A 56,990-nucleotide genomic window follows, 5' to 3' on the forward strand; every position below is an offset into this window, starting at 1 on the left:
AGGGTTGCATAACCCGGCGCGTTTCCAACTAGTATTGGCTAGCTTAATTTCAGAAGCACTAACATCGCTAAAAACATGTATAACAGCTAAGTTTAAATGTCTAGCTAAGTTAATATAAATCTGGCTATCCAGATGTATTAGAAAATTAAAACAACTCCCTAGTACTAAAACATAGTCATGTTGCTCAACTAAGGGAATATACGCCTCTAATATCTGAGTAAAAACCCCTTCCTCCTCATTAACAAGTCTTTCTAAAACCACCTGTTCACTCCCATTAATAGGGGGGGTAAATAGCGCCACGCTTTTATGGTGTTGTTTTAAGAAAGCCTCTAAAAAACTAACCGCCTTTTCCTCTAAATCCAAAGGTGCATATACTAAAATTCCTTGACCCATGCATCTTCCTTTTACAATAAGTACTATATATAACCCGCAGAAGTGAAGTGCCCAAATGCTAAAAACATTCAGGCTTGCTTGGCTGATGTTGCCCGTAGGGAGAGTTTGGTTCTCACTCTGTGTCCCTATAGTAGGGATTTTACAGAGTTTGATCTCCAACGCATTCGCTTGCAGGTCAAATCGCATCACATATCCAAAGGCGTAACTTTTTAGCACTCCCTGCCGTAGATACAGATGTATGCGGTATTGTATCATAAAGTGGTGAAAATGGTAGCATTCATTCCACCCACTAAAAACGGGTGGGATTTCTGCAGAAAATGATTAAAACGCAAAGTTAAAGGATAACTACATGGTTTTTGGAGTAAAGGGGGGTGTGGTTGGATTTTAACGCAATATAAGAAGTGTGATACAATCAAGTGTGCTACAATCAAGGTAAAAAGATAACTCCAGATGATAACTAAAAAACCAAATGCACCTATTAACCTTGGCGATACCAGTTTTAGGCGCAAAGAGATCGTTGGCGATTATAAAACCCTACTTCAGGGACTATGTGATTTACACCTAGAGTGGGATATACACAACGGGTCGCAGGAAATGTTTTACCGCTATGTGTTAGAAAGTGGTCTTATTAAACCACCAGATAAGGATATTAGCCATGCAGAGCAAGCCAAGCGGGCAAGAACCTACAGCAATGCACTTGTTAAAATAGGCTTTATAGACCATAAGCGGGTATTGACCCCAGCAGGTTTAGCCTTTTTACACAATGAAATTAAATTAGATTTCTTAGAATCCTTGCTAGGCTTAAAACAAGATAATGTTGCTTTTTTACGGCAACTTTTCAAGTTAGAGGTTCATCAAAATGGGAGCATTATTTATTTTTACCGCATAGCTCTTGTACTTCTGCTTAGATTTTACAAAATCCCGCTAGATCACTTCTGTAAGATTTTATTAAGTTTAGAGCCCAAGCAACACGCAGGGACATTAACAAGTGTCCTTGATGGCTACCAAAAAGTTATAGAGAATAAGCAAGACATCTATGCCTTTATCAAACAACTCCACATAAAAAGTAAAGAGGTGCATTTTACAAATGATAAGATGCAAATAGAAAAATTTAACATCTACTTTAAAAACCGCAAAAGCCAAAATTCAACAGTTCTTTATTGGCAATTTTACCAAGCTTGCCTAAACTTTTATAACGCCAAAACCCCCACAAACCTAGAAAACTTATACACAATCGGTTCTAATCAAGTTGTTATCAAAGCTTTTGGTTTTGGCAAACCTCTGTTTGTAAAATCGCTTGTAAGTGGAAAAGATAATATTTTATTTGGTGCGCCCAACTTAGAAGAGTTTAACCGCCAATTCTACGAAAGATATCGCGACTCAAGGCATTACGACCAAGTGCAAGAATACAGCGATGTACTCATACGCATTTTTAGAGTTTCAGGGCTTATTAGTTTTAATAACAACCTAGTTAGCCTAAAGCAAAGGGAAGTGATCCAAGAAATCTTTAGTTCTGAAAATCAGATCATCTTAGATGCGCAATTCTCACCCCCTACAAACGCCCTTAGCCTTTATCAAGACCTTTCCCTAGTACAAATCCTAAACCTAGAACAAAACGCCCTAGAGAGCTTTGAGAAGCGTATTAGAGCTAAGTGCCAAATCCCCTCTAAAGTCTCTACACAAGATTTTTTTAAAAACCAATATGAGCGCCAATTTGAAGCCAAAATAGAGAGTCTCTACACAGATAGCCAGCTTTGCGCCCTTTTAGGTATGTTTGGCCACAAAAGCCAACATAAAAAGATCCAAGAGATCACCACAGATAACGCTAGTGTGCCAACTATCTTTGAATACATCGTTGCTCTTGTGTGGCATAGAATCAGTGGTAAGGACTTTAATTTGCAAGATAGCATGAAATTGAGCCTAGATGCCGATGGCTTGCCCCTATTACATGCTCCGGGTGGAGATGGCGATATTATTGCACGCCATGCTACTTTTGATACCATGCTAGAGGTTACTCTTATGGATAAGAACGCCCAAAAGCGGGGAGAGTTAGAGCCTGTTATCAGGCATGGTGCAAATTTAAGTGCCCAAAACAACCAACAAGGGCGTAAGTCTTATGTTTTTTTCATAGCCGATACTTTAGATGTTAATGTCATCAATCTTTTTAGAGCCAGCGCCTACGCGCAACTCCAACATACCCGTCAAAAAATCAGCACAAATGGGGTTAAAATCTTTGCTTTAAATACCAAGCAACTTGGCTACCTCTTAGAAAAAAAGCCCAACTACAAGGCATTAATTGCCACCATTTTTAAAGACTACAGCTATAACAACCCTAAACCCATAACTTACCAGTGGCATAAAGAAGTTTGGCAGGCTGTAAAAGCCCTATGTGTGCCATGAAAACCTTTAGCATATCCAACCGCCGTTATTTGGGGGGTAAGGCGCACATGCTAGGCTTGATAGAGCAGGTCGTGCGCACACATACACATGGCTGCAAGAGTTTTGCTGATCTCTTTGCAGGTACAGGTGTTGTCGCCCATCATTTTAACCCAAGCTTTGACATCGTGGTTAATGATATTTTGGCGTGCAATCACTACGCTTATCTATGCTTTTTCTCGTATATGCCCTATGATAGGGGCTTGATTTTGCATCTACTCACACACTACAACCAAGTTACAGATTTAGCCGACAACTACTACAGCCAAACATTTGCTAACACCTATCTAAGTGCTGCAAATCTTAAGAAAGTGGGCTTTATTCGCGATGATCTAGATCAAAAACTTAAAGAAAAAGAAATTAATGAGCGGGAACACTCTATTTTACTAACCTCTCTTATTTATGCCATCGATCGAATCGCTAACACCGTGGGGCATTATGATGCCTACCGCAAAAATGGGGCGCTAGAAATATCCTTAGAGTTGCGGATGCCAACCATTGTTAATACCCATAATACCCATAATCAAATTTTTAACATGGACGCTAATGTACTTGCTAAGCATCTACAAGCCGACATTGTCTATTTAGACCCCCCCTACAACTCGCGCCAATACGCCAACGCTTACCACTTTTTAGAAAACATCGCTCGCAACACCAAACCCCCCGTCTTTGGAAGTGCGGGCAAAATGGATTTAAGTAGTTTAAGAAGCCAGTATTGTCTAAAAGATGCCAAAGAACACTTCAAAGAAATCATAAACACACTCAAAGCCCGCTATATTCTCTTTTCCTACAACAATACCAATGGCGCCAATCCCCGCTCTAACACTAAAATTAGCGATACTGACATTTTAGAGATTTTGGGGCAAAAGGGCGTGGTATCTGTCTTTAGTAAGGATTGTACCCCCTTTAGTGCGGGTAAATCTGCTATCACTAACCACCAAGAACGGCTGTTTTTATGCGCTGTTGATCCCTATAAACTTAGGCATAGTTTAAGAAATCCACAGACTAAGATAAAGCTTGATTCAATCTCCTCTTAACTACACGGGAGGTAAATTTAGACTCTTGCCCCAAATACTCCCCAAATTTCCGCCCCATATCCACACCTTTTATGATATCTTTTGTGGTGGGTTTAATGTGGGGGCAAATGTCAAGGCACATAGGGTGTTAGGCATAGATAAGAACAAATCCTTAATTGAGCTTTTATCTTATATCCAAAACACCTCCAATTTAGAGGAACAAATTGATCAGATTATCGCTACACATGGACTCAGCCAATCTAGTCTATGGGGTTACTCCCACTATAACACCACTTCTAACACAGGTTTGGGGGCGCATAATAAGCAAGCGTTTTTAAAGCTTAGGGAGAGCTATAACCATAGCAAAGAGCCCTTATTGTTACTCGTGTTGGTGATCTTTGCTTTTAATAACCAGATGCGCTTTAATAACAAGGGGGCTTTTAATTTGCCTGTAGGCAAGCGGGATTTTAATACAAGGCTTAGGCACAAATTACAGCTTTTTCAAGAAAGGATACAGGGGAATTATTTCTCATGCATGGACTTTAGGGCGATGGACTTAAACGCTGTGTCATCTAATGATTTTTTTTACCTTGATCCGCCCTATCTCTTAGGTTGTGCGCATTATAACGAAAATGGAGGGTGGTCTTTAGAAGATGAACTAGATTTATTGCACTTTTTACAAAAAGTTAGCCACAGGGGTATTAAATTTGCGCTTTCTAATGTGCTTGAGCATAAGGGGGCAAAGCACCAAATGCTTTTAGAGTGGTGTGGGGCACAAAAGTGGCACATACACCCTTTAACATACAGCTATGCTAATTCTAGCTACCAAGCTAAACATAAAAACACCCCAAGCCAAGAAGTGTTGGTTACAAACTACTAGATTGAGGGTAGCCTATAGCAATGAGAAGTTTTACCATCAGCGCTATAAAGCCCCTAGTTTTGAAGGCGGTGAGTGTGTTGCAGAATTTAATAAGGATTTATAAGCGCTTTAAAATATCTGCAATCACCCTTTCTGGGCTTTGATTGGCATTGATTCGGTGGTGTGCCATAGAGTCATAACGGCTACAACGCTTTTGATAAAGGGCGTGTAGCTGTTCTGTTGTTTTAAAAAGAGGGCGGGGAGTAGAATCATTTATTAGGCGTGTATAAAGAACTTTAAAATCTAGGCATAGATAGATCAAAACACCTACTTCTATAGGGGTAAAAATGGGTAATCCTCCCCCTGTGGCAATCACTAAGGGGGTTTGTAATTGGCTAATTTGACTGACTAATTCTTTTTCTAGTTTTCTAAAATAGCCTTCTGAATATTTGTTAAAGATTTGTGTAATCTCTAAGCCTTCTTGGGCGCTGATTTGTAAATCTGTATCTAAAAAGCTACAGCCTAACATTTGTGCTAAAAGCGCGCCTATAGTACTCTTGCCACTACCCATAAAACCAATGAGCCAAATTTTAAAAGAGTGAGGGGCCTGCATAAATGCCTTCTATACTATCCTCAATTTCTAAAAGGCGGTTGTATTTAGCCGTGCGCTCGCCACGAGTGGGCGCACCTGTTTTAATCTGCCCGGTGTTAAGCGCTACTGCAAAATCAGCGATAAAGCTATCCTCACTCTCCCCGCTACGATGACTCATCACACAGGCATAACCTGACTTTTGCGCTAGGTGCATGGTTTGAATAGTTTGTGAGAGTGTGCCTATTTGGTTGGGTTTAATTAAAATCGCGTTGGCTAGTTTAGCCTCAATGCCTTTTTGTAAAAGTTTGCTATTGGTTACAAAAAGATCATCGCCTACTAATTGGACTTTTTGCCCTAATTTAGCGCTTAGTTCTGCCCAGCCGCTATAATCCTCCTCGCCTAAAGCGTCCTCAATAGAGACAATGGGGTATTTTTCTAGCAGTCTGTCATAATATTCAATTAGCGCGCTTGCTTCAAGTTCTTTATTTTCGCTACTCAGCACATAACGCCCCGCAGGATTCATTAATTCACTACTGGCTATATCTAAAGCCAAAGCGATCTGTTCACCGGGTTGATAACCCGCCTTTTCAATGGCTTTTAAAATCCAATCCAAAGGTTCTTTATTATTTTTAAAATTGGGCGCAAATCCGCCTTCATCTCCTACGCTAATGGGTTGTTTGGCCTCTACTAACATGTTTTTTAGTGTGTGATAAACCTCCACACTGGCGCGTAAAGCCTCTTTAAAACTTTCAAACTTAAGAGGCATGATCATGTACTCTTGAAAGTCTAAGTTATTGTTAGCATGTGCGCCCCCGTTGATGATATTTAGCATAGGAGTGGGCAGTGTCAGGCCATTAATGCCTCCTAAATAACTATGGAGGGCTAAATGTAAAGAGCAAGCAGAGGCGCGTGCTAAAGCCAAAGACACCCCCAAGCTAGCATTAGCCCCCAAATGCGCATAATTTTCTGTGCCATCTATTTTTTGCAATAAAGAATCAACATGGCTTTGGTTATAAGGATCTAAACCCACTAAAGCCTCTTGAATCACCCCCTCTACAAAACCACAGGCTTTTAAAACCCCTTTGCCTAAAAAGCGCTGACCGCTATCCCGTAATTCTAACGCCTCTCTCTTGCCTGTGCTAGCTCCACTAGGTACAATGGCCACACCCACAGAACCATCGCTAAGCATAACCTTAGCCTTTAGAGTGGGATTACCCCGACTATCTAATACCTCACTGGCTAAAATCTTGTAAATTTGCATGAATCTCCTTATTTAAAAGGGGCATATTAGCAAAAGATCAATAGCTTTTAACATGGCTTGAGTAGAAACCTTAATTATTAAGCTGTACTCAAACAAGTACAGCAAAAGAATTTAAGAAAATTCTAAAAATGATACACATAATTTAAGTAGGCTGCTACATTGCGCCTAAAACGAATAGTTGTTTTAGAAGCTCCAGCAACCCCCCAAGCAGCATTCTCTTTAGGACTAGAATAGGTGTAGTAAGGATTATCAATTGTAGGGATTTTTACACCTAATTCAATACCATTGTGTCGGGATAACTGAGCCCTAAAGCCTAGATTAAAAATAAATTGTACAAAGGTGGGTGAGAAATTGGCTGTAGTGCCTTTTATTTGTTGTTGGGCCAGTTGGCTATAATACGCATTCATCGTAGTACATGACCTAAATAGCTAAATCTACACTGTCCAAACTGCCCACTTTTACCCATTAACCAGCTACTCCCTCCCACCATCGCGCCTATAAAGACTCCAAAACTATGCTCGTTTTTTTGATAAAGATTAAATAAAATGTCCATACCCACCCCATAAAAGAGATTAGCTGCAGGTTGTGTGTATCCAAGGGTACTGTTTTGGTTTTGCCAAATACTACCTCCCTGTCCGCTAAAAGTAGCGTAATAGCGTAACCCCAAATGTTTTTTAGCTCCAAAAAAGTGTTTATAACCTAGCATAATATCTGCGCCATAAAGATCGCCATTGGACTTTTGCATGGTGGCTGTGCCCGGAACAAGGATAGGGACTAAACCGATGTTTTTAAGAGTCTCTGGTCCTCTGCTTTCTTTTTCTATACTTTCAAAATTAGAATAGATAACCCCCCCTTCTAAGAAAACACCGTTTTTTTCGGCATTTAAGGGAGTAAACAGGAGAGTATTAAATTGGTTAGCAGCGCTTAGTTTTAATTGATCCTCACCCTTAGCAATAATGATAGAGGAAGCTTTAAATAAATAAAGCACTCTTTTACTCACCGCTAGCTCTAGGGCTTTTTGGCTATCTGCTGTTAACCTGCAAGTTCTACCATATTCAATTAAACTACTTTTGTATTGTGGAATAGGTGCAGAACTCTACGCAGACTACCTTCGCATAGCTTCTAGTGTGTTCAAAAGGTGGGCAAGCTAATGCTAAAAAAGTAGAAATTTATATCCGTAAAGAAATGGCAGACTTTGATATTACAAAGCCCCGTTTTACCTTTGAGGAAAAATACCGCCCTGTGAGTTTTATTAATCAGCTAATTGCTCTAAAAAGTAGTTTTTGATAGACTGGCTAGCTTGGATTTTATCGCGGTGAGCCCCGCGCTGTGGCTCTAAAATAATATCATCAATTAAATTGGCTTTTTTTAGATCAGTAGGGGTGATCTTCATAGCTTTAACGGCTACTTCAATTTTACTTGGATCATTCCATAAAATGGCCGCACACCCCTCAGGGGAAATGACGCTAAAGATAGCATACTCCATCATAGCCAAACGATCGGCTATAGCAATGGCTAAAGCCCCCCCACTCCCCCCTCTCCAATAATAATAGAGATTATGCCACGTTTAAGGCACAGGCAGATAAAATGTCTAAGGATTTTATCAGTAAGGATAAGAAAAATAGAGATACGCCTTTATGGAATCTAGAAAATGGGGTGAATGCTTTCATGATGGGCAATTACGATTCTTCTGTAAAAACACTAGACATGGCTAATAAAACCTTTGATACGAATTATAAAAATATGGAAAAAGGGATAGCCAAAGCAGGGGCGGCTACTTATGGTTCAGCGGCTAATATACCTTATGAGGGGCATATGTATGAATGGACATTAACCAACTACTACATGGCACTTGACTATATGTTTTTAAACAAAAAGCAAGATGCTAGAGTGGAATTTAACCGCACCATTGAGCGGCAAAGACGCATTAAAGACGCCTATAGAAAAGAGATCGCCAAAGCTCAAGAACAAGCGGAAAAAGCTAAAAGTAAAAATAGCAATAAATTTACGAGCATGCTAGCTGGGACTAATCAAATGGATGTAGAGTTAAAACAAACTTACTCTAATCTAGAAAAATTTAAAGCCTATGATGGGTTTATTAACCCTATGGTGAGTTATGTGAGTGGGCTATTCTTCTGTAGCAATAAAGATGCAAAAGGGCTAGATGATCTCAAAGAGGCTTATGGGGTGAGTCAAAACCCTGTTGTGGCACAAGATATTAAAAATTTTAAACACGGTTCTAAAGAAAAATTTACTTGGGTGATTGTAGAGGATGGCAAACAGCCCACACTTAAAGAATACAAAATAGACGCTATCAATCTTGCCCTACCTCTTTTAGTACCCGGAGAAGATTTTCATAAAAGTTTCCAGCTTGTGGTAGAAAACAAAGTACAAAATTTATCCGTACTCTCTAATTTTGGCGCGATTGTGGGTAAGGAGTATCAAACAACCCTCCCTACTATCAAAGCTCGCGCGATCACCTCTGCTATTTTAAAAACAGGTACAGAGGAAGGATTAAAAGCAGCAGGCCAATACGCGGGGGGTTATGGAGGTCTTGCTGCAAGTATAGGAGGAGCAGCCATGCATGCGGCTAACAAAGCCAGTACAGCAGCAGATACCAGAAGTAGTAATATTTTCCCCAATATTGTTTATGTGGGGCGGATTAAAAACAGCGAGGCAAATAATTTTGCGCTCAATGTAGATAATAACCCTAGTTTACATGCTACTTTTCATATGATTACCTGCGATGCTGAGCATGGAGCTAGTTTAGCGCATGGAGCTAAAGATCACCAAGTGTGTATCAACACCAACAATATTATTTTTGTTAGAAGTCTCCCTTCCTCACTTAATGTTAAAGTTCTCTCTTTGCGCTAGTTAAAAGGGCGTTTTTTCTTGCACTCCAAAATAAGGGATAAATGATAAACCTCTCTCTTAGAGAGGTATATACTCTTATAAAAAACTTTGCTAGTATAGTAACCCTGTTTCTAAAGCCCGCGCGTCTTTAAATAAAAAAGGATAAGCGCGCATACAGAGTCAAAAGCCGTTATTATTTTCTTACCATTGCCCTTTAGCGCAAGAGTACATAAAACCTAAAATTGCTAGTAAATAATCTAAACAACAGACTAGTCTGCACAACTAACACTAAAATCAGCGCACACACCCCCCACAGAATGCAAGCCCATTTCCAATCTTTACGAAACAAAGGAACAAATGGACAAAAAAACAACATCGTCCAACTGAAGCCAGCTTCATATATTCTATTATTTCCCGTTCTATCTGTTAGAATAATTTTTCCAGCCATCTAGATCTCCCTAATATCTTTCGTATTTTTAACTAAGAGTTCCAAACTCCCAACTTTTCTACAGCCATTTACCTAGAAAAAAGATTAAGCGCTAATGATTATTTGACTGGCTTTGATCATGGCTATTACTTTATCTCCAATTTGGAGGGCTAGATTTTTAATAGACTTATTAGTAACCATTGCGCTTAGTTTGTCGCCCCCTATAGTTTTTATCATCACCTCAGTATTTATCATGCCCTCTTTTATCCCTACAACTTCCCCCTTAAATTGGTTAGCAGCGCTTAGTTTTAATTGATCCTCACCCTTAGCAATAATGATAGAGGAAGCTTTAAATAAATAAAGCACTCTTTTACTCACCGCTAGCTCTAGGGCTTTTTGGCTATCTGCTGTTATAATAGCTTTGATAATCTCTTTACTCTGTAATTCCCCCACTATTAGCGAATTGACTACACCTTCTTTGATCTCAACAATCTTAGCTTCTAGTTGGTTTCTTGCACTAAACATTGTACTTTCCTTTATAAAGTCTAATTTTAGTTAACTGCGTCTTTAAGTAAAAGCCCCACAGGCCATGAGTTTTTGGTAACGCAATTCTAAAAAGTCCGTGTTTTTGATGATAGCTAATTGCTCTAAAAAGTAGTTTTTGATAGACTGGCTAGCTTGGATTTTATCGCGGTGAGCCCCGCGCTGTGGCTCTAAAATAATATCATCAATTAAATTGGCTTTTTTTAGATCAGTAGGGGTGATCTTCATAGCTTTAACGGCTACTTCAATTTTACTTGGATCATTCCATAAAATGGCCGCACACCCCTCAGGGGAAATGACGCTAAAGATAGCATACTCCATCATAGCCAAACGATCGGCTATAGCAATGGCTAAAGAGGAAATATTAACCACCTCCAATAATAATAGAGATTGTGGGTACTTTAAGGGCTGCAAATTCTTGCAAATTTTTAGCAATGGCCTCACTCTGGCCTCTCTCCTCTGCTCCAATACCCGGATAGGCCCCTGCTGTATCTACTAACATTAAAATAGGCAAGTTGAATTTTTCTGCAAACTTAGCGCTTTTTAAAGCCTTACGATAACCCTCTGGATGGGGCATGCCAAAATTACGCCTTAATTTATTTTTCGTGCCCCGCCCCTTTTCCTCAGCAATGACTACAACACTGACATCTTCAATTTTACCAATAAAACTTACAATGGCTTTATCATCGCTAAAGTGTCGGTCTCCAAAAATTTCATACCTATCTTTGAGAATTAGCTCAATATAATCCATCGCATAGGGCCTATCTGGGTGTCTGGCTAACTGGAGTCTTTGGTAGTCTGTGAGATTAGAATAAATAGATTCGGTTTCTTTAGCCAAACGCTTTTCTAAAATCTCCTTAGCATCTACATCTCCTCTAATAGTGGCCATTTCAACATCTTCTTGAAGTCCCTTGATTCGATTCTCAAAATCTAAATAGACCGCCACTTTGCTATCTCAATCCTCAAATGGTTTTAAATATAACCACCCCATTAGTGCCACCAAATCCAAAGGAATTACTCATAACAGCCTCTAATTTAGCCTCTCTTGCTTCGTTGGGGATATAGTCTAAATCACAACCCGGATCGCGCACCTCTTGGTTAATGGTAGGGGGCAATATCCCTTTTTGCATGGCCATAATAGACACAATAGCCTCAATAGTCCCTGCTGCTCCTAAGCAATGCCCTATTTGTCCTTTAGTTGAGCTCACAGGAGGCACTTGATCTCTACCACCAAAGACATTTTTTAAGGCAATGGTTTCGTATAAATCATTATAGCTTGTGCTAGTGCCATGGGCATTGATATAACCTACCTTAGCCCCCACTTTAGCCGCCATATGTAAAGCTTGTTTCATGGCTCTATAAGCCCCCTCACCCTCAGGTGCTGGCGCGGTGATATGGCTAGCATCTCCGCTTTCACCATACCCTACTAACTCTGCTACAATGTGCGCCCCTCTTTGCTTGGCATGCTCATATTCCTCTAAGATCAAAGCCCCCGCACCCTCTCCCATTACAAAGCCATTACGCTCCTTATCAAAAGGTCTGGAGGCTTTTAGGGGTTCCTCATTGCGATTAGACAAGGCACGGATAGAAGCAAAGCCTCCAATACCTACAGGACAAATTGTTGATTCTGCTCCCACCACTAGCATGCGATCGGCCCCTTCTAATATGATCGTCTTATAGGCCTCTATAATCGCATGGGTACCAGCCGCGCAGGCAGTAACGCTGGAGAGATTGGGCCCCTTAATGCCATATTCTATAGAAGTAAACCCACCAATCATATTCACAAGGGCGGAGGTGATAAAAAAAGGATTAACTTTTCTGGGACCTTTATCATAGCAGTAAATAGAGTTTGCCTCTATATTGCCCAAGCCTCCAATCCCAGATGCAGAACTCACGCCCATTCTCTCAGCCCATTCTTCCGGACATTTGCCCTCTTGTAGAATTTGGCTTTCAAACATGGCTTCTTTACTGGCTAATAAAGCTAGCTGGATAAAACGCCCTGCTTTCTTAATATCCTTCAAATTCATAACAGAGGCAGGATCAAAATTTGTGATCTCAGCTGCAATTTGTACAGGAAAACCCGTAGCATCAAAACTGGTGATCTTTTTTACGCCACACTCCCCGCGCGCAATGGCTCCAAAAGCGCTTTCCTTATCTAGTCCCAGGGCATTCACCATTCCCATACCCGTTACCACAACTCTACGCAAAAGAACTCCTTCTAACCACGCGTGCCTAACATTTCCTAAAAATTTTCTTTATGCTAATTTGTTCTCTTCAATGAATCGAAGCGCATCGCCGACCGTTTTAATTTTTTCAGCTTGCTCATCAGGAATCTCAATCCCAAACTTTTCCTCTAGTGCCATAATCAGCTCCACCACATCTAAAGAGTCTGCATTCAAATCTTTAATAAAATCCGCCTCTTCAGTAACCTGCGACGCGCTCACATTTAACTGCTCTACAATCACCGCCTGAACATCTTCAAACAAAGCCATAAAACCTCCTAAATTAGTGTAAAAACTTTTAACAAGCAAAAATTCTAGCTTAAAAATCCTTCAAAATCCCAAACCATGCCTACTTGTGCTCTAAAATATCTGCAATGCGATACAAAAAGTAGATGATCACTAACAGCAAAATTACAACTAAATACGACATCACTTCTCCTTCTTTAGTTTTTTCTTATATAAGCTTTCTTCATCACATATATAAACCCCCATTTACCTTTAAAACCTCTCCTGTGATGTAGCTAGATAAATCACTAAGCAAAAACGCCACAGCCCCCGCTACTTCTTGTGGTTGTCCTAGCCGTGCTAGAGGGATAGTTTTTAAATAACTTTCCTTCACTTCCTCTTTAAGGTTAGTCATGTCTGTATCAATAAAACCCGGAGTAATACAATTAAAACGGATATTGCGCAAAGCCCCCTCGTAAGCAAAAGATTTAGTCATGGAAACAACCCCCCCCTTACTGGCTGCATAGTTTACCTGCCCCATGTTGCCTCGTTCTGCAACTACTGAGGAAATATTAACCACACTCCCAAATCTTTGTTTTCCCATTACCTTTAAAGCTTCGCGACACCCCACAAAAACAGATTTCAAGTTGGTTTCTAGCACTTGCATGAACTCCTGCGTTTTCATGCGCACGGCTAATTTATCTAGTACAATCCCTGCATTATTGACTAGATAACTCAAACCCCCATCAGATTCTACGATAGTTTTAATCCCCTCTATAAAAGCCTCTTCTTGGCTGACATCAAACTTAATCACGCCAGCCCTGCCCCCTTGCTGCTCAATCTCCTTTTTCAGATTATCCGCACTCTCAGGATAGTTGCGATAATTAATCCACACCTTCAGGGGTTGTTTATTTTTATTTGTATAACCAGAGAGCAAAAGGGCGATCGCGCGCCCAATCCCCCTAGTTGCTCCTGTAACTAACACATTATGCCCGCTAAATTCCATAACTACCAACTACAGCTTTGACTCATAACGCCTAAGCATATACAAGCGTCTCAAGATTTTCTTTTTTGCATTGATTTTTTGTCTTTTGCGCTTTTCAGTTTTAGATTCAAAGAAGCGCCTCGCGCGACACTCGGTTACTACCAAGTTGCGATCAGTTTGTTTTTTAAAACGCCGGTAGGCTTCATCAAAACTATCTGTTTCCCTGACTTTAATCCCGGGCATGCTATCACCTACTTTCTCTACTCAAATATCCGCGATACTAGCAAAATCTTTGTAAATTTAACCTAAAATTTAAAAGAATTTGGCTATAATGATGTTTTTTGAGTGCTCATAGCTCAGCTGAATAGAGCAACAGGTTGCGGTCCTGTAGGTCGGGGGTTTGAATCCCTCTGAGCACACCACTTTTTAATATCCCTGTTCAATCATCGCATCAGCTACTTTTCTAAAGCCCGCAATATTAGCCCCCAAAACCAAGTTTGTTGGATCGTTAAACTCTTTAGCTGTGTGTGCGGTATTTTGGAAAATATCTTTCATGATAGTGTGTAACTTTTGATCCACTACCTCAAAACTCCAAGGGTGCATGCTTGCATTTTGTGCCATTTCTAACCCGCTTACAGCCACCCCGCCTGCGTTAGCAGCCTTACCCGGACCATAGCAAATTTTAGCCTCTAAAAATGCCTGTGTTGCTTTGCTACTAGAGGGCATGTTAGCCCCCTCAATCACACATTTACACCCATTTTGCAAAAGAGTTTTAGCATCTAACTCGCTTAATTCATTTTGAGTAGCGCTGGGGAAGGCCGCAAAACAAGGTACACTCCATACCCCATTTGTGCCTTTTTTATAATCTTTAGCATCGGTGTATACCGCGCTCTTTTTGTGCTTAGCATATTCAGAAACACGCCCCGCTTTTACTTCTTTAATCTCTTTGAGTAATTCAAGATCAATTCCCTCTTTATCATAGATCATGCCATTAGAATCGCTAGCTGTAACAGGAATTGCCCCTACTTGGTAGAGTTTTTCAATGGTGTAAATAGCCACATTGCCACTTCCAGAGACACTACATATTTTGCCCTCTAAGTCTTCTTTACGCTCTTTTAACATCTCTTGAGCAAAATACACACACCCATAGCCGGTGGCCTCTTTGCGTACTAAACTCCCACCCCAACTTAAACCTTTACCTGTAAGCACACCATCAAAGCAATTCATGATCTTTTTATAACGGCCAAACATGTAGCCAATCTCACGCCCCCCAACTCCAATATCCCCAGCTGGTACATCTACTAGTGCGCCGATGTGGCGGTATAACTCGTCCATAAAGGCTTGGCAAAAGCGCATGATTTCTGCTTCACTCTTACCTTTTGGATCAAAATCACTCCCTCCCTTAGCACCGCCCATATTTAAAGTGGTGAGGGCATTTTTAAAGATTTGCTCAAAACCTAAAAACTTAATAATGCTCTCATTAACGCTAGGGTGAAACCTTAAACCTCCTTTGTAGGGTCCAATAGTTGCGTTAAACTGGATACGACATCCTCTATTAACACGCACCTTGCCCGCATCATCAACCCAAGTTACACGGAAAAAAACCTCGCGATCAGGCTCAATCAAGCGTTCTAAAATGGCGTGTTTTTCATACTTGGGGTTTTTATTAAGCAAAGGGGCTAAAGAGTGGAGAATTTCTGCTACGGCTTGGTTAAACTCTGGCTGGTGTGGATATGTGCTTTTCACCCTTTTTAAAACTTTTTCAATGTACATGCAACTCCTTTTGTGGTTATTTAGTCTTTACAAAATAGGCAACTTGGGCGTATAATAAAACCAGAACACCAACGATACGGAAATACAATGGACATTTACCAGTACAGCGAGTTACTTAAGGGACTACAAAATAAATGCCATAATATCGCGCAAATCATCAAACCAGAAGGGCTAAAAGTCCAACTAGAGCAAATCACTCAAGAACAAGTTGATCCAGCCTTTTGGCAAGATAAAACACTAGCCGCCCAAAAAAATCAAGAAAAAATGCGCATAGAGAGGCTTTTACAAACCTATGAACACACCAAGCATACGCTAGAAGAAGCTTTAGAATTATTTGAATTAATCCAAGAAGACACCCAAGCACTTACTCAACTCTTTGAAGAAGCGCCTAAACTTGCTGCCCGTGTGCAAAGCATGGAAGTGAGTGTGATGTTAGCTAACGATCAAGATAGTATGGATGCCATTGTAAGTATCCAGCCGGGGGTAGGGGGGACAGAGAGTCAGGATTGGGCAAGCATGCTTTATAGAATGTATTTACGCTGGGCAGAACGCAAGGGCTTTAAAGTAGAACTTTTAGACTACCAAGAGGGCGAGGAAGCAGGGATTAAGGGTGTGGCTTTTGTGATTCGTGGAGTGAATGTCTATGGCTATATGAAAAATGAAAATGGGATTCACCGCTTAGTGCGCATGTCGCCCTTTAATGCTAATGGCAAACGGCATACTAGCTTTGCTAGTGTACAGGTGAGCCCAGAAGTTGATGATGATATTAATATTGTGATTGAGGAAAAAGATATTCGCGTTGATACTTACCGCGCGAGTGGAGCAGGCGGGCAACATGTTAACAAAACTGAATCAGCCATTCGCATCACGCATTTTGCTACCGGTATTGTGGTGCAGTGCCAAAACGATCGCAGCCAACATAAAAATAAAGCTATGGCTTTAAAGATGCTTAAATCCAAACTGTACGAGTTAGAGTTGTGCAAACAAAGAGAACAAAGCAATATGGAGGAAAAAAGCGATATTGGTTGGGGACACCAGATTAGAAGTTATGTATTAGCTCCCTACCAACAGATCAAAGATGCCCGTAGTGAAATCGCTTATAGCAATGTGGGGGCTATTTTAGATGGGGATTTAGACACGCTTATGGAAGATGTTTTAGTCAGTAGAGCTAAGCCTAATGGCTTTGTACCTATGGTTTAGCTATCCCTGATCTTACCTATAATTTTTAAGCTAGTATATGTTAAAATGCGCATTTATTTTATTTTGCTTGGAGAGTGGACATGTTAGAAGGTGAAATAAGGGGTGAGCTTAGTAAATCAGAGCGCAAGGCTGTAAGAAAGCAGGGAATGTTGCTAGCTAATCTTTATGGTAGGAAAACCCCCAATGTATATGCAACATTTAAGATTAATGATTTTATCCGCTTTGTCAAACACAAACCCAATTTAGATTTCATGGTTAAAATTGGTGAAAATGCCTATAATGTGGTGATTCAATCCTATCAAAAAGATCCCATTAGCAATACGCTTATGCATGTAGATCTAATGGTTTTACAAAAGGGAGTTAAATCCAAGTTTTATATCCCTGTTAAAATCCATGGTGTTGCTGTTGGCATTAAGAATAAAGGGATTTTAATGCTCTCTAAACACCGCATCCATGTAGAGTGCACTCCAGAGCATTTATTTTCTAACTTTGATTTAGATGTTAGCAATCTAGATGTGGGGGACGCTATTTTGGTGCGCGATTTGCAAATTCCTGCTCATGTTAAAGTTTTAGAAAATCCCAATAACGCTGTTGTCGGGGTTATTAAGGCTAAGTAATGTTGCTTGTGGGACTGGGTAATCCCACACCTGCTTATGCTCATACCCGCCACAATGTGGGGTTTGACATCTTAGATTTACTAGCACAAGATCTAGGTGTGCACTTCATACACAAGGCGCAGTATTGTGGCGATTATGCTAGGATAGATTTAATCCACCTACTCAAGCCCACCACTTATATGAATTTATCAGGTCAGGCCTTAGAGGCATTTTTGCGCCACCACAAACCCCGATCGATTTTAATTATCCATGATGATTTAGACTTGCCTTTAGGGACTTTGCGCTTTAAAGCTAAGGGAGGGCATGGGGGGCATAATGGGTTAAAATCTATCATGCAACACTGCTCACAACCTTTTTATAAAATGAAGATCGGGATTGGCCGCGCCCATGAGAATACGCGCGATGCTACTATCTCTTATGTCTTGCAACGCTTTTTAGCACAAGAAGAACCACTCAAACAAGAAGTGTTTACCCACGCCAAACAAGCCCTTTTATTTTATCTCAAAACCCAAGATTTTACAGCCATGCAAAACCAATTCACCCGCAACACATGAGATTGTGGGTATTTGTAGGGTCTTATTATGCTAAATACTGCCTAATTATCTTACTCGCCTTAGAATTTTTCTTCTTAGGCATTGATAGCCTCCAGTATGCCGAAAAATTTCCTAGCGCAGCTAATCTTATCTTGCTATTTTTTGTTTACGATGGACTTTATGCGATTAATTATACCTTGCCCATTTCTCTACTCTTAGGCTTAGTGCTTTTCTACACCGCTTTTATCCGTTCTAACCAATACACGGCTTTACTCTCCATTGGCTATTCCATTAAAGAAATTTTAAAGCCCATGCTTTGGATCAATGGCCTATGTATCCTCATTTATGTAGGGCTAAATGCTACCCCCTTTGTTTATATGCAAGAAAAAGCACAATCCATTATTTACAAAGACAATACAAATAGCATTTCTGAAAATTTATTGGTGAAATATAACAACGATTATATTTACTTTGGCAAGATCAACCCCCTATTACAAAACGCGCAAAATGTTAAGATTTTCATGCTAAAGGATAACCAGCTTAACACCTTTGCTCAGGCTCCAAGTGCTTCTTTTGAGGGGAAATTTTGGGTTTTACACAGCGTTACTCTCTCTACTTTACCCACCCCTTTACTTTTAGGTAAAAAAGGGCTATCTGTTCAAAAACTCCCCCTGCTCAAAACTCTTAAAGGTTTTCGCCCTAAGGTACTAGATACAATTTATCAAAATAAACCCGCTGTTTCTATCACAGATGCTTTTCGCTCTTTACATGTCCTCTACCGCCAAAAAGCAGATACCAAAAAAATTCGGGGGTTTTTATATGTTTCTATCTTTTTGCCATTTTTTGTACCCCTCACAGCTATTTTAATTGCTTACTATACGCCCAATCTAGCACGCTATGAAAATCTCGCGCTTTTAAGTTTAAAATTTATCTTGCTCTCTCTTATTCTTTGGGGGCTTTTCTTTGCTATGGGGAAATTTAGTATCTCAGGTGTGTTTTTACCAGAGGTGGGGGTGCTAGCGCCCTTTATTATTTTAATAGGGGTTAGTTTTTATCACTACACTAGACTTAACAAACGGCTGTAAGCATGGTTTGGCTAAAGCGTTGTAGCTCTGTTAGCATGCTTGAGGAATTTAGATGTTCTTCTATAATTTGCACCACAGCTGAGCCACAAATCACACCGTCTGCTCCCATAGCTAGCGCCCTCTGCATATGATCTGGCTTAGAAATTCCAAATCCTAGTAAGCAGGGTACATCGCTACATTGCTTTAAAGTAAAGATCACTTCTTTAGCCTCTCCTCCTAAAACCTGTTTAGCCCCTGTAACCCCCGCACGGGCTAGTACATAAATATAGGCTTGGCTAAGCGTGGCGATGCGTTCTAAATCTGCTTTTTTAGTGTGTGGGGCGGCGATAAAGACCGGGCTAATCTGGTATTTATATGCTGCTTCCAAAAAAGCCTGACTCTCTATTAAAGGTACATCAGCAACAAGTACGCTATCTACCCCACTCTCAAAGCAAGCGCGATAAAAGTTTTCAATCCCAAAATGATAAATTAAATTAGCATATACCAACAGCCCAATAGGGATTTTAGCGTTATAATCGCGGATTTGAGAAAGCCAATTAAAATTAGAGCGCATATCCACACCCGCTTTTAATGCCCGCAAATGGCTAGCTTGAATCACCACTCCATCAGCCATTGGATCAGAAAAAGCAAAACCTAACTCTAATGCATCAGCTCCCGCATCTATTAAAGTTTTGACAATTTCAAAACTAAGCGCATAACTAGGATCGCCTGACATCATGAAGGGTACAAAAATACCCCGTTTATTAAAAATTTCTGCATATCTCATTGGGTAGCCTCTTAGGTTTCAATGATCTTAGGAACATCAAAATAACCTTCTTGAGATTGGGGGGCTTGTTTTAAAATAGCTTGTGAAACACTAGGGTTATGCACAGCATAATCTTCTCTAAAAGGGGTGTTTTCTTGCTCCAAATCGCCCACTTCTTTTAAATCCATTGTGTTAAGATTTTCCACAAAATCTAACACCTCCTCTAAATGCGCTTTTAATTTATCATGTTCTGAGTTTTCTATTTCTAGCATGGAGAGTTCTGCTAATTGCATTAGCCCCAATGCTACAACCTGTTTTTAGGCGTGTGCGTAAAAATTCTGAGCGCTTTCTAGGGTGTGTAAAGTACAACCGGCGGAGGCGGGTTAAAAAAGCGTTTTAAATCATAGATAAAACCTTGAGGCAAAAGAAGAGAAGGTATTTCTAAATTTCTAAAAACACCATGCCCGATTACCAAAATAATGGCATGGTAGGTGGGGGTTTTGGGGAGTTGCTCTAAAAGCGAAGTTTGATACAGCTCTTCAAGGGCTTTAGAATCAATGAGAGGATCAAAAAGGGCTACACAGCACCCAAAAGATTCTAATTCTTGTTTTAAAAGCAGGCTTTGGGTGTTGCGCAAGTCATTACAATTTTCTTTAAAACTCACCCCTAAGAGTAAAATTGAAGCCCCTTGTATGGGTAGTTTGTGGGTATTGAGTAATTGGGTGATTTTAGAGGCGATAAAATTTGGCATGGCATTATTAATTTGTCTAGTGATCTGGATTAAAGCCGGATCATAATTTAGCTGTTTGGCTAAAAATGCCAAGTAATACGAATCAATGCCAATACAATGCCCGCCCACAAAACCCGGGGTAAAGGGTAAAAAATTCCATTTTGTTTGGCAGGCATCTAAAACTTCATAAAGAGGAATATCAAGACGGGCTAATAACATGGCCATGTCATTCATAAAGGCGATGTTTAAATCTCTTTGCGTGTTTTCTAAAATCTTAGCACTCTCGGCTATTTCTATGGAACTAGTCAGATAAGTCGGTGCGATATGGCTATAAAGCCAGTCAACATAGCGCGCGCTTTCTGGCGTACTCCCAGAGGTGAGTTTAACAATTGTGTGTAAAGGCCTTTTTTCTCCAACATTGATTCGCTCAGGGGAATAGCCGATAAAAAAATCTTGGTTATAAATAAGTTTACTAGCTTGTTCTAATAAGGGAGCGCAAAATTTTTGTGTGCAAGTAGGATAGGTTGTGGATTCATAGATAACAAGCCCAGATGGGCGCAAAAAAGAACCCACCAGAATAGAGGCGCTTTGGAGTTTAGATAAATCGGGTTGGTTATTTGCATCTATGGGCGTTGGCATCGCAATAATAAAAACATCTACCCCTTTTAAATCGCAAGAATTATTTGTAAAATGCAAAAGGGGGGCTTTTGTAAAATCTATGGGGGCTATTTCTTGGTTGTAATCATGGTGGTTTTGTAATTCACAGATTCGCTTATAAGAAATATCATAGCCAATTGTTTTAAAGTGTGCTCCAAAGGCTAAGGCTAAGGGTAATCCAACATAACCTAAACCCAAAATAGCTAAAGTAGGGTTATTTTTAAACATGGGCGATGATTTGGGCAACTTTTTCTAAATCCTGCATGTTTAAATTTGTGTTTAGCGGTAGGCTTAAAATTTGTTTTGAAACCTTTAGGGCATTGGGGAAGGCTGAGGGAGGATAGCCTAAATGTTTGAGTGCTTCTTGGTGGTGGAGGGGTTTTGGGTAATGGATAGCTGTTTGAATCCCTGCTTGTTTGAGCTTTGCTACTAGCTGATCTCGTTTAGGGTGCAAAATAGGGTATTGAGAATAAATATTTTGGCGGGTGCAGTGTTTTGTCTGGATTGTATCTAGGGGTAGTTGTAAGTTTAAAGGGCTTAAAAGAGTGTGGTAGGTTTTTGCCAAAGCACGCAGACGCTCTAAATGTGTCTTGTAATACTTAAGCTTAACTTTTAATATGCTAGCCTGCAGGGCATCTAATCTAGCATTAAGACCTAAATAAATGTGGCTATATTTTTGGCTTTGGCCATGTACGCGTAGGGCTTTAAGTTTAGCGTATAAGTTAACATCATTACAAAATACAGCCCCCCCATCGCCATAACACCCTAGTGGTTTAGTGGGGAAAAAACTAGTGGTTAAAATATCAGGTGCATCGTTAGTAGCGCTATGATAGGGGGCTAAAAAACTCTGGGCACAGTCTTCAATCACTACTAAATCATGATCTTTTGCAAGCGCCTTTAAAGCATAGCGATCGCTGGCCATTCCAAAAAGACTTAAAGGAAGAATGGCTTTTGTTTTAGGAGTAATTGCCCTTTCTAAGGCTTTTAAATCTAAGTGATAAGTACGCGGATTAATATCTATTAAAACCGGTTTAGCCCCTATGAGTAATAACATTTCTACGGCGGCTATAAAACCAAAAGCAGGCGTGATCACCTCATCTTCACAGCCAATGCCACAGGCTAAAATGGCCAAAAGCAAACTAGCACTCCCACTAGAAGTACCTAAGGCAAATGTAAACTGAGCTTTATTAGCTAACTCTTGTTCTAGCTCTTCTACAACACCCCCTAAAATATAGCGCCCACTTCTAGCACACGCTAAAAGCGCGTCCTCAATTTCTATTGCATGTTCTTGGTGCAAGTCTGCTAGATTATACAGATCCATTAGAGTAAGCGTACTTGGTTATTTTCTAATACATAAATAGAGCCATCTAAGCTATCTATTGCCCGGTTATTTTTAAAAACTAAGGGGTTGAGTGCTTTATCTACAAAGCGCACAAAACGCCCGGGGTTACCCTTAATCATCGCAAAATCCGGTACATCTCTAGTTACAACACTCCCCGCTGCTACAAAGGCATAAGTCCCAATACAAATCCCGCATAAAATCGTCGCATTAGCCCCAATGCTACAACCTGTTTTTAGGCGTGTGCGTAAAAATTCTGAGCGCTTAGTTTTGATAAAACTTCTGGGTCTTAAAACATTGGTAAAAACCACACTAGGCCCAATAAAAACAAAATCCTCACACTCCACCCCCTCATGCAAACTCACATTATTTTGGATTTTACAACCCTGCCCTATGCGGACTCTAGGCCCAATCACACAATTTTGCCCCACACTCACATTTTTACCCAAATAACTTTCCTCTAAAAGGTGGCAAAAATGCCAAATTTTAACCCCCTCTTGGATACAAACACGCGCATCAATATAAGTAGAAGGGTGGATACTAGCGCTAGGGTGAATCAATCTAATACTTTATGGCACAGTGGATGGCAATCTGTATCTGGTTCTGAGGGCTTAGCATGGCGGATGCTATCTACTAGTTCAATTGCAGAGCGCAAATCGTCTAAAGTTAAACCTTCGTTATTGATGATTTGCTGGTAATTTTTTGTATGCAACTCTTCAAAGCCTGTACTAAAATCAATTTCTTGTCCCTCTAGCACTAAATAGCGGTGCGCTTGATCTTGGCGCAATCCTAAACTGCCCGGACTAACAGAGAGAAACCAAGACACTTTAGCATGCTCTAAAGTTAATAACCCTCCCATACAATGGGCTGTGTGTACATGCACCACACTATCCACTACAGAGCCAAAAATATGTAATAGCATGTCAAAGAAATGGATACCAATATTAGCGGCTAATCCTCCACTGCGATCAATATTGCCCTTCCAAGAACTAAAATACCATTTCCCCCGCAAGATGAGGTAGGTAAGAGAAATATGATAAACCTTTGTAGGTTCATTTTGCAAAGTTGCCTGTATATTTTGCTTTAAATCTAACATATTAGGGTGGAGGCGTAGTTGCATGATATTAAACACACGGCGGTTATATTTCTTCTCCAAATTCTTTATTTCGTCTAATTCATTTGGATCAAGTACCAATGGTTTTTCACAAATGGCATTGATCCCATGGCTTAGAGCAAATTCAATATGCTCAAAGTGTAAGTAATTAGGGGTACAAATGGCTAGGAAATCTAAAAATTTCTCCTGATCTTTGCAGTTTAAAATATACTGGTGCAAATCCTCTAAAGAGGTGAAAAATTCACAATCTAAATAATATTGATCCAAAACCCCCACGCTATCATGTACATCTACGGCACAATCTAATACATGCCCGGTTTCATAAATAGCCTTGATATGTCTAGGGGCTATAAATCCTCCAACACCAATGATTCCAAATAACATACATGCTCCTTGATAGCTTGTAAAATAAGTGAAGCGCTATGCCCCTCCCCAAAGGGATGCATACTAGCAAAACTAAGTTTAGGTTGTTCTTTAAGACTTTGCATGGCTATCTGTATAATGCGCGCCTTGTCATGCCCAACTAATACTCCCGCCCCTTCCTCTATTAATACCTGATACTCACTCTGCTCGCGTAAAATTAAAACCGGTGTCTTACAAAAATACGCCTCTTTTTGTAACCCTCCACTATCTGTTAATACAAGGCGCGCATGTTTAAGCATATAAAGAGTTTCTAAATAACTTAGAGGTGGCAAAATATGGGTGTGTTTTAAAAAGAGATTGTATTTTTCTAAGGCCATAGCAGTTCTAGGGTGCAGAGCTAAAAATACCGGTATTTGTTGGGCTAATTCTTCTAAGGCGCTAATAATGGCGTGTAAACAATCTTGGTTATCAATATTGCTTGCTCTATGCAAAGTTGCAAAGAGAAAGTTTTTAGCCTCAAATCCTTGTGGAGGATGGGCATGGTTTTGATAAAACAATACATTATCTAACATCACATCTCCACTAAAATAGAGCTTTTGGTGTGGCTTTGGTTTAAAGGTATGATAGGCCTGTTTAGTGGGGCAAAAAAGGAGTGTACTTAGTTTGTCTGTAGCAATACGGTTATATTCTTCGGGCATGTTAAAGTTATCACTTCTTAAACCCGCTTCAATGTGTATTAGCGGAATATTTAAAAAATGCGCGATCAAACTTCCAGCTAGAGTAGAATTAGTGTCCCCATAAACTAAAATAAAATCCGGGCGCTCTTGAGTACAAATTGTCTTGAGTTTAGCAAACATAAACCCTACATGCTCTAAACGGCTTAGGTGATTAGGGGCTTTTGGTAGGGTATGTGTGGGGCTATCTAGGTGTAATTCTTTGAAAAAATCCATGCTCATGTTAGCTTGGCTGTGCTGGTTAGTGTGGATATAAAACTCTTGGAGTTGGTAGGTGGCATGTGGACTATGGATATATGGATTTTGTTTAAGTGTAGCGCTTAAAGCCCTAGCCTTGATAAATTGCGGCCGCGCCCCTAAAATGGTGTAGAGTTTGACAAGCTTAATACTGGTAGACAATTTCAAAACGTGCGTTAAAGCCCGGTTCTGGTAAAGCCATGCGAATCTGGCCATTTCTAGCAAGCATATCTCCATGCGGGGCATCAGCGCTTGCTTGCCAGACAGAGGTTTGGCTGACATATTGCTTATTTAAAATATTATTAAAGACAGCGGATAAACGCAAACCATTAAAGCGTTTATAAGGCGGTGTCCAGTTGACATAGATATTATGCACACCATACCCGGGTTTATGAATAGGGATTAATCCATAACCCGGATAATAAATGCTGTAGCCGTTATAATACATATTCGTAACAAAGCGGCTTAGCCATGTGAGGCTTAAACCGGCATGTTTAAAGACATAGTCGGCTTTAAGAATGAAAACATTGCCATAGGTGGCGGCTAAAGCATAGGTATCGGCTAATAAATAGTATTTGCCCTTAACATTAGCCGTGGGCCAAGACCTAGCGATAGAAAAAGTACCTGTAAAGCCTTTGTATTTTACATTCCCACTCACTTCATACCCAAAAATAGCAATGGTTTGGGCTAGATTGCCAGTGAGATTTTTAGCCGTAGCATTGCCACCTCCATTTTTAGAAACATCTTGCCCGTAGGAATTAACAAAGTTATTAATCACCTGATAAAAGCCAGCGCCACGGACATTAAAATAAGGGCTATTGTAGTCAAGATTAAATTCTGCATTCTGTCCGATAGCTGGTTTGAGATTCTTTTCATAAATCACACTTGGATCGCGCATTAAGACTCCATCACCGGGTAATGCGCCCTTTGTAACATAGGCATAAGAGAGTTTTAAACCTAAGTTTTCAATGGGGTTATATAAAATAGTGGCACTAGGGCTAAAGCCAGAGGTAAAATGATTATCCCCATTTTTATCTTTTAATAAATAAATATCATAACGCGTACCCGCCCCTATGATGAGGTTTTTTAAGAAGTTGTAATTAGCCTGCACATACCCCCCGATGATATTGCCCACTCCATAGGAATTTTGGGGCAAATCACGATAAGCCGGATTAGCCACGCTCATGTTTTGGTTATACGCATCATCGGGGTCCATGTAGTAGTGGCGATAGGGTAGTCCTGGACCGGTTGGATCATTGGGGTTAATATTGCCCGGATACAAACCATTTTTTTGAGCTAAACCGGAGAAAGCGGTGAGGTTTTGATAAATCGCGCCGTATTCAAAGACATTTGCATAATCAGGGCTAATGGGGTGTTGGACTTTAACATTGACTCCAGAATTAATTAAGAAAATATCGCGTTGCAAAGTCCCTTCTGCATCGGCATTGCCTAAAGTCCAGTCATTAGCTTGCGGGTTTTGCGCATTAGGAGGAGTCATGTCATAGGCTTTATATTTTGGCACCATTTGTTGTCCATTTGTATCTGTACTAATATTATAACCCCCACCGGGTGCAGGAGTGATTGTACCTTTTTCACAACTACTAGGATTAAGCGCGCACCATTGATTCACCTCTTGGATATAATAAGGGTTAGTGGGCTCATTTGAAGTAACTGCAAAGGGATTATTTACCGGTTTATAATTACCATTGCGCACATTTAAAAAGGTTGTTGCGGTGATGCGGGGTTTATTAAAATCGCTTCCGCCTTCATGGTTGTATTTAAAAGAAAGGTTGTGGTTGACATTGATCAAATAAGCCAGCTCTTTACCAAAATCAATTACAAAGGGAGCAGGCTGGGTACCCGGATCATTAGCCTTACTCCAAGCACTAGTGGCATTAGGGCGCAACAAACGAGTAGAGTCATAGCGCGTCATGTTATAACTCACGGCCAGACTGTCCTTTTCATTAAAATAGCCATTGATTTTAAATAAAATATTGTTTTGCTGGCTAGGGCTACCAATGACTTTATCACTTGCAGCTGGATCATCAATATCATAGGTAGGGTGGAAGAGATTTTTCATGGCGTGATTGCCATCGCGATAGTAAAAAATTCTCTGATTTGTGTAATAACCTAAAATATCCCATTTATTAGCGCGATAAGCCGCAATAGTGTTAACGCGGTAGCCAAAATTAGTGTAAAAACTCACCGCAGCACTGCTCCCATAACTTTGCCCCTTGCGCAAAAAATCATTAGCCCCGATGGTTTCCATCGCCATTTTCCCGGCAATAGCTCCCGGTCCAGCTGAAGCACTAGCCGCGCCTTTAATCACATCAATTTCTTTGAGCATTCCTGGATCAATAATGGTGTTGCTATCATGGTGAAATATATTCCCATTTTGTGCCGCCCCATCAATGGTAACGCGCAATAAACGACTTTCCATGCCCCTTACATAGATTTTTTGTGCCATTAATCCCCCACCTGCCACATTCACATCTGCCCTTGTTCTAAATAAATCATTAACCTGATTACTTTGTCGTTGTTGTAATTCTTTACGGTCAATTTTCATCTCATTATTATACTCAAAGGTGCGCTCGCCAAGAGTGGTTACTTTACCTAGAGTCCGTGATTCCTCAGCCAAAAGCGCCCCAACCCCCACCACACCAAAAGCACAAATGGTACGCCCCCATTCCGCAAGGAAGCACACAAAAAGCAAAAAGTCCAACTCATTGATGCAACTAGCTATTTTGAACCTATGGCAAAAAGCTTAGGGAAAAAGAGTAAGCGCCTTAGCCAAGAACACATTGATGCCATTTTTGAGCTTTTTTCTAAACCTGATTAAAGAAGGTAGGATTATCCATGTTTAAGAGCAAGATTTTTACACCACATGCTAAAAAGAGTGCTAAATTAATAAGTGGTGGGGTTTTTTTAGGTGTTTGTACCCTTAGTTTGTCGGCAGAAAATAGCGCGGCCTTTATTGGAGTGGGTTTAGAAGTGGGGCGGGCTAATAAAGAAGTTGTGGGGGAAAAAAATGGGCAATTATTCCAGGTCCCACAAGGCACGGTTGTACTGAGTGCATCTAAACCAGATGCTAACCAAGTTGGGGGGGATCAATGCGTACAGGGAAATTGTAAGGCGGTGTGGTCTAGTGAGACTATGCTAAGTAGTAATGCTAATAATCCCGGGCGTAACCAACCCATGTTTGGGCTCAATGTTTTAGCAGGCTACAAACAATTTTTTGGCAAAAAGAAGTGGTTTGGGTTGCGTTATTATGGCTTTTTTGACTATGGGCATAGTAATTTTTCTAATGCTACAGCTTCTAATCGCGTGAGTGTGTTTTATCTTAACGATGCTAAGGTGGATATGTACACCTATGGAGCAGGAATAGACATGCTTTTTAACATCATTAATAAAACTAAGTTTGTCTTTGGTCTTTTTATAGGATCACAATTTGCGGGCAATTCTTGGACGAGTAATAAGGCAAATTATTTTAATCAAGGCTATGTGATTGGCACTGTCCCCGGAGAATGTGCTTATATTCCAGATAGTGATAATCCTTGTAATGGTTCTACTCCCACTACAGATATTGGCACGAGTGGAAATATTAACCCTGCTTCTTTAAAAACCACAGGCCCCCTAAAACACAGTATCAACAGTACGCATTTTCAATTTTTAGTCAATGTGGGTTTGCGCACCAATATCATCAAACACCACGGGGTAGAATTTGGGATAAAAATCCCCACTTTGCCCAGTCTATACTACAAGGGAAGCGCTTGGAAGAGCAATAATCTTTACACGCTACAAGAAACTTTTAGACGGCAATATTCCATGTATTTGCGCTATATTTATAGCTTTTAGTTAGACAAGTACACAAAAGTACACCAGCGCTAAAAGCGCAAAACTACAGCGGTTTTAGATAAAACTCTTAGATTTTTGCGATGATTTCTTAAAAAGTTAGCCCTCTAAACTCTTTAAGGGGTTTTCCCATATCCTTTAAAATACAAACCACACAAAATACAGGAGCTAAAAATATTTTTAGCAGATAGGCGCTTTAAACTTATGTTAAAATGCGCAAGATTTTGATATTTTTATTTTTTCACAAGGGGGAGAATATGGACGGAGTGCAGTTTCAGCCCATTATCAATTTTATTTGGGACATCGCTAACTTGCTTAGAGATCACTACAAAAGGGGCAAGTATAGAGATGTGATTTTACCAATGACGGTCATTAGGCGCTTAGATGCAATCTTAGAGCCCACAAAACAAAAGGTGCTAGCAAAATATAAAGAATGTAAAGAGAAAGGGCTTTTAGAAAAAGGAATTGAAGCGCCACTTTTATGTGATGCAAGTAAACAAAAATCTACATTTAATGCAATATTACGCTTCGCTGTTTGCTTCTAAAGCACTTCAGCAGAGTTTAGGTCAATATGCTTACGGCATTATGAAAATCAGAGAAAGTATAGACTTTATGAGCTTTAAACAGATGCTTTTGCCAGTCCCTCCCCTAAAAGAACAACACGCTATAGCCGCCTTTTTAGATCACAGGCTAGCCAAGCTAGATACTTTGATTACTAAATTACAAACACAAATACAAGACTTAAAAGATTATAAAAGCGCGCTTATTAGTGAGGCTGTTTTAGGCCAAATCCCTCTAAAGGCAAAGCATGCAAAGATACAATGAAAAATCCTTTGAAGACTTAATAGAGAAGCATTTACTCCAAAGTAAATACATTAAAGGTAACCCCAAAGACTATGATAAAGCGCTTTATGATAATGCTTGTGGGAGTGGCGGGATGCTCACCGAGTCTAAAGCCTTTATTAAGAATTTGCAACCAACAGCTGAGATTAATTTATATGGACAAGAGGTTAACCCTGAAACTTATGCAATCTGTAAGGCAGATATGCTAATTAAGGGGGAAAACCCAGAGAATATTAAATTTGGCTCAACCTTGAGTGATGATCAGTTTAAACAAACCCCCTAACCAAAAAAATCCAGATACTTGGCCTTTGGTAAGAGTTATGGGAATGAGCAAGAGAAATGTAAAAATGATTCGCGCTTTGCAGTGGGGCTTACAGGGGTTGGTGATGGGCAAATGATGTTTTTACTCAATATGATTAGTAAGATGAAAGACACCCCTTTAGGCTCGCGCATTGCCTCTATACACAATGGGAGCGCGCTATTTAACAGCGATAGCGGGCAGGTGGCTATTAGAAGCCATATTATCACAAGCCCTAGATAATGGGTTATCATATATGAGCACTAAACTAGAGGGGGCTAAGACACACTTTAGCCCCTTTAATAGAGGGCTAAATGACGGGAGTGGGGAACTTGATAGAGAATGTGGCGCGGCATATATGCAACTAGCTATTTTGAACCTATGGCAAAAAGCTTAGGGAAAAAGAGTAAGCGCCTTAGCCAAGAACACATTGATGCCATTTTTGAGCTTTTTTCTAAACAGATAAAAGGCCCGCAAGCGGTATACCACCAGTTAGATGTGGTGAGGAAGTTATGCCAGATTGTGCAAAAAGAGGGTGTGGGAGGGCGCTATTTAATCCAGCATAGCGCAGGCAGTGGTAAGAGTAATTCTATTGCATGGCTAGCCTGTGCTTTGGTGGGTTTAAGTAAACAAGAAAAGGTGATTTTTGATAGTGTATTAGTGATCACCGATCGCATCATCTTAGATCGCCAATTACAAGACATAATTGAAGCCTTTTGCCCTATTAAAGGGGTTGTAGGGGCTATCGAAGAGAAAATCCCGCTTAAAGAGGATAAAGACACTTATTTTTTAGAGCTTTTAGAGCAAATTAGGCCCCAGATAGGCTTTATTAAGGGCCAAAGCATTAAAGTGGGGTATGAAATCTTGTTTAACCAACACTTTTATCGCCCCACAGAGGCTAAAAGCGCGCGTACTATCCAACAAGAAATTAGAGAGCTAGAGGGGGAAATCCAAGAACTTTTAGATGAGATTTTGGCATGAAGGGGTTTAAAAAGATTAAAGGGTTAGGTCAAATCCCGGTGCATTCTAAAAAGTTGGTGGATTTATTTAAAGTTAGAAATGGCTACACCCCCTCTACAAAGAGTCGCGCCTTTTGGTGTGGTTTAAAGGGGGGTTCAAAGTGAAATGGGTGAGATTGGGGGAGATATTAAGCTTAGAGTATGGGGATAGTTTACCCGAATATAAAAGAATAACAGGAAAATATCCTATAATGGGATCTAACGGAGTTGTAGGTTACCACAACACTTTTTTAATCAGGAGTCCTGCCATTATTGTTGGGCGTAAAGGCTCAGCGGGAAAAGTGAATTACATAGATCAGGATTGTTACCCCATAGATACAACTTATTTTGTCCGCGGGCTAAGGCTATGGTGATTACAGATTCACGCAAGAGTTCTTACTAATCTGCAGTTGGAACATCTAAAGACGGGTGGAGGAGTTCCCGGATTAAATCGTGAACATGTGTATCAAATTCTTATCCCCCTCCCCCCTTTAAAAGAACAACATGCTATCGCTACTTTTTTAGATCATAAATGCGCTAAAATTGTAGCGTGCATTGCTAAAAAGACGCGTATGCTTGCTCTTTTAAAGGAATATAAACAGGCCTTAATCTCAAAAATAACCACTAAGGGGCTAAACCCACAAGAGCTTAAGCAACCGAGCGGGGTAGCGTGGCTTGGAGATATTCCGGGGGATTGGACCCAGATAAAAAAGGGGAGAATTTTTAAAATTAGGGATGAGATTAACAAGGACAGAGCCATTACTTTAATTTTATCTTTGGTTAAGGATATTGGCGTTTTACCCTATTCAGAAAAAGGGAATATTGGAAATAAAGCCAAAGCGGATTTATCGCAATATCAAGTTGTGAGGTCTGGGGATTTAGTTCTTAATAAAATGAACGCTGTTATTGGCTCTCTAGGTGTTTCAAATTTGTTGAGATGCAATGGTATAACGCTACAGCGCCTTAGAGAAGGACTTACAACAAGAGTTTTATAGCAAAGCAAAAGCTCGCTGTTTGCTTCTAAAGCACTTCAGCAGAGTTTAGGTCAATATGCTTACGGCATTATGAAAATCAGAGAAAGTATAGACTTTATGAGCTTTAAACAGATGCTTTTGCCAGTCCCTCCCCTAAAAGAACAACGTAGTGGCGCTTAAGCAATATCGTTTAGAAAAAGAACAAGAGGCTATTTGATTACTAAATTACAAAACAAAATACAAGACTTAAAAGATTATAAAAGCGCGCTTATTAGTGAGGCTGTTTTAGGCCAAATCCCTCTAAAGGCAAAGCATGCAAAGATACAATGAAAAATCCTTTGAAGACTTAATAGAGAAGCATTTACTCCAAAGTAAATACATTAAAGGTAACCCCAAAGACTATGATAAAGCGCTTTGTTTAGACACTAATTTGTTATGGGAGTTTTTAAAAACCACCCAGCCTAAACAAATAGAGGAATTACAAAAACGCCAAAGAGGTACGGATTTACAAAAAAACTTCTTTGAGCGTTTAAAGAGCCAAATAGAAAAAGAGGGTTTGCTTAAGATTTTAAAAGAGGGGGTGGAGGTTTTAGGCGTGTTTTTTAAACTTGCCTATGACAAACCCCCTAACCAAAAAAATCCAGATACTTGGAAAAACTACCAAAGTAATCTTTTTTCTGTAGTGCGCCAGTTACACTATAGCACTAAAAATAACAACTCTTTAGACATGGTGATCTTTTTAAATGGTTTGCCACTCTTTAGCTTTGAGCTTAAAAATAAATTAAGCGGGCAAAGCGTGGTGGATGCAATAGAGCAGTATAAAAAAGATCGCAGCCCGCATGAAAGCCTATTTACACACCACACCCTCGCGCATTTTGCCCTAGATAATGATTTAGTGTATATGAGCACTAAACTAGAGGGGGCTAAGACACACTTTAGCCCCTTTAATAGAGGGCTAAATGACGGGAGTGGGGAACTTGATAGAGAATGTGGCGCGGGTAATCCAGCCACAGATAGCATAAAAACAGCTTATTTATGGGAAAAAATCTTACAAAAGGATAGTTTATTACATTTAATCTTACAGATGATCAAACCGGGGGGTAAATCAAATACTGTGATCTTTGCTAGATACCACCAGTTAGATGTGGTGAGGAAGTTATGCCAGATTGTGCAAAAAGAGGGTGTGGGAGGGCGCTATTTAATCCAGCATAGCGCAGGCAGTGGTAAGAGTAATTCTATTGCATGGCTAGCCTGTGCTTTGGTGGGTTTAAGTAAACAAGAAAAGGTGATTTTTGATAGTGTATTAGTGATCACCGATCGCATCATCTTAGATCGCCAATTACAAGACATAATTGAAGCCTTTTGCCCTATTAAAGGGGTTGTAGGGGCTATCACAAAAGGGAGTAGACAACTTAAAGAGGCCATATCTGAGGGCAAGAAGATCATCATTAGCACGATTCAAAAATTCCCCTATATCTTAGAGGATATCCCTTCCATGCGTGATAAAAAATTTGCCATTATCATAGATGAGGCGCATTCCTCTCAAGGGGGTAAGTACGCCCAAGACCTTGCTAAGACCACAGGGAAAGACCAGGAGAACCAACAAGAAGACTTAGAGACATTTTTAAACAAGGCTATTCAAGCTAAGAAATTCCAACCAAACGCTTCTTATTTTGCCTTTAGCGCCACGCCTAAGCCTGAAACTTTAGAGCTTTTTGGCATGCAAACAAGTCAAGGGAAGTTTATCCCCTTTCATCTATATTCTATGAAACAAGCCATTGAAGAGGGATTTATTTTAGATGTACTTGCCCACTACATTACTTATAAAGATTATGCTAAAGTTATGTCTACAATCCTAAATGATCCACACTATGAAAAAAACCTAGCTCTTAAAAAACTTAAGCGTTATATTAGAGATCACCCCAAAAGCATTCAGGCTAAAACAGAGGTAATGCTTAATCATTTTTATAGCTATGTGCACACCCAAATTAAGGGGCGGGCTAAGGCTATGGTGATTACAGATTCACGCAAGAGTGCCCTTGAATATTTTAAAGCTTTTCAAGCACAACTAAAGCAAGAAGGATACCCGCATAAGGCCTTAGTGGCCTTTTCAGGGGAGATTAACTTAAAAGGAAAAACTTATAGCGAAGCTAGCTTAAATCACATGCCAGAAACATACACACCTAAAGCCTTTGAAAAGGATGATTATCGCTTTTTAATTGTGGCAGATAAATACCAAACCGGTTTTGATCAACCCTTGTTACACACGATGTATGTAGATAAAGTCTTAAGCGGTGTGGCTTGCGTACAAACCCTCTCGCGTTTAAACCGCACACACCCAGATAAAAAAAAACACTTGTATTTTAGATTTTGTTAATAACGCTCAAGAGATTATTAAAGCCTTTGAACCTTACTACAAACAAAACTCTTTAGAAGGACCTAGCGATCTTAATAAGCCCTTTGATCTCAAAACACACTTAAATAATTATGAGGTATACACCCAAGAAGAAGTAGAAGCTTTTAATTTAGCCCTCTTTAACAATGCCCACTTATTTCAAATCCATGTCATGTTAGATGCAATGGTACAACGCTACAGCGCCTTAGAGAAGGACTTACAACAAGAGTTTTATAGCAAAGCAAAAGCCTATATCAAAGGATACGAGTTTTTGGTACAAATTTTGCCCTTTGAAGACATCTCTTTAGAAAAACTCTTTAGATTGCTTGTAGAACTCATTAAAAAACTACCAAGAGATAAAAATCCAGAGGATATTACTAAAGTAGTGGCGCTTAAGCAATATCGTTTAGAAAAAGAACAAGAGGCTAAACTAACACTCACAGGCCAAACAGAGCTAAAGCCCTTTCAAGCAGATAGTACAAAAGCGCCACAAACCCACTTAGAAAAGCTTTCAGAAATTTTAGATACTTTCCATAGAGATCAAGGAATTATGTTAGATGAGAATGCCAAACAAGCTAAAGCTAAAACCATAAATAACATCCTAGATAACATGTATTCAAATCCAAATTTCGTAGAAAATTTCAGGCACGCTGATTTACAAAATAAACTGACTTCTTTTAAAAACAAGCTTGAAGAGCAACTCCCTTACTTGTTTAACAATCAGGTGCGGCCTCCCCTGTTTGTAACCACCGCGCTAGCTTTTTCATGAGAGGCTCCCAATCTGGATCGGTGTTATCTGTTACTAAAATCTCACCTTCCTTAAAAATATTCATGTGATCTAAGCTATTAATCAATCTTTATTTGTGGCTTTTAATCTTGTAAAACTTGCTTATCAAACAAAAATTGTACCAAAAGATCATACCCTTTTTAATTCCCCACAAAATACCGTTTAGATAGCCAAATTTATAATTGAGGGTGTAAAATCAAATTAACCCACTCTCTCACCGCTCCCTCTCCTCCATTTTTTGTTAAAACTACAATATGGGGTAAACTTTTAAGACTCTCTTGGGCGTTGTTAGGACAAGCTTTTAAACCTGCTTCTTTTAAAAGGGGCAAGTCATTAATATCATCGCCTATATAAGCCACTTGGGCTAATGAGATATTCTCCTGAGCACAAATAGTACGCGCCGCTTCTAGTTTGCCCTCAGGGCTACAACCTTGATAAAGGTAATCCAGTTTAAGTTTTTTAGCGCGGTGTTCTACAATGGGTGTAACCTCGCCTGTTAAAATACCGGTTTTGATCCCAGCACTTTTAAGTAATCCAAAACCCACCCCATCGGCTACATAGAATTTTTTAAATTCCCTCCCATCTTCTAAATAATACATGCCCCCATCTGTGAGTGTTCCATCACAATCGCATAAAAAAACTTTAATATCTCTCATGTTAAAGCACCCTATCAGTTTATAAGTTCTCCAATGCTACCCTAAATTTGACTAAACAACGCAATTTCTAAACGGCGGCTAGTCTTATATTGGGCGGTTTAAAATACAATTTGTTGGCGCGGGGAGAAAGTGGGGTATTTGTATTTAAAAACCTCTACTTTATGAAATTCTTAGTACTTCTCACCACCTTTTTTAAATTTTAGTATCCCACTCGTAAAAACCTAGATCGCTCTCTTTGAGTCGGTGTTTTTGCTGGATAACTTTATAAAGTGTCTTCTTAATATCCTTAAGCCGCCACTCCTCCCCTTTAATAGCCCCCTCTAGCAGACAATCACACACAAACTTATGGCAGTTATAGCGCTCTAATCCAGCAGTTATACGGTAATCTAATTTTTTACCCACAGATTCTAAAGCCCTCTTTGCAACATACTCTAGCCCGCCTATAATCTGTACATATTCCTCGCCTTGCTATTTTTCTCCCCTGTTTTAGTACATCTACTTAAAACATAAATCCCCTTGTAAGAAGCCTTTTTTAAAAAACCTTGAGGGGTTGTTTGGCGCACCTCTCCATTGCTACTCAATTCCACAATTACGCCACCACCCACATAAACCCCCGAATGCTCCATTAAATCCCCCAACAAATCACAACAAAGAATATCCCCCACCCCCGGCTTTTTTACCACACCCTGCAAGTGCTTATAAGTTTTATAAACATAATATGCCAACCCCGCCCCCATTCCTATTTTTTAAGCACGGTTGAGTTCTTTTTCTAGCTGCACGACTTGATTCCAAGTATGAATCACAGAGTCCGGATTAAGAGAGAGTGAGGAAATCCCCTCTTTGACTAAAAACTTAGCCACCTCTATATAATCACTAGGCGCTTGCCCGCAAATGCCGCAGTATTTGCCATGCCTTTTGCAAGCTTCAATTGCCCGCCTAAACATCTCAAACATTGCCGGGTTGCGCTCATCAAATACATGGCTTACAAGTTGCCCGTCTCGATCCACACCTAGCGTTAGCTGGGTTAGATCATTTGAGCCAATAGAAAAACCGTCAAAGAGACTTAAAAAATCATCGGCCATGATCACATTAATAGGCAACTCACACATAATATAAAGCTCTAAGCCATTTTTACCAGACTCTAGCCCGTTTTTACGCAAAATTTCTAAAACCTTTTTTGCCTCCTCTACGGTGCGCAAGAAAGGAATCATAATTTTCATATTAGTCAGTCCCATTTGCTCACGCACCATGCACAGCGCCTCACATTCCCAAGAAAAAGCTTCTTTATACAAATCAGAATAATAACGGCTCGCCCCGCGGAAACCTAGCATCGGGTTTTCCTCATGGGGTTCATAAACAGAACCACAAAGCATGCGGGCATACTCATTAGATTTAAAATCACTGGTACGCACAATCACAGGTTTAGGATAAAAGGCCGCACTAATCATTCCCATTCCCTCAGCAATCTTTTTAATGAAAAAATCCTTAGGGCCTGCATAGCCTGCAATCAAAACCTCTACTTTTTTATGCTCATTGATATTTTTATTGTTGTGCAAATCTACCAAAGCTAGAGGGTGGACTTTGATTTGATTGAGCATAATAAGTTCCATGCGCGCTAAACCCACGCCATGGTTAGGGATTTGGGAGAATTGAAAGGCCTTTTCAGGGTTACCAATATTAAGATAAATCTTAGTTTTTGGTTCTTCTAAGTGATCTAAGGCTGTACGCTCTATTTCAAAGTCATGAAAACCCGCATAAATATAGCCCTCCTCCCCTTCTGCACAAGAAATGGTGATCTCCATGCCCGTATAAAGCGACTCTGTTGCCCCCAAAGCCCCTACAATAGTAGGTACGCCAATTTCACGCGCCACAATGGCTGCATGGCAGGTGCGGCCTCCCCTGTTTGTAACCACCGCGCTAGCTTTTTTCATGAGAGGCTCCCAATCTGGATCGGTGTTATCTGTTACTAAAATCTCACCTTCCTTAAAAATATTCATGTGATCTAAGCTATTAATCACGCGCACTTTGCCCGCTCCAATTTTATTCCCAATAGCCCGCCCTACAAGTAAGATTTCTCTTTTCTCCTCTGTTTTAAAGCGATACTTCTCATAAACCCGCTCTTGGCTCTTTTTCTGACTTTGCACAGTCTCAGGGCGGGCTTGTACAATAAAAATATCCCCACTATCTCCATCTTTAGCCCATTCAATATCCATAGGGCGATACTGCCCGGCCTCTTTGCTGTAATGTTCCTCTATGATAATGGCATAGCGAGCTAAACTTAACAAATCCGCATCGCTAAGAGAAAAACTGCTTTTTTCCTTTTGGGTAGTGGGTATGGTTTTAGTGGGGTTTTCGCTCCCACGACTAGCATAGACAATTTTTTGGGCTTTGCTACCCAGTTGGCGTTTAATAATGGGCTGTTTGCCCAGTAAAAGCGTAGGCTTAAAGACATAAAACTCATCTGGATTAACAAGCCCCCCTACCACACTCTCACCAAGTCCCCAGTTAGAAGTAATAAAGATCGCATCTTTAAAGCCCGTTTCAGTGTCTAGTGAAAACATCACGCCCGCACTCCCTTTATCTGATCGCACCATTTTTTGCACCCCCACACTCAAAGCCACTTTAAGGTGATCAAAACCCCTAGAGGCGCGGTAACTAATAGCACGATCGGTAAAAAGTGAGGCTAAACAAGCCTTGATGTAGTGGACTAATTCTGTTTTGCCTTTGATATTTAAATAGGTATCTTGTTGTCCAGCAAAAGAGGCATCGGGTAAATCCTCTGCTGTTGCTGAACTGCGCACTGCTACATCTGCCTCGCGCATTTTATACTCATCGCTTAGCATCTTATAAGCCTGAAAAACTTCATCGCGTAAATTGGCTGGAAAAGGCGTACCAAAGATAAGCTCGCGGATTTGTTTGGATCGTTGTTTAAGTACATCTAATTCAGTGGCATCTACATTTTCTAAAAGCCTAATAATTTGCTCTTTAATGCCTCCATGTTCAAGCAAATACCAGTAGGCTTGGCTGGTGATAGCAAAGCCATTAGGGACTTTAATCCCATTGGGTACAAGTTCTTGAAACATCTCCCCAATACTGGCATTCTTGCCCCCCACTAAAGCCACATCTTTATTATTTAATTCTTTATAAAAGCGGATATATTGCACGTGTACCCCTTAATTTAAAAATCCTTAATTATAACATGGGAGGGATTGTAGGCTTTTAAAATAGTGCTTTGTTACAGCAAAATCAAGCAAGTACAGATCTAATTAAGCCTACCTACGCACCTTGTTTTCCTGTTATAATCCTTGCCAGTAGTTGTAAAGTAGTTGGCGGTTTTAGATTGTTTATCAAGGATGAAAGATGGAAGAGAGAAATAAAGGTTTTGGCCTTACATGTGAGATAGTATCTATTGCTAATCTTTGTAAGATGAGCCTTGAAATTCCAAAATACCAAAGACCTTATGAGTGGGAATTAGATGATTGCGAAAAGCTACTAGAAGATATACAACAAGCTTTTGAGATTAACAATGCAGGTGGTCATTATTTAGGCGGAGTTGTGGTTTATCCAAAAAATGAGAATGCAGATGTGTTTGAGGTTGTAGATGGGCAACAGCGCATCATCACCTTTAACTTGCTTTTTCGTGCTCTTTATGCATATTTTCAAGAACAAAAAGACGCCGACAATGACTATGCCAAAGATTTTGGTAAATGTTTGTGGCACTATGAGAACAATAAAGGTTTAAAGTATGAACAACGCCATTTGAAAAATGTTGCGAGTATGGAGAAAAAAGATGCTAGGGAAGCGCTGGAAAAAATTTTAAGCAAAGAGGCCAAGCTGTCGTATTCAAAAGAGATGAAAAATAAATTGCTTTGCGTTAAAAATTACGAGTATTTCAAAGATAGAATCAAAGAACTCTATGAAGAATGGAATAAAAAAGGTAAATGGGAGAGTTTTTGCAAATTTCTACTTAATAGTCTATGTGTGTCTAAAACGGAGTGTAACAGCAAATATACTGCGATGACGATTTTTAGAACTCATAATACCCGTGGTAAGCAACTTGATGATGCGCATATTTTAAAATCACATTTGCATGAGTTTTATGGGAATAAATCCCCAGAGGCGCTTGAGGATTTTGAGAAAGACTGGGAGGAAATCAGCGAAGGTTTTCATGCAGATTTTAATCTAAACTTTCTCTTCACACAATGCATGCATGTTTTTATGGCTGAGCAAAAAGATATTCAAATTGTCTGTCTTTTATCATTTTTTGAGGAGGGTAAAGGGAAGGAATACTTTGATAAAAAAGAGGAGTTTATGTCCTTTATTAAGATCTTGGCTAGATTTTGGAGTACTCCAGAGGATTATTTAAATGAGCGGGCATTATGCTACTGGCGTGTACTTAATGAATTCCCAAACAAACAATGGGAGCACTTTGTAAGTTGTTTATTGTGGAAGAATAGAGACGCATTTAAACATGCATTCGGAGATTTTCCAGAAGAAGAGGATTCTTCTGATCGCATCTTTAAATTATTAGAGTCCGGGTTATACCGGTTGCTAAGGATCATAATTTTACATATTAAAAAACCCACTGAGTTAAAAACCTTCCTTTTAAAGTTTAACCAAACTGTATTCCACACCATACCCTTAGTGAGTGTACCTAAGTTTCCTTCTCTTGAGGATTTTTGTGAACGCCTTGCTACACAAAAACCAAGACCTTTTTTGCTTTTGTATGCCTATATTCACAACGATTTTCAAGCTATTCCAGAAAAATATACCTACATGGATAAAAAGAGGAAAAAAGAAAGTCCGCTAGAAGTAGAGCACATCCGAGCTAAGTGTAAGCCGTGGGGAGGGCAATATGTAGAGCATATTGGCAATAAGATTTTATTACCAAAATGTTTGAATGCAAAAGCTAGAAATGGGAATTTTAGCCAAAAACAAGATATTTATAAAGAAGCACCGTCTTATCTGACAGAAGTACTAGAATTAGGAAAAGCTGAGCGTTATGGAGCAGAATGGAAAGAGGAATACATCCAAGAGCGTAGTTCAAGAATTTATAAAGGTATTAGAAAGTTTCTTTATTACGATATGTACAAATGATTTAAAAATATGTGCTGAGGTAGTTGTATAGCTAGTGATATTAAAACTACTTTAAAGCTGAGTTAGAAAATCAAGGATCATTACAAGAGGCTAACTCTTTTTAAACACGATTAAGAGAAATATCTACAAGGCTGCCTTTGGCTTTATTGTTAGAACTCTGCCCTATATCCCCTTTGCTAAAGCACTCAATGATAAAGTAAGTGGTGCAGCACTCAGATATCACATTAAAGCCGCATTAAATAAGAGCCACAGCATAGAGGCCTTTAAACAAAATCTTAACAAGATCGCAAATAGAGCTGAGTTTAGTAACGCTACTAGAGCCTTAATTAGAGAGATTGAACAAAATTTAGCTAAGAGTGTGGAGAGTGGGGGGAGTGTTAGCAGTGGAGGAGTAGCTGAAACACAGCTAAAAGCTAGAGGTTTAGAGAGAGAAACACTAGGAGCGGGGCAAAAGCTAGAGGGTAGAGGGCTACAGAATGAGATAGCGGGTGAAGTGCCCCATAACCCAGCCTTTAGCCAAAACTTTAAAGAGTTTTACCACGATCAAAAGGTGCAATCGCTAAACTCATAGAAACTAAAGAGGGGCAAGTTGCAGGGGCATTTTATAGAGAGGATTTAGGCGATATAGGTTTAGTGTGGGGAAAGGCGGGGAGTGCTAAAAGTGATGGTTATGGACTAGCTAAAATTACCAAATACCACCCAGAAGTATCTCTCTACTCCTTCTAAAAATGTTGCTCTGGGTTTGTGTTGTTGTGGAATGTATTTGGCATAAACCTTATAGGTGATCTGTAAGTTCTTATGCCCTAGTGTAGAGCTCACCCATAAGGGCTCTTCGCCTCTTTCTAACATGATGCTAGCAAAGGTATGCCGTGTGCTATAAAGCTTAATGTGTTGGAGCTCTAGGCTTTCAAGTAGTCTAGCCCACTGCTTAGCCATGATCGCTTGTAGTTTAGGATTAGTGCCAAATATGGGGGTATCGTTGTTGATTACATCCATAAATAGGCTAAATTCTTTCAAGCGCTTTTCTATAATGGGTAACATATCTATCACACGGATACTATTAGCTGTTTTAGGGGTGGTTACTTGCCCTAAGCCATTTAAGGCTTTGTTGATGTTGATTGTGTGGTTCTTAAAGTCTATATCTCCCCACTGCAAGGCTAGTATCTCTTCTACTCTCATACCGCTAAAGAAGGCTATGCTTAGGTAGGTCTTTAGGTATGGCTGATCGCATGCTCTTAGTATCTCTAGCACTTGATCTAGGCTAAAGACTTCAATTTTCTTAGGAGCAGGAGCAATTAGGATTTTTTGCTTGTAGTAGGGGGTCTTTTCTAGCTGGCCTCTACTTACACTAAAGTCTAATAAGCTTTTTAGTAGGGTTGTTAAGTGCACAATGCTATTAGTGTTATAGTTGTTCTCAACCAAGCCCTTATAAAAGTTTTTCATATGCTCATGGTTTAGCTTAGCTGTAGGCATGTGTACATCTACATCTAATAACTTCACAATGGCTTTTAGGCGGTTTGCTATGCTGTATTGTGAACTTTGCTTATAGCCAATGTAGCGTTCCTTGAATTCCTCTAGCGTTGTGCTAAGGGGAGTCTCTAGTGGATCAATAACATTATAAAAAATTTAGTTTGAAAGCGGGATTATTTGAAACCGGGTAAGAACTCATTAATGGAGTCTGTTTTGATACCATTTATCACTAATTGATAATATCTAATTTACCTATTTTCTTATTCGCCTTGTTAATTGGAGGCTTTGTTGCACTTTGCTTAACGATTTGAAGTTGCGGGATAAAATTGTTTTAATTGCTTCTGTTCCTATGGTTTTCCTATTGATTCTTATGTTTTGGCGATCGTATAACGCCTATGATACTTTGAAGCGCAGTCAAGATTTGGCGCGCCAAATGAAGGCATCTCAATACTTATCCTCGCTTGTACATGAGATGCAAAAGGAACGGGGAATGAGTGCGGGTTTTTTATCTAGTGGTGGGGTGCAGTTTGCCAGTGAGTTACAAGAGCAAAGACGGCATACAGATACAAAATTAGACGATCTTAAAAGATTTTTGAGTTCTACTTCGGGTTTGGATACTAACTATGTGCAGGCTTTGCAAAAAGGGTTAAATCTTTTAGTCAAATTGCCTCAAATGCGCAACGCTATGGAATCTAAGGATAAAAAGGCAATTGTGGATAGCACGATAAAATATTTTACACAGATCATTACAATATTTCTAGATAGCGTGCTTAAATCCATTACAATCGTCCGTGATTCCCAAACCTCGTGTGAGAATGGAGGCGTATTCTAAATGGGGGGTTTCAATGGGCACAAAACCAAAACTTCTAAACACACGGGCTAATTTTTCTAGCACCGCGCCCTTAGCCATCGCCTCTTTAGGCAGTCTATCTTTAAAGCCACTCAGGGTCTTTGGGGTGATCATGGAAGTCCTTTATTAGAATGAGTGATTATAACACCTAGCCCTTTAATCCGTGTTAACTCCTATTAACCCTCTTTTTAAACTTTTCTAGCTTTTTCACCTCTATTTTTAAAGTCTTAATACAATGTTTTAAAATTTTTAACCACACTCTCATTTAAGCGGGGTTAAACACTTTTTAAATAAGAATTAAACACCCCTCAAATTTAGAGTTTATTGGACTATTACTTGAGTATAGGTCTCTATTTCTTGCACACCCATAACTTTAACTTTTTCTATCCGTTGTTTTTCTAAGGCTTTAATAAAGTGTTCTATTAAGTCAAAGGTGATTGTACCGTTTTTGCTGATAGGCAGGGGGCAAATTTCCTCTCTTAAGGCTCTTTGCGATCGCTTGTGAGCATAAGAGTAACCATAACACAGACTTAAGCGGTTTAAGGTCGTTACAAAATACAGCGCAATATAGCGGTTAAAAGGGCTAAACTTAGGGCGCAAAATTTCTACATGATCGCTGGCACTAAAATTTTTGGCTTGATAAAAGCAAGTGCCTAGCACGGCGCTATCAATGGTTAAACAATTTCCTTTTTCTGTCCAAAAGTTATAATACCCCGCAACGCCATTATTAGTAGCTTGGGTGGTTATATAAGGATAATCACCTTTGCCGTATTTCTCTAACTGTAATTTGGGAGTGGTTTTACTCCCGCTAATTTCAAACAACTCCCCCACCCTAAACTCCCTCCACTTTAAGCGCTTCACTGCCCCATTGAGGGCGTAATTTTTAATGGCGTCTGATCTGTAAAAAGAGAAAGGGCGTTTTCTTCTTCTTTTGTTAAAGTGGTGTTTTCTAATCCGGTTACTTTTAGATACGCCTGAATTTCTCTCAGGCGCTCCGCCTGAATTTCTCTAATAAAAGCTTCCATAGCCTCAAAGGCGATCTTATTGGTGGAGGTATGGGGGAGAGAAAAGCACATTGTTTCAATATCATTAATTGTGCAATTTGTCCCCCAACCTAGATGGGCGATAGATTTTTGCAGGGTGGTAGCAATAAATAACCCCTTGTATCTATCAAGATCAAATTTAGGAACTAGGATTTTGACATTATTTCCCGTAAAATAGGGTCTCTCTTGATAAAAGACGCTAAAAGTATCCATCGCAAAACTTAAACTATTACCCGGATTCAAATAGGCTGTATCCTCTTTGATAAACCCCCTTATTCCATTGTTACGCGCACTTCTAACTACATAAGGATAATAACCCTCTTTAGGAATATCTATAATTTCTTTAAGTTGGTTGGCATGCAAAATTTTATTGCTAGATTCTACCTCAAACAAATCCCCTACCCTAACCTCTTGCCAATCCAAAGCTAATAACTCTTCAAAACTATCTAAAATACCCATGCTTACCCTTATATTTTAGAAAAATATCAAAGGTGCCCCCGGAGGGGCGATCCCATGCTATCTCTTTTTGATTTTTAGACTCACTTTAAGCCCAAATATAGAGAATTTAAGGCACAATACCCACATAGGATCACGATCATGAGGCCGCATGATCGCTCCTTTCTGCCCGGGGTTGGTGTAGTGTTCCCGGGCGTTTTATTTTATATCAATCTTTTTAAAACCATGACTTAAGCTAAGCTTTAGCCTCTTGTGTGAGTGAATCCCCCTTTAGCACTAAAGAAACTTCATAAGTCAGAAAATCAGCCACACACCTTTTAAAGTCTGTAATTTGGGGTGTGTTGTCTATTTTTTGGTGCTGGGCATAAGTCCAATCCTCACCTCCTAGATTAATTCTATCTTTAATGAAGTGATCTTTGTACAGTTTAGGATCGTGATCATGTACAATGATATTAATCAATTCAGCGTAGCGCTCTTTAGCCCTATCTACATCTCTTAAATTGACACTTGCTTTTGCTTTTTTACGCGCTGCGCGCATGTAGCCATCATTACTAAAATTAATGAATTTAACCATGTGCTCTTTATTATGGGGTTTGCCCACTTCAAAGACATAAATAGCCGTTTGCACGCTAGATTTACCTACAAATAAATCTAAAGGCATTTTAATACTAGCTAGTAGGGTGTTTTTCTTTAAAATATCTTTTGTATAGGGCAGCCCATTCCCACTGCCTGCATTTTCTTGGATAATCACAACCGCCCGCCCGCTAGTCATTCTCTCTAAAGCGCGATCTACAAAAACAAAGCCCTTACCCTTAGCGCTATAGGGAGGATTAAGCAAGAAGACATTAGCGTTAAAAAGTTTACCCTTATAATCGCCTTGTTCGTACTTGACCCCTTCTTTAAAATCCACTAAACTATCTTTGTGCAAGAGATTAGCGCTTCCATCGCCTAGTAAGAGCATGTTTAACACCCCAAGCAAATAAATATCTGTGCGTTTTTCAATGCCTAGTAGTTGGTATGCCCTAATATGGGCGATTTTCTTTTCTCTCTCTTCTTGGTTAAGTATCTTTTCTGTGCAATCTTGAATCATCTTATTCATGCTAGAAACTAAAAACGCCCCCGATCCAGTAGCATAATCCCAAACAAACGAATCTTGATTAACTTCAGCTAGGTTTACCATTAAATCCACAACTATACGGGGAGTGAGCACTACATCGTTTTTTTCATTATCCGGAACCTCCAGCCATTTGGTAAGCACATTAAAAAGTTTACCCGCAATATCAGCTTGGCTAAGTTTTTTAACCAAAGGAAAAACTCCCTCTAAAAACCGCCCATAGATTGTTTTTAGCGGGCTTATTGCTATGTTTTTTCTGGTGTAGGTGTTAGTTTGCCATAGCTTAGAGTGGATAAAAACTTTTTGGAGTTCATGAACAACTATGCTAATTTTCTCTGGGGGTAAGTTTTTGGCGTTTAGAAAAGCTTTAATTTTCTTTAAAAACTCATGTCCGTCATGGGAGTCTTTATCTTGTTCGTTCTTTAAATCCTCTAGTTTGAGTGGAGAAGTTTTGTAAGCAACCCCACTAGCTGCCATGATCATCCCCACAAGCAAAGCCACGCGATCATTGGGGTCAAGATTTAAAATTTCATCATGTAAAAACTGGTTGAGCTTGTTTAACTGGGTTTCTGTTTGGCTCTCTAAATCCTCAATAGCCTTAGCGCGTACCTCATCGCTTAAAGTGAGCGTGTCTAGTTTAGCCTCTAATTCCTCCAAATTAGTTAGGATAGAGAGATCGCTAAAATCGCCAATCTTTTGGGGCACGGCTAAAGCTTTAGACTGCAAATAATAAAAAGCATATTCTTTATGCAATTTGTCCGCCTCTTCATAGCCATTAATACCAATGGCAATGACCTCTTTATAGTCGCTATAATCTAGAATTGCATTAGCATAATGCACTGCCCCATTGAGGGCGTAATTTTTAATGGCGTCTGTGCTCATATCAAGGCTTGCGTTGTTTTTGTTAAATTTTTCTAAACGCCTCTTAAGTCCCTTGATCTCTATCATCACCGGGATATGGCGCATTTTTTGAGTGTTTATTAGCAATTTAAGATCGGGATAATTGCGCCCACTTCCTCCGCCTTTGGAGGGGGCTTCTTTTAGGGCATATTCAATTTGCTTATCCATGGTTTTTGTCTTATTGTAAAACTCGATCTTGAGGTCTTCTAACTCTTTTTTGATCTCATCTTCTAATCGTTCTTCTTGACTGGGCATGTTTTCCTCTCATTAAAAGGCGACATTATAAAAGATTGAATTTAAGAGGGTTCTTTAACTTATTTAAAACTAGATAAGAACTCATTAATGGAGTCTGTTTTGATACCATTTATCACTAATTGATAATATCTAATTTACCTATTTTCTTATTCGCCTTGTTAATTGGAGGCTTTGTTGCACTTTGCTTAACGATTTGAAGTTGCGGGATAAAATTGTTTTAATTGCTTCTGTTCCTATGGTTTTCCTATTGATTCTTATGTTTTGGCGATCGTATAACGCCTATGATACTTTGAAGCGCAGTCAAGATTTGGCGCGCCAAATGAAGGCATCTCAATACTTATCCTCGCTTGTACATGAGATGCAAAAGGAACGGGGAATGAGTGCGGGTTTTTTATCTAGTGGTGGGGTGCAGTTTGCCAGTGAGTTACAAGAGCAAAGACGGCATACAGATACAAAATTAGACGATCTTAAAAGATTTTTGAGTTCTACTTCGGGTTTGGATACTAACTATGTGCAGGCTTTGCAAAAAGGGTTAAATCTTTTAGTCAAATTGCCTCAAATGCGCAACGCTATGGAATCTAAGGATAAAAAGGCAATTGTGGATAGCACGATAAAATATTTTACACAGATCATTACAATATTTCTAGATAGCGTGCTTAAATCCATTACAATCGTCCGTGATTCCCAAACCTCTGATGCGCTCATAAGCTATATTGATTTTCTTTATGCCGAAGAGAAATCCGGACTAGAAAGAGCTACGGCGACTCGTATTTTTGTTGCAAACAGCCCTGCTGATCCTAACTACGCTAACTTTATTTCTCTAATGGCCAAGCAAGAAGTTTATCAAAAAATTTTCCTATTCTTTGCAGATGTACAGAGTGTAGCATTATTCCATCGTATTTCTGAAGATTCTAGCTTTAAAGATGTGGAAAAAATGCGTCATATCCTGATTTCAAAATATTCAGTGGGGGGGTTTGGTGTTAACCCTAATGTTTGGTTTAAAACCATTACAAAGAAGATGGATTTACTCAAACAGGTAGAGGATAGTATCAACGCTAACATCACAAAGATCACAGATGTTACCATCACAAAGAACACCCACTATTTTGTGTTTCTGCTGGCTTTTCAGGTACTGTTGATTTCTGTAATGACAACTTGTCTTTACTTGATAATGTGCCGTATTTCTAGGAGATTAAACAAAGTTAATAAGACCCTAGAACACATCGCAAACAACAAAATTTTCACCGATGAGATCAGCATTGAGGCTAACGATGAAATAGGCTTGATGGTTAAGTCTGTAAACCTCTTCATAGAATACACACGAGGCACTTTGCAAAAAATCTCTAGGCAGGTATACGACAATATAGCCATCTCCAAAACTTTAAGCGCTGTTTCTGCAGGGTTAGACTCAAACTCCAAACAAATAGAGCAAATTAGCCGCAGTAACACGGATTTAAGCCACTCTAGCCGACAAATATTAAGTGAAAGCGTGGCGGTATCTGTTTCTACTAGGGAGCTTTTAGAGAGTGTATTAAAAAATGTTTCTGATACCAAAACAGCTGTAACCGCGATTGATGAACATATCCAGCGCAGTATAGCCAGCGAAGAAGAGAGTGTTACAAACATGCAATCTTTATCTAAAGAAGCCCAAGATATACAAAGCGTGCTAGATGCAATCGTAGAGATTGCCGATCAAACCAATTTACTTGCTTTAAACGCGGCTATTGAGGCTGCGCGAGCAGGCGAGCATGGGCGCGGGTTTGCGGTGGTGGCTGATGAAGTGCGGGCTCTGGCTGAAAGGACACAAAGAAATATTACAGAAAGTACATCTATTGTCAAACATATCTTAGAGGCTATTGCCAAGCTTAATCAAGAAAGAAAAGACAGCCTCTCATTGATGCAAGCCCTAGCCCAGCACTCAAGCGATATGCAAAGCCATATCAATCATTTTTCCTCTATCATCGTGGATGCGGTGGATCACTCTCTGGTAAATCTTAACAATATTAATAGAATAAATGAGCACACAGCAAGTATCTTTGAAAATGTAGACAAGATCGCCTTGTGCGTGCAGGATTTATTAAAAATCAACGATTCTATGCAAAAGTCCTCTGATGATTTACATAAACAAACTCTTGATTCAAATAGCTTTTTAAGTACATTTAAATTCTAATGAGCAGTTTTTATTAGGATCAACAATAAGAGTTACTTACTAGTTGCGCGCTAAAGCCCGCAAGCTTAGCCAAAGCGATTAAGACGCCATGCTAAAAGTTTTGTACTGCAATTGCCAGAGTAAGGGCTCACTTTTGGAGTAGAGGCTGTGTGATTAGCCTAGCTACGCTAACCTATGAATAGGGGTGGCGTGGAATTGCTCTTTGATCTGTTGATAAGCCATAAATAGGGCTAGACAAGCAGGAGTATTTAGATTTGGATCTTCATCTTTACAACTATTAGGGTTTTGCTGTAGAGCCAAAACATGCGCGTTATAGTGTTTTAGAATAGAGTGGAAATTTTGAAGGATTTGTTTGGTGCGCTGGTAAAGATTTGTATAATCATCTTTTTTAAAACTTAAGATCAAGTACAGATCGGGGGCTTTAGGGTTAAAAGAGGGGAAGTTATCTAAACAGGCTTTGGGTAGGGTATTAAAAAAGAGCCAAAGAGAAGAGGCGCGTTTTTGGCAGCTAGTTGTTCAGAGTGCATATTAACTTGATTGAAAGGAGCAGCACCAGGTCCAAAAGCTTGGTTAACTTCTATAGCAAGTGTGGTATCAGAATTGATCAGCCACACGCTAGGGCCATTAAAGGTAGCGATTTTGTAATGCGTGCCCTTTAAGAGTTTTAAGGAAAGTAAAGTTTCATCAAGGTAGTGATCCACATCTTGATTAAGGATACTGTACATTTTTACAGACATGGCGTGGTTATGTGGCTTAATTTCATCTTCCATGCGCACAGCTGCCTTATTCCGATCAACCCCTTCAACCCCTATATCCCAAAGCCAATCGGGTTTTTCATGTGTGAGTTTAAGAGTGTATTTATCTAAGTACCACTCCATTTGCCCTTATTTTCTACAACCAAGAGTTTAAGATACTGGGTAAAACAGCAGACTTAATCAGCACACCCGGGATATGATGTTGTTTTAACAAGGCTTGTAGATTGGTTGTTTTTACATTACATTTAGCTGACAATGCTACAAACATAGAGAACATAAGAATCAGAAGAGTTTTTAGTGTTTTTAAGGGCATGTGCTGTTGCTTTTTAAGAGATTTTTTAGGGCTTTGAGAGAGTATAAGATTTTGGTGTATTTCTTAGCTTAATTTATTTAATGGTGGCCACGACTGGATTTGAACCAGCGACCCCTACCATGTCAAGGTAGTGCTCTACCACTGAGCTACGCGACCCTTAAATTGCGCAGGAAAAATTCCGTAGGAATTTTATAAAAAACGCCGCATAAAAAATCGCCATTATACAGTGTTAATAGCGTGGGCGGGTATAAGGAAATGATTGCGCTCATTAAAGGGCAGGGTGTGTATTCAAACATCGGCTAAATTAAAGATCGCAAAATCAAATTGATAATGCCAGTAGACATAATCAATTACCGTATCCACACCTCAGCTATCACTGTAGCGATCATGCCTGAGGCAGATGATGTAGAGATTAATATTAATCCTAGCGATTTGCGTATTGAAGTATTTCGCGCCGGAGGGCATGGGGGGCAATGTGTAAACACCACTGATTCAGCCGTGCGAGGGCCCTAAAAAATGCAGCATAGAAAAGGCCACACCCTCATTATAAGCTAGCACAATAGAAATCACCGGTCCCTCATAGCGCAAGCCAGCTAAGATCATTTGTTTAAGCACTTGATCGCTTAGTACAGCCCCAACAAAGGCTAGGATAAAGGCAAAAATGGGGGATTTCAAGTTAAATGCTCTTGGAAAAAAGTCCGTAAATCTTTGATGTGTTTTTCTAAGGCGTGTTGATTCTTACCCTCTAAGAGAATGCGTAAAATGTTTTCTGTACCTGAATAGCGAATCAGGTGGCGAATCCCCTCTTCCTCAAGGTTTTTAAGTTTATCCTTTAATCCATGGAGTTTTTCTAGGGGTTTTTTGGTTTTAACGCGCACATTTTCTAAAATTTGGGGGGTTAATTCAAAGGGGTTAAGCACCTCAGCACTTGATTTTTGACTCTCAACGATGCAAGCAGCTACTTGTAAAGCACTCATGATTGCATCGCCTGTTTTTGCATCGCCTAAAATAATATGCCCACTTTGTTCAGCCCCAAAATTCACCCCATTTTCTTGCATGCATGCACTCACAAATTTATCCCCCACATTGCAATATAAAACAGATACCCCCTGTTTTTCTAAATATTCCTGCAAAGAAAGATTACTCATTGTGGTTACTACAATTTGTGGGCTAGTTAATTTGGCTTGTTTGTGCTGGTAAGTAGCTAATGCTCCAATGAGCTTATCTCCATGCACCACCTGCCCTAAATGATCGACTACTACCAAGCGATCCGCATCTCCATCTAAAGCAATGCCTAAATCTGCGCGGTATCGTTTGACTTCTTGGCTGAGTTCTAAAGGATAAAGCGCGCCACACTGGGCATTAATATTACTCCCATTAGGCTCATTATTAATCACAATCACATCAGCACCTAGCTCGCTAAAGACAATGGGCGCAACTTTATAACCTGCTCCATTAGCCGTATCAATTACCACCCGCATGCCCTGCAAATTTAAATGTTTGGGGAAGGAATTTTTTAAATACACAATGTAGCGCCCGATTACATCATCAATGCGTTTAGAACTGCCAATAGCCACCCCACACTGGCAACTGCTCTCTATTTGTTGCGTGTTAGCAAAGATCTTTTCAATGGCAATTTCGCTTTGTCTTTGTAATTTATAACCGAAACGATCAAAAAATTTAATCCCATTATCCTCAAAAGGGTTATGGCTAGCGCTAATCATCACCCCCGCATCACAGCGCATGTTATCGGTTAAAAAGGCAATAGCAGGTGTGGGCATAGGCCCTATTTGAATCACATCATAACCTACTGAGGTAAGAGCACTCACGAGCGCGCTTTCAACCATATAACCACTCTTGCGGGTGTCTTTGCCCACTAAGATTTTATTGCTCCTTGCCTGTGATTTAAAATACAATCCAGCCGCAATGCCTAATTGCATGACAAACATCGGGGTGATCTCAACCCCAGCCTTACCCCGCACTCCATCTGTACCAAAAACCATGCGTTTTCCTAAGTTAATCAGTCTTTAATGCTTTTTTAGATAAAATCTTGCCATATTATTTTTGATAAAGGGATTAAGCTATGGCTAATCATAAATCCGCAGAAAAACGCATCCGCCAAACTACCAAACGCACGGAGCGCAACCGCTTTTATAAAACCCGCATTAAAAACATTGTAAAAGCTGTACGCCAAGCCGTAGAACATAACGATCTAGCCAAAGCCCAAGAAGCTTTTAAAGTGGCTAATAAAGAACTGCATAAATTTGTCAGCAAGGGCGTTTTAAAGAAAAACACCGCTTCTAGGAAAGTTTCGCGCCTCAATGCAAGCGTCAAAAAGATCGCCCTAGCTAACGCGTAATCGTGCTATCCCAGAAATTAAAGGAGGTTGTGGCGCGTTATGACGCACTCGCCCTCTGCCTAACCCAACCTGAAGTTTTAAACGATGTCAAGCGGCTTACTGAATTAAGCAAGGAACAAGCTAGTTTAGAGGAATTAGCCCAAGCAGCTAAGCGCTATTTAAAGATTTTAGATCAAATCCAAGAAAATAAGGCGCTATTAGAGGATAAAGAACTAGGCGAGTTAGCCAAAGAAGAGCTTAAAAGTCTGGAGGAGCAAAGCAAGAATCTAGGAGATCACATTAAAATCTTGCTTATCCCAAAAGATCCAAACGATTCTAAAAATATCTATCTGGAATTACGCGCCGGTACAGGGGGCGATGAGGCAGGGATTTTTGTAGGCGATTTGTTTAGAACCTATTGCCGTTATGCAGATTTAAAGCGTTGGAAAGTAGAAATTGTTAGCTCAAGTGAAAATAGCGTGGGCGGGTATAAGGAAATGATTGCGCTCATTAAAGGGCAGGGTGTGTATTCAAGGTTAAAATTTGAAGCGGGGACACATCGCGTACAACGCGTACCAGAAACCGAATCACAAGGGCGTATCCACACCTCAGCTATCACTGTAGCGATCATGCCTGAGGCAGATGATGTAGAGATTAATATTAATCCTAGCGATTTGCGTATTGAAGTATTTCGCGCCGGAGGGCATGGGGGGCAATGTGTAAACACCACTGATTCAGCCGTGCGCATCACGCATATCCCTACAGGCATTAGTGTATCCATGCAAGATGAAAAATCCCAGCATAAAAACCGCGATAAGGCCTTAAAAATCCTTAAAGCCCGTTTGTATGAAAAACAAATTGAGGAACAACAACAAGCCCACTCAGCCGAGCGTAAAATGCAAGTGGGTAGCGGGGATCGAAGCGAACGGATTCGCACCTACAACTACCCGCAAAACCGCTTAAGCGATCACCGCATTAATTTAACGCTTTATAGTTTGGAGGAGCTCATGCTTTCGGGTAATTTAGACCCGGTGATTGAGCCATTAATTGCGCATGCGCAGGCACAAGGATTAGAGGGGTGAAAGGATAAGAATGGTTGCATTATTTGGTGGACAGGGCTCACAACATGTGGGCATGGGTGAGGAAATCTATAAAAATTTTGATTTGGCTAGGGAAATGTACCAAGAGGCTAGCGATATTTTACAAACAGATATGGTTAAGCTTTTACACAGTGAGAATACGCAGCTAAACAAAAGTACCTATGCACAAAGCGCGATCTTTTTGGTTTCTATGGTGGCCTTTGAGGTGTTTATGCAAGAGTTGGGCGGGTCTGTTAAGCCTTTGCTAGCTTTGGGGCATTCTTTGGGTGAAATTAGCGCTAATGCAGCCAGTGGGGCGCTAGATTTAAAAAGGGGGCTAAAATTAGTCTTTAAACGAGGAGAGCGCATGGAGGAGATCTGTAGCGCTTATAAAGAAGAGCTTGGCATGTTGGTTGTTTTGGGAGGTGATGCGCAGGTTTTAGGAGATTATTGCAAACAGGCTAAACAAGAGGGGCAATTGCTGTATGTGGCTAATTTTAATGGCCCACAAGTTGTATTAGCCGGGCCTAAATCTCTTTTACAAAATCTTAATTCTAAAATACTGGGGGCTAAAAAATGCGTACTTTTACCGATGAATGTGGTGAGCCACTGCCCTATTTTAGAGCCTATGGTAGAGGATTTTAGGGCACTTTTACAAGAGAGTTTACACAATAATTATCACTTTGGCGTACTTTCTAATGCCACTACACAGGTTTATCAAGATAAAGAAGGCGCGCTTGAATGTCTTGGAATCCAACTTGTCCAACCTGTGCGCTATAGCGAATGTATGCAGGTGTGTGAGAGGCGATCCTCTTATTATGTAGAATTTGGTACGAGTGTCTTAAAAAATCTTAATAAACGGCTTAGCGCTAAGCCCACTTATAGCATCACTACCCTTACAGATTTAAAAGAAGCCTTAACCTTTGTACGCCAAGAGGTTTAAACTCCATTGGACTTTTCTGATTAAAATCCTGAGATTAAAATCAGTGGAGATAAAATGGCAGTTATTGGCAAGTTAGTCTCTTTAGCCTCTTTATTTTCTAAAACCCAAGAGTTAGAATCCCTTTATGCCTATTTAAAGGCAATGTTAGACCCGGCTAGTTCTAAGCACCAAGCTTTTTTACAAAGAAGGCAAGGAGTGATTAAACAAGAATTAGAGCAAGGCATGAGCGCGGCAGAAATCATTTATACACCTTCTCTAGGTTTACTAGAAACCCACCAAGATCATGTAGATTTTTTGCTAATGGTGCAAGGTAGCGAACTTTTATATCTAGGGGATAGTACAGATTTAGAAGTAGAGCAACCTTATGATTCTAGCCTAGATAAACAGACTTATAAAATGAATGAAAGTTGTTATTCTTTGCGTTTAGATGCGGGCATGTTAGCCATTTTATTTAGCCAAGATGCACACGCCACAGCAGCGCACACAAAAGGTCTAGTTTATAAAATTGTGGCTAAAGTCCCTACCAATCTGATTAAATTTAAGCTTTAGAGTTTTATATGAAGTGGTTTTGTTTGTTTTGCGCGGGCGCTATCACACCTCTTTTAGCTGAATTAGACGGCATTTATAAAACCCAAGCTTTTTTATACATGAAAGCCTCTTATGTGGAATTTTTTAAGTATGGGGATAAGTATTATGCCTATGGAATTGCTAATGTAGATGGTTCTAAAGCCAATAAAGATATTTATAATAAAAACCCGGCTTTGCGCAACCGTAGCGATAAGGGGACGGTGTTTTTATATAAATTAACGCGAGCGTGTGGGGATACTTACACAGGGGGGCGGGCTTATAATTTTTATGACGGGCGTACCTATTATGTACAGATCAAACAAAAAAAGAATGGGGATTTAAAGTTTTTACCAAGTTTAGATCGACGGGGATTCTTTGGTAAAACCTTTATTTGGAAAAGGTTAGATGAGGATTATTTAAAAAAGCATGGCATCACAAAACCTAATTTTTCAGAAGTACTCCAAACCCTTAAACAACTCCCTAGTGATGCGTTTTAATCCACTCTAAGGCAATTTTTACCGCATTAGTGGCTGCCCCTACGCGTAATTGATCGGCCACGCACCATAGATGCAAAATTTTAGAATCAAATAAGTCATTTCTAATACGCCCTATAAAAGTTTGATCAGAACAACTAGCTGTAATGGGCATGGGATATAAACCCCTGCTAGGATCATCTATCACCACTAAATTAGGCGAATTCTTTAAAATTTCTCTAGCTTGAGTGGCTTGTACTTCTTGTTTAAAGTGAATGCTAAGACTTTCGCTATGGCTTCTAAGCACGGGGACTCGTACACAAGTCGCGCTAATTGGAAAATCTGCATGCATGATTTTATGACTCTCTTGCACCATTTTCATTTCCTCTTTAGTATAACCAGAGGGCAAAAAGACATCAATTTGAGGAATTACATTTAAAGCTAGAGGATGGGGAAAGACTTCACAAGTTTCATGACCTGCCATTTGGTTTTGTAATTCTATTAACCCTCGTTTACCCGCTCCGCTAGCGGCTTGATAAGTACTCACATCTACCCGTGTAATGCCAAAGGCTTCATGTAAAGGGTTTAAGACCTGCACCATTTGAATCGTAGAACAATTAGGGTTAGCGATGATATTTTTAGGGCAGTGCTTTAAATCTTGGATATTAACTTCAGGTACAACTAAAGGAATATCCTCTTGCAAACGAAAATGGCTAGTGTTATCTATCACTAAAGCTACTTTAGCTGCACTGGGGGCAAAAACCTCGCTCACGCTTTTACCGGCACTAAAAAAGGCAATGTCAATACCGGTAAAACTAGCATGGGTGGTTTCTAAAACGCTGTATTCTGATTGAAAGGCCTTGATTTTTTGCCCGGCACTGCGCTTACTAGCTAGGGGATAAAAGTGGCCTATGGGGAATTGATATTCCTCTAAAACAGAAATAATCTCAGCTCCTACTGCACCACTTGCGCCTACTAAGGCAATGTTATAGGTTTTCATTCTTTTACCATCGCTAAAACCCTTAAAAAACTCAAATGGTTAAATTGTACACCTGTTGTCATGTTTTTTAAAGTCAAAGTTTCTCTTTGCACCTCTTCCTCACCTAGCACCACTACAAATTCATGCCCCTTTTGGTTGGCATAACCAAAGGGTTTTTTGAGTTTGCCAATTTCGGGATAAAGTTCGGTATTGATTTCACTTTGGCGGAGATTTTGGGCTATTTGGCTTGCATAACTAAAGTGGCTTGCATCCATGCACACCACTAACACCCTAGCGCTAGTGGATTTATTTTCAATGAGTTCTAATTCCTCTAGGGCAACTAAAAGCCTATCTAAACCAATAGACGCACCCACACCCGGGAAACTCTTAAGACTAAAACTTTTAGAAAGATTATCATAACGCCCCCCTGAGCAAATGCTACCCAA

Annotated in this window: 59 protein-coding genes, 2 tRNA genes and 7 pseudogenes (2 of these 68 running past the window's edge); 30 read left to right on the forward strand and 38 right to left on the reverse strand. The window is 39.9% G+C overall.

Annotated elements, in window-relative coordinates; genetic code table 11:
- Positions 1-393, reverse strand: partial view of a phosphate acetyltransferase gene (gene pta, locus OO773_RS04725; protein WP_073115568.1) — the beginning only. The gene continues 1,104 nt to the left of window position 1, outside the view; 393 of the gene's 1,497 nt are visible here — the first part of the coding sequence; the start codon lies at positions 391-393; its stop codon lies off the left edge, out of view.
- A 450-nt stretch (positions 394-843) separates the two neighbouring features.
- Between pta and OO773_RS04730 the strand changes: the two genes are divergently transcribed.
- The 3 genes from OO773_RS04730 to OO773_RS04740 are packed head-to-tail and all read left to right on the forward strand — an operon-like array spanning position 844 to position 4,725.
- A complete protein-coding gene (locus tag OO773_RS04730) occupies positions 844-2,793 on the forward strand; it encodes an AlwI family type II restriction endonuclease (protein ID WP_006564165.1) in 1,950 nt (649 codons plus the stop codon).
- Positions 2,790-3,866, forward strand: coding sequence for a DNA adenine methylase (locus OO773_RS04735; protein WP_050780164.1), 1,077 nt, complete (start codon positions 2,790-2,792; stop codon positions 3,864-3,866). The genes OO773_RS04730 and OO773_RS04735 overlap by 4 nt, the downstream gene beginning before the upstream one ends.
- Complete coding sequence (locus OO773_RS04740) at positions 3,847-4,725, forward strand: DNA adenine methylase (protein WP_064430206.1); 879 nt, start codon at positions 3,847-3,849, stop codon at positions 4,723-4,725. Before OO773_RS04735 ends, OO773_RS04740 begins: the two co-directional genes overlap by 20 nt.
- A 97-nt stretch (positions 4,726-4,822) precedes the next feature.
- Here OO773_RS04740 and OO773_RS04745 read toward each other — a convergent pair whose 3' ends face one another.
- The 4 genes from OO773_RS04745 to OO773_RS04760 all read right to left on the reverse strand — a co-directional run bounded on the left by OO773_RS04745 (position 4,823) and on the right by OO773_RS04760 (position 7,557).
- Entirely contained in the window at positions 4,823-5,317 is a 495-nt protein-coding gene (locus tag OO773_RS04745) for a shikimate kinase (RefSeq protein ID WP_006564164.1), read from the reverse strand.
- Positions 5,295-6,557, reverse strand: a complete 1,263-nt coding sequence (eno, locus tag OO773_RS04750) for a phosphopyruvate hydratase (RefSeq protein ID WP_006564163.1) — start codon at positions 6,555-6,557, stop codon at positions 5,295-5,297. Before eno ends, OO773_RS04745 begins: the two co-directional genes overlap by 23 nt.
- Before the next feature lie 122 nt (positions 6,558-6,679).
- The gene (locus tag OO773_RS04755; protein WP_050780163.1) at positions 6,680-6,964 is read right to left on the reverse strand and encodes an outer membrane beta-barrel protein; all 285 of its coding nucleotides are present in this window, start codon (positions 6,962-6,964) and stop codon (positions 6,680-6,682) included.
- A complete protein-coding gene (locus OO773_RS04760; protein WP_264828450.1) occupies positions 6,961-7,557 on the reverse strand; it encodes an outer membrane protein in 597 nt (198 codons plus the stop codon). The genes OO773_RS04755 and OO773_RS04760 overlap by 4 nt, the downstream gene beginning before the upstream one ends.
- A 125-nt stretch (positions 7,558-7,682) precedes the next feature.
- Here OO773_RS04760 and OO773_RS04765 point away from each other — a divergent pair, with 125 nt between their 5' ends.
- The gene (locus OO773_RS04765; protein ID WP_264828451.1) at positions 7,683-7,844 is read left to right on the forward strand and encodes a hypothetical protein; all 162 of its coding nucleotides are present in this window, start codon (positions 7,683-7,685) and stop codon (positions 7,842-7,844) included.
- Here the strand turns inward: OO773_RS04765 and OO773_RS04770 are convergent.
- A pseudogene (locus OO773_RS04770) lies at positions 7,819-8,129 on the reverse strand (acetyl-CoA carboxylase carboxyl transferase subunit alpha); the annotation flags it as partial. The gene OO773_RS04765 and the pseudogene OO773_RS04770 sit on opposite strands and share 26 nt — an antisense overlap.
- Positions 8,130-8,144: 15 nt before the next feature.
- On the opposite strand from OO773_RS04770, the gene OO773_RS04775 reads away from it, so the two are divergent.
- Positions 8,145-9,431, forward strand: coding sequence for a hypothetical protein (locus tag OO773_RS04775; protein ID WP_264828452.1), 1,287 nt, complete (start codon positions 8,145-8,147; stop codon positions 9,429-9,431).
- Between the two features lie 511 nt (positions 9,432-9,942).
- On the opposite strand, the gene OO773_RS04780 is transcribed toward OO773_RS04775, so the two are convergent.
- The 6 genes and pseudogenes from OO773_RS04780 to rpsU all read right to left on the reverse strand — a co-directional run bounded on the left by OO773_RS04780 (position 9,943) and on the right by rpsU (position 14,055).
- Positions 9,943-10,362, reverse strand: a complete 420-nt coding sequence (locus OO773_RS04780; RefSeq protein WP_040499298.1) for a TOBE domain-containing protein — start codon at positions 10,360-10,362, stop codon at positions 9,943-9,945.
- Between the two features lie 42 nt (positions 10,363-10,404).
- Positions 10,405-11,326: pseudogene (gene accA, locus OO773_RS04785) on the reverse strand (acetyl-CoA carboxylase carboxyl transferase subunit alpha).
- A 16-nt stretch (positions 11,327-11,342) separates the two neighbouring features.
- Positions 11,343-12,557, reverse strand: a complete 1,215-nt coding sequence (locus tag OO773_RS04790; RefSeq protein WP_232087295.1) for a beta-ketoacyl-ACP synthase II — start codon at positions 12,555-12,557, stop codon at positions 11,343-11,345.
- A 78-nt stretch (positions 12,558-12,635) separates the two neighbouring features.
- Positions 12,636-12,872, reverse strand: a complete 237-nt coding sequence (acpP, locus tag OO773_RS04795) for an acyl carrier protein (protein ID WP_006564869.1) — start codon at positions 12,870-12,872, stop codon at positions 12,636-12,638.
- Positions 12,873-13,074: 202 nt separating this feature from the next.
- Positions 13,075-13,833, reverse strand: coding sequence for a 3-oxoacyl-ACP reductase FabG (fabG, locus tag OO773_RS04800; RefSeq protein WP_006564868.1), 759 nt, complete (start codon positions 13,831-13,833; stop codon positions 13,075-13,077).
- 9 nt (positions 13,834-13,842) lie between these two features.
- The gene (rpsU, locus tag OO773_RS04805; protein ID WP_006564867.1) at positions 13,843-14,055 is read right to left on the reverse strand and encodes a 30S ribosomal protein S21; all 213 of its coding nucleotides are present in this window, start codon (positions 14,053-14,055) and stop codon (positions 13,843-13,845) included.
- A gap of 102 nt (positions 14,056-14,157) precedes the next feature.
- Between rpsU and OO773_RS04810 the strand changes: the two genes are divergently transcribed.
- Positions 14,158-14,234, forward strand: a tRNA-Arg gene (locus OO773_RS04810).
- 4 nt (positions 14,235-14,238) lie between these two features.
- Here the strand turns inward: OO773_RS04810 and gdhA are convergent.
- On the reverse strand, positions 14,239-15,585 hold the full coding sequence (gene gdhA / locus OO773_RS04815; protein ID WP_006564866.1) for an NADP-specific glutamate dehydrogenase: 1,347 nt from the start codon (positions 15,583-15,585) through the stop codon (positions 14,239-14,241).
- An 87-nt stretch (positions 15,586-15,672) separates the two neighbouring features.
- Here gdhA and prfB point away from each other — a divergent pair, with 87 nt between their 5' ends.
- The 4 genes from prfB to OO773_RS04835 all read left to right on the forward strand — a co-directional run bounded on the left by prfB (position 15,673) and on the right by OO773_RS04835 (position 19,020).
- The gene (gene prfB, locus OO773_RS04820) at positions 15,673-16,785 is read left to right on the forward strand and encodes a peptide chain release factor 2 (RefSeq protein WP_034376323.1); all 1,113 of its coding nucleotides are present in this window, start codon (positions 15,673-15,675) and stop codon (positions 16,783-16,785) included.
- Between the two features lie 80 nt (positions 16,786-16,865).
- Entirely contained in the window at positions 16,866-17,402 is a 537-nt protein-coding gene (locus tag OO773_RS04825; protein WP_034376321.1) for a 50S ribosomal protein L25/general stress protein Ctc, read from the forward strand.
- A complete protein-coding gene (pth, locus tag OO773_RS04830) occupies positions 17,402-17,956 on the forward strand; it encodes an aminoacyl-tRNA hydrolase (protein ID WP_006564863.1) in 555 nt (184 codons plus the stop codon). The genes OO773_RS04825 and pth overlap by 1 nt, the downstream gene beginning before the upstream one ends.
- A complete protein-coding gene (locus tag OO773_RS04835; RefSeq protein WP_006564862.1) occupies positions 17,953-19,020 on the forward strand; it encodes an LptF/LptG family permease in 1,068 nt (355 codons plus the stop codon). The genes pth and OO773_RS04835 overlap by 4 nt, the downstream gene beginning before the upstream one ends.
- Here the strand turns inward: OO773_RS04835 and trpA are convergent.
- Genes trpA through OO773_RS04875 form a run of 8 tightly spaced genes read right to left on the reverse strand, consistent with a single transcriptional unit; the run spans position 19,004 to position 27,613 of the window.
- Complete coding sequence (trpA, locus tag OO773_RS04840) at positions 19,004-19,786, reverse strand: tryptophan synthase subunit alpha (RefSeq protein ID WP_006564861.1); 783 nt, start codon at positions 19,784-19,786, stop codon at positions 19,004-19,006. The genes OO773_RS04835 and trpA overlap by 17 nt on opposite strands.
- Positions 19,787-19,797: 11 nt before the next feature.
- Positions 19,798-20,058 carry an Asp-tRNA(Asn)/Glu-tRNA(Gln) amidotransferase subunit GatC gene (gene gatC, locus OO773_RS04845; protein WP_264828453.1) on the reverse strand — a complete coding sequence of 87 codons (261 nt, stop codon included), beginning with the start codon at positions 20,056-20,058 and terminating at the stop codon, positions 19,798-19,800.
- A gap of 56 nt (positions 20,059-20,114) precedes the next feature.
- The gene (locus OO773_RS04850) at positions 20,115-21,380 is read right to left on the reverse strand and encodes a nucleotide sugar dehydrogenase (protein WP_040499297.1); all 1,266 of its coding nucleotides are present in this window, start codon (positions 21,378-21,380) and stop codon (positions 20,115-20,117) included.
- Positions 21,373-22,473: a DegT/DnrJ/EryC1/StrS family aminotransferase gene (locus tag OO773_RS04855; RefSeq protein WP_034376316.1), complete on the reverse strand. Its 1,101-nt coding sequence runs from the start codon at positions 22,471-22,473 to the stop codon at positions 21,373-21,375. Before OO773_RS04855 ends, OO773_RS04850 begins: the two co-directional genes overlap by 8 nt.
- Positions 22,473-23,057 (reverse strand): acyltransferase, encoded by a 585-nt coding sequence (locus OO773_RS04860; RefSeq protein WP_100069281.1) that lies wholly within the window; start codon positions 23,055-23,057, stop codon positions 22,473-22,475. Before OO773_RS04860 ends, OO773_RS04855 begins: the two co-directional genes overlap by 1 nt.
- Positions 23,048-23,989, reverse strand: a complete 942-nt coding sequence (locus OO773_RS04865) for a Gfo/Idh/MocA family oxidoreductase (protein WP_006564859.1) — start codon at positions 23,987-23,989, stop codon at positions 23,048-23,050. The genes OO773_RS04860 and OO773_RS04865 overlap by 10 nt, the downstream gene beginning before the upstream one ends.
- Complete coding sequence (wecB, locus tag OO773_RS04870; RefSeq protein ID WP_040499296.1) at positions 23,953-25,107, reverse strand: non-hydrolyzing UDP-N-acetylglucosamine 2-epimerase; 1,155 nt, start codon at positions 25,105-25,107, stop codon at positions 23,953-23,955. Before wecB ends, OO773_RS04865 begins: the two co-directional genes overlap by 37 nt.
- Positions 25,085-27,613: a TonB-dependent receptor domain-containing protein gene (locus OO773_RS04875; protein ID WP_193365298.1), complete on the reverse strand. Its 2,529-nt coding sequence runs from the start codon at positions 27,611-27,613 to the stop codon at positions 25,085-25,087. Before OO773_RS04875 ends, wecB begins: the two co-directional genes overlap by 23 nt.
- Before the next feature lie 182 nt (positions 27,614-27,795).
- Between OO773_RS04875 and OO773_RS04880 the strand changes: the two genes are divergently transcribed.
- From OO773_RS04880 to OO773_RS04915, 10 genes and pseudogenes are all read left to right on the forward strand, one after another.
- Positions 27,796-28,794: an outer membrane protein gene (locus OO773_RS04880; protein WP_006564856.1), complete on the forward strand. Its 999-nt coding sequence runs from the start codon at positions 27,796-27,798 to the stop codon at positions 28,792-28,794.
- Between the two features lie 254 nt (positions 28,795-29,048).
- Positions 29,049-29,237, forward strand: a pseudogene (locus OO773_RS04885) (type I restriction-modification system subunit M N-terminal domain-containing protein); the annotation flags it as partial.
- Positions 29,238-29,304: 67 nt separating this feature from the next.
- Positions 29,305-29,616, forward strand: a complete 312-nt coding sequence (locus tag OO773_RS04890) for a restriction endonuclease subunit S (protein WP_264828454.1) — start codon at positions 29,305-29,307, stop codon at positions 29,614-29,616.
- Entirely contained in the window at positions 29,600-29,917 is a 318-nt protein-coding gene (locus OO773_RS09980) for an N-6 DNA methylase (protein ID WP_406600068.1), read from the forward strand. Before OO773_RS04890 ends, OO773_RS09980 begins: the two co-directional genes overlap by 17 nt.
- Positions 29,918-29,935: 18 nt before the next feature.
- Positions 29,936-30,175, forward strand: a complete 240-nt coding sequence (locus OO773_RS09985; protein WP_406600069.1) for a DNA methyltransferase family protein — start codon at positions 29,936-29,938, stop codon at positions 30,173-30,175.
- A 99-nt stretch (positions 30,176-30,274) separates the two neighbouring features.
- A complete protein-coding gene (locus OO773_RS09990) occupies positions 30,275-30,913 on the forward strand; it encodes a DEAD/DEAH box helicase family protein (RefSeq protein WP_406600070.1) in 639 nt (212 codons plus the stop codon).
- Positions 30,910-31,056, forward strand: coding sequence for a restriction endonuclease subunit S (locus OO773_RS04900; RefSeq protein ID WP_143440960.1), 147 nt, complete (start codon positions 30,910-30,912; stop codon positions 31,054-31,056). Before OO773_RS09990 ends, OO773_RS04900 begins: the two co-directional genes overlap by 4 nt.
- A gap of 5 nt (positions 31,057-31,061) precedes the next feature.
- Positions 31,062-31,400, forward strand: a pseudogene (locus OO773_RS04905) (restriction endonuclease subunit S); the annotation flags it as partial.
- Positions 31,401-31,502: 102 nt separating this feature from the next.
- Positions 31,503-31,925: a hypothetical protein gene (locus OO773_RS04910; protein WP_264828749.1), complete on the forward strand. Its 423-nt coding sequence runs from the start codon at positions 31,503-31,505 to the stop codon at positions 31,923-31,925.
- 292 nt (positions 31,926-32,217) lie between these two features.
- Positions 32,218-34,281, forward strand: a complete 2,064-nt coding sequence (locus tag OO773_RS04915) for a type I restriction endonuclease subunit R (RefSeq protein ID WP_006565221.1) — start codon at positions 32,218-32,220, stop codon at positions 34,279-34,281.
- A gap of 741 nt (positions 34,282-35,022) precedes the next feature.
- Here the strand turns inward: OO773_RS04915 and OO773_RS04920 are convergent.
- The 5 genes and pseudogenes from OO773_RS04920 to ppsA all read right to left on the reverse strand — a co-directional run.
- Positions 35,023-35,156 (reverse strand): annotated as a pseudogene (locus tag OO773_RS04920) (PEP-utilizing enzyme); the annotation flags it as partial.
- Between the two features lie 106 nt (positions 35,157-35,262).
- Positions 35,263-35,742 (reverse strand): KdsC family phosphatase, encoded by a 480-nt coding sequence (locus OO773_RS04925; RefSeq protein WP_073115491.1) that lies wholly within the window; start codon positions 35,740-35,742, stop codon positions 35,263-35,265.
- Positions 35,743-35,934: 192 nt separating this feature from the next.
- The gene (locus OO773_RS04930) at positions 35,935-36,144 is read right to left on the reverse strand and encodes a hypothetical protein (protein ID WP_034376311.1); all 210 of its coding nucleotides are present in this window, start codon (positions 36,142-36,144) and stop codon (positions 35,935-35,937) included.
- Positions 36,145-36,182: 38 nt separating this feature from the next.
- A complete protein-coding gene (locus tag OO773_RS04935; protein ID WP_141556994.1) occupies positions 36,183-36,467 on the reverse strand; it encodes a hypothetical protein in 285 nt (94 codons plus the stop codon).
- A 21-nt stretch (positions 36,468-36,488) separates the two neighbouring features.
- Positions 36,489-38,906, reverse strand: a complete 2,418-nt coding sequence (ppsA, locus tag OO773_RS04940; RefSeq protein WP_006564851.1) for a pyruvate, water dikinase — start codon at positions 38,904-38,906, stop codon at positions 36,489-36,491.
- A gap of 196 nt (positions 38,907-39,102) precedes the next feature.
- On the opposite strand from ppsA, the gene OO773_RS04945 reads away from it, so the two are divergent.
- A complete protein-coding gene (locus OO773_RS04945; protein WP_006564850.1) occupies positions 39,103-40,839 on the forward strand; it encodes a DUF262 domain-containing protein in 1,737 nt (578 codons plus the stop codon).
- A gap of 358 nt (positions 40,840-41,197) precedes the next feature.
- The gene (locus tag OO773_RS04950) at positions 41,198-41,410 is read left to right on the forward strand and encodes a hypothetical protein (RefSeq protein WP_073115488.1); all 213 of its coding nucleotides are present in this window, start codon (positions 41,198-41,200) and stop codon (positions 41,408-41,410) included.
- Between the two features lie 104 nt (positions 41,411-41,514).
- On the opposite strand, the gene OO773_RS04955 is transcribed toward OO773_RS04950, so the two are convergent.
- Positions 41,515-42,339, reverse strand: a complete 825-nt coding sequence (locus OO773_RS04955) for a site-specific integrase (RefSeq protein WP_264828455.1) — start codon at positions 42,337-42,339, stop codon at positions 41,515-41,517.
- A 460-nt stretch (positions 42,340-42,799) separates the two neighbouring features.
- Between OO773_RS04955 and OO773_RS04960 the strand changes: the two genes are divergently transcribed.
- Entirely contained in the window at positions 42,800-43,141 is a 342-nt protein-coding gene (locus OO773_RS04960) for a nitrate- and nitrite sensing domain-containing protein (protein ID WP_232048864.1), read from the forward strand.
- Here the strand turns inward: OO773_RS04960 and OO773_RS04965 are convergent.
- From OO773_RS04965 to OO773_RS04980, 4 genes and pseudogenes are all read right to left on the reverse strand, one after another.
- Positions 43,106-43,273, reverse strand: a pseudogene (locus OO773_RS04965) (ATP phosphoribosyltransferase regulatory subunit); the annotation flags it as partial. The gene OO773_RS04960 and the pseudogene OO773_RS04965 overlap by 36 nt on opposite strands.
- A 207-nt stretch (positions 43,274-43,480) precedes the next feature.
- On the reverse strand, positions 43,481-43,990 hold the full coding sequence (locus OO773_RS04970; protein ID WP_040499101.1) for a restriction endonuclease subunit S: 510 nt from the start codon (positions 43,988-43,990) through the stop codon (positions 43,481-43,483).
- A 26-nt stretch (positions 43,991-44,016) separates the two neighbouring features.
- Positions 44,017-44,661 (reverse strand): restriction endonuclease subunit S, encoded by a 645-nt coding sequence (locus OO773_RS04975; protein WP_264828456.1) that lies wholly within the window; start codon positions 44,659-44,661, stop codon positions 44,017-44,019.
- 232 nt (positions 44,662-44,893) lie between these two features.
- Positions 44,894-46,927, reverse strand: a complete 2,034-nt coding sequence (locus OO773_RS04980) for an HsdM family class I SAM-dependent methyltransferase (RefSeq protein WP_006564014.1) — start codon at positions 46,925-46,927, stop codon at positions 44,894-44,896.
- 256 nt (positions 46,928-47,183) lie between these two features.
- On the opposite strand from OO773_RS04980, the gene OO773_RS04985 reads away from it, so the two are divergent.
- Positions 47,184-49,097 carry a methyl-accepting chemotaxis protein gene (locus OO773_RS04985; protein ID WP_073115376.1) on the forward strand — a complete coding sequence of 638 codons (1,914 nt, stop codon included), beginning with the start codon at positions 47,184-47,186 and terminating at the stop codon, positions 49,095-49,097.
- 162 nt (positions 49,098-49,259) lie between these two features.
- On the opposite strand, the gene OO773_RS04990 is transcribed toward OO773_RS04985, so the two are convergent.
- The 3 genes from OO773_RS04990 to OO773_RS05000 all read right to left on the reverse strand — a co-directional run bounded on the left by OO773_RS04990 (position 49,260) and on the right by OO773_RS05000 (position 50,321).
- Positions 49,260-49,502, reverse strand: coding sequence for a hypothetical protein (locus OO773_RS04990; RefSeq protein ID WP_050780210.1), 243 nt, complete (start codon positions 49,500-49,502; stop codon positions 49,260-49,262).
- Positions 49,503-49,543: 41 nt separating this feature from the next.
- Positions 49,544-49,975: a hypothetical protein gene (locus OO773_RS04995; RefSeq protein WP_050780209.1), complete on the reverse strand. Its 432-nt coding sequence runs from the start codon at positions 49,973-49,975 to the stop codon at positions 49,544-49,546.
- A gap of 271 nt (positions 49,976-50,246) precedes the next feature.
- Positions 50,247-50,321: transfer RNA gene (locus tag OO773_RS05000), tRNA-Val, on the reverse strand.
- Positions 50,322-50,390: 69 nt separating this feature from the next.
- Between OO773_RS05000 and OO773_RS05005 the strand changes: the two are divergent.
- Positions 50,391-50,669 (forward strand): annotated as a pseudogene (locus OO773_RS05005) (peptide chain release factor-like protein); the annotation flags it as partial.
- Here OO773_RS05005 and OO773_RS05010 read toward each other — a convergent pair.
- Both OO773_RS05010 and glmM read right to left on the reverse strand, forming a co-directional pair.
- A complete protein-coding gene (locus tag OO773_RS05010; protein WP_264828457.1) occupies positions 50,658-50,840 on the reverse strand; it encodes a signal peptidase II in 183 nt (60 codons plus the stop codon). The pseudogene OO773_RS05005 and the gene OO773_RS05010 overlap by 12 nt on opposite strands.
- The gene (gene glmM, locus OO773_RS05015; protein WP_034375607.1) at positions 50,837-52,168 is read right to left on the reverse strand and encodes a phosphoglucosamine mutase; all 1,332 of its coding nucleotides are present in this window, start codon (positions 52,166-52,168) and stop codon (positions 50,837-50,839) included. The genes OO773_RS05010 and glmM overlap by 4 nt, the downstream gene beginning before the upstream one ends.
- 80 nt (positions 52,169-52,248) lie before the next feature.
- Here glmM and rpsT point away from each other — a divergent pair, with 80 nt between their 5' ends.
- Genes rpsT through OO773_RS05040 form a run of 5 tightly spaced genes read left to right on the forward strand, consistent with a single transcriptional unit; the run spans position 52,249 to position 55,589 of the window.
- Positions 52,249-52,524, forward strand: coding sequence for a 30S ribosomal protein S20 (gene rpsT, locus OO773_RS05020; RefSeq protein ID WP_006564593.1), 276 nt, complete (start codon positions 52,249-52,251; stop codon positions 52,522-52,524).
- A 2-nt stretch (positions 52,525-52,526) separates the two neighbouring features.
- Positions 52,527-53,585, forward strand: coding sequence for a peptide chain release factor 1 (prfA, locus tag OO773_RS05025; RefSeq protein WP_006564592.1), 1,059 nt, complete (start codon positions 52,527-52,529; stop codon positions 53,583-53,585).
- A gap of 10 nt (positions 53,586-53,595) precedes the next feature.
- A complete protein-coding gene (locus OO773_RS05030; RefSeq protein ID WP_231102934.1) occupies positions 53,596-54,525 on the forward strand; it encodes an ACP S-malonyltransferase in 930 nt (309 codons plus the stop codon).
- A gap of 54 nt (positions 54,526-54,579) precedes the next feature.
- Positions 54,580-55,074, forward strand: a complete 495-nt coding sequence (locus OO773_RS05035; RefSeq protein WP_231102933.1) for a YhcH/YjgK/YiaL family protein — start codon at positions 54,580-54,582, stop codon at positions 55,072-55,074.
- Positions 55,075-55,082: 8 nt separating this feature from the next.
- On the forward strand, positions 55,083-55,589 hold the full coding sequence (locus OO773_RS05040; RefSeq protein WP_006564589.1) for a DUF2147 domain-containing protein: 507 nt from the start codon (positions 55,083-55,085) through the stop codon (positions 55,587-55,589).
- On the opposite strand, the gene asd is transcribed toward OO773_RS05040, so the two are convergent.
- Positions 55,573-56,565 (reverse strand): aspartate-semialdehyde dehydrogenase, encoded by a 993-nt coding sequence (gene asd, locus OO773_RS05045; RefSeq protein WP_006564588.1) that lies wholly within the window; start codon positions 56,563-56,565, stop codon positions 55,573-55,575. The genes OO773_RS05040 and asd overlap by 17 nt on opposite strands.
- Positions 56,562-56,990: the 3' portion of a histidine--tRNA ligase gene (gene hisS / locus OO773_RS05050; protein ID WP_006564587.1), read on the reverse strand. Its footprint extends 882 nt past the window's final position; the window shows 429 of its 1,311 coding nt (coding positions 883-1,311); its start codon lies beyond the right edge, outside the window; its stop codon occupies positions 56,562-56,564. The genes asd and hisS overlap by 4 nt, the downstream gene beginning before the upstream one ends.

The organism is Helicobacter suis HS1, assembly GCF_026000295.1.
Lineage (GTDB): Bacteria > Campylobacterota > Campylobacteria > Campylobacterales > Helicobacteraceae > Helicobacter > Helicobacter suis.

Excerpts from the sequence above, each read along its gene's own strand:
- eno (WP_006564163.1), bottom strand. The coding sequence starts at position 6,557 with ATGCAAATTTACAAGATTTTAGCCAGTGAGGTATTAGATAGTCGGGGT.
- OO773_RS04900 (WP_143440960.1), top strand. The coding sequence starts at position 30,910 with ATGAAGGGGTTTAAAAAGATTAAAGGGTTAGGTCAAATCCCGGTGCAT.
- gatC (WP_264828453.1), bottom strand. The coding sequence starts at position 20,058 with ATGCAATTAGCAGAACTCTCCATGCTAGAAATAGAAAACTCAGAACAT.
- OO773_RS04775 (WP_264828452.1), top strand. The coding sequence starts at position 8,145 with ATGTCTAAGGATTTTATCAGTAAGGATAAGAAAAATAGAGATACGCCT.
- OO773_RS04850 (WP_040499297.1), bottom strand. The coding sequence starts at position 21,380 with ATGTTTAAAAATAACCCTACTTTAGCTATTTTGGGTTTAGGTTATGTT.
- OO773_RS04925 (WP_073115491.1), bottom strand. The coding sequence starts at position 35,742 with ATGAGAGATATTAAAGTTTTTTTATGCGATTGTGATGGAACACTCACA.
- OO773_RS04835 (WP_006564862.1), top strand. The coding sequence starts at position 17,953 with ATGAGATTGTGGGTATTTGTAGGGTCTTATTATGCTAAATACTGCCTA.
- OO773_RS04890 (WP_264828454.1), top strand. The coding sequence starts at position 29,305 with ATGCAATATTACGCTTCGCTGTTTGCTTCTAAAGCACTTCAGCAGAGT.
- OO773_RS04985 (WP_073115376.1), top strand. The coding sequence starts at position 47,184 with ATGTTTTGGCGATCGTATAACGCCTATGATACTTTGAAGCGCAGTCAA.
- OO773_RS04755 (WP_050780163.1), bottom strand. The coding sequence starts at position 6,964 with ATGAATGCGTATTATAGCCAACTGGCCCAACAACAAATAAAAGGCACT.
- OO773_RS04960 (WP_232048864.1), top strand. The coding sequence starts at position 42,800 with ATGAGTGCGGGTTTTTTATCTAGTGGTGGGGTGCAGTTTGCCAGTGAG.
- OO773_RS04865 (WP_006564859.1), bottom strand. The coding sequence starts at position 23,989 with ATGTTATTTGGAATCATTGGTGTTGGAGGATTTATAGCCCCTAGACAT.
- OO773_RS04915 (WP_006565221.1), top strand. The coding sequence starts at position 32,218 with ATGCAAAGATACAATGAAAAATCCTTTGAAGACTTAATAGAGAAGCAT.
- OO773_RS04910 (WP_264828749.1), top strand. The coding sequence starts at position 31,503 with ATGCTTGCTCTTTTAAAGGAATATAAACAGGCCTTAATCTCAAAAATA.
- rpsU (WP_006564867.1), bottom strand. The coding sequence starts at position 14,055 with ATGCCCGGGATTAAAGTCAGGGAAACAGATAGTTTTGATGAAGCCTAC.
- OO773_RS04745 (WP_006564164.1), bottom strand. The coding sequence starts at position 5,317 with ATGCAGGCCCCTCACTCTTTTAAAATTTGGCTCATTGGTTTTATGGGT.
- OO773_RS04945 (WP_006564850.1), top strand. The coding sequence starts at position 39,103 with ATGGAAGAGAGAAATAAAGGTTTTGGCCTTACATGTGAGATAGTATCT.
- asd (WP_006564588.1), bottom strand. The coding sequence starts at position 56,565 with ATGAAAACCTATAACATTGCCTTAGTAGGCGCAAGTGGTGCAGTAGGA.
- OO773_RS04855 (WP_034376316.1), bottom strand. The coding sequence starts at position 22,473 with ATGGATCTGTATAATCTAGCAGACTTGCACCAAGAACATGCAATAGAA.
- OO773_RS04790 (WP_232087295.1), bottom strand. The coding sequence starts at position 12,557 with ATGGTGAATGCCCTGGGACTAGATAAGGAAAGCGCTTTTGGAGCCATT.
- fabG (WP_006564868.1), bottom strand. The coding sequence starts at position 13,833 with ATGGAATTTAGCGGGCATAATGTGTTAGTTACAGGAGCAACTAGGGGG.
- OO773_RS05035 (WP_231102933.1), top strand. The coding sequence starts at position 54,580 with ATGGCAGTTATTGGCAAGTTAGTCTCTTTAGCCTCTTTATTTTCTAAA.
- trpA (WP_006564861.1), bottom strand. The coding sequence starts at position 19,786 with ATGAGATATGCAGAAATTTTTAATAAACGGGGTATTTTTGTACCCTTC.
- OO773_RS04980 (WP_006564014.1), bottom strand. The coding sequence starts at position 46,927 with ATGCCCAGTCAAGAAGAACGATTAGAAGATGAGATCAAAAAAGAGTTA.
- glmM (WP_034375607.1), bottom strand. The coding sequence starts at position 52,168 with ATGGTTTTTGGTACAGATGGAGTGCGGGGTAAGGCTGGGGTTGAGATC.
- pth (WP_006564863.1), top strand. The coding sequence starts at position 17,402 with ATGTTGCTTGTGGGACTGGGTAATCCCACACCTGCTTATGCTCATACC.
- rpsT (WP_006564593.1), top strand. The coding sequence starts at position 52,249 with ATGGCTAATCATAAATCCGCAGAAAAACGCATCCGCCAAACTACCAAA.
- OO773_RS09980 (WP_406600068.1), top strand. The coding sequence starts at position 29,600 with ATGCAAAGATACAATGAAAAATCCTTTGAAGACTTAATAGAGAAGCAT.
- OO773_RS05040 (WP_006564589.1), top strand. The coding sequence starts at position 55,083 with ATGAAGTGGTTTTGTTTGTTTTGCGCGGGCGCTATCACACCTCTTTTA.
- OO773_RS04880 (WP_006564856.1), top strand. The coding sequence starts at position 27,796 with ATGTTTAAGAGCAAGATTTTTACACCACATGCTAAAAAGAGTGCTAAA.
- OO773_RS04780 (WP_040499298.1), bottom strand. The coding sequence starts at position 10,362 with ATGTTTAGTGCAAGAAACCAACTAGAAGCTAAGATTGTTGAGATCAAA.
- OO773_RS04730 (WP_006564165.1), top strand. The coding sequence starts at position 844 with ATGATAACTAAAAAACCAAATGCACCTATTAACCTTGGCGATACCAGT.
- OO773_RS05030 (WP_231102934.1), top strand. The coding sequence starts at position 53,596 with ATGGTTGCATTATTTGGTGGACAGGGCTCACAACATGTGGGCATGGGT.
- OO773_RS04825 (WP_034376321.1), top strand. The coding sequence starts at position 16,866 with ATGTTAGAAGGTGAAATAAGGGGTGAGCTTAGTAAATCAGAGCGCAAG.
- OO773_RS04975 (WP_264828456.1), bottom strand. The coding sequence starts at position 44,661 with ATGGGTATTTTAGATAGTTTTGAAGAGTTATTAGCTTTGGATTGGCAA.
- OO773_RS04995 (WP_050780209.1), bottom strand. The coding sequence starts at position 49,975 with ATGGAGTGGTACTTAGATAAATACACTCTTAAACTCACACATGAAAAA.
- gdhA (WP_006564866.1), bottom strand. The coding sequence starts at position 15,585 with ATGTACATTGAAAAAGTTTTAAAAAGGGTGAAAAGCACATATCCACAC.
- OO773_RS09990 (WP_406600070.1), top strand. The coding sequence starts at position 30,275 with ATGTGGCGCGGCATATATGCAACTAGCTATTTTGAACCTATGGCAAAA.
- acpP (WP_006564869.1), bottom strand. The coding sequence starts at position 12,872 with ATGGCTTTGTTTGAAGATGTTCAGGCGGTGATTGTAGAGCAGTTAAAT.
- OO773_RS04735 (WP_050780164.1), top strand. The coding sequence starts at position 2,790 with ATGAAAACCTTTAGCATATCCAACCGCCGTTATTTGGGGGGTAAGGCG.
- prfB (WP_034376323.1), top strand. The coding sequence starts at position 15,673 with ATGGACATTTACCAGTACAGCGAGTTACTTAAGGGACTACAAAATAAA.